Genomic DNA, 54,977 nt, shown 5'->3' with positions numbered 1-54,977 from the left:
ACCGTCCCGTATGAGCTGCCGGCGAACAAGACCCGCAGCACCTTCAAGACCCTGAGCTCCATGGGCGGTGGCGGCTACAACGAACTGCGCATCGAAGACAAAAAAGGTCAGGAGCAGATATTCCTGCACGCCCAGCGCGACTGGGATGAAAACATCGAACACGACCAGAAGATCCGCGTGGGCAACGAACGCCACGACACCGTCGAGCAGAACAGCTACAGCGAATTCAAAGCCGAAGAACACCACACCGTCTACGCCGACCGCAAAGTCGAAACCCGCGCCAACGACCACCTGACCGTCGGCGTCAATCAGCACATCAAGATCGGCACCGGCCAGTTCATCGACGCCGGCCAGGAAATCCACCTCAGCAGCGGCATGAAAGTGGTGATGGAAGCCGGCGCCGAACTGACCCTGATCGGCGGCGGCAGCTTCATCAAGATCGACGCCGGCGGCGTCACCCTGAGCGGCCCGGTGATCAACATGAACTCCGGCGGCAGCCCCGGCAGCGGCACGGGCGCTGCCCCGCTCATGCCCGGCATCCTGAAACAGGCCGACGCCGACAAGGCCGGTCAGGTCCTGACCCCGGCCCAGATCAACACCCTCAAACGCAACGCGCCGTTCTGCGAAGAATGCGAAAAATGCAAGGCAGGTGCCTGTGCCATCTGATCGAATTACGCCTAAGGATTGGCTGGCGCAACAGCCGTTGCAGACTGGCGAGCGTTTGTATTTAGTCATCAGCGCGGCGAGTGATTCCGAGCCGCTCAAGCCTTTCTATCAGCAAGATGCCGCACCACAACTGCAGCCCATATGGAGTGGAACACCTTACGCCGATTGGCTTCCTGTAATGCCGTATCTCGCCGAGATCAGCCCCAATGCCAGTTTTCTGCAATGGATTACTGAAACCGATGCATTGGATTGGGGTTGGCTAGCGGTATCCACCAGCGCGCCGGAAACAGTGCTGGAGCATTTGCGCAGCCTGACTCAGGTAAAAATGCCGGACGCCACTGAGGTGTTTTTCAGGTTCTGGGATGGTCGACATTTTCATCCGATCATTGAAGGGTTAGGTACTGCAGCAGGTGAATTGCTGCCGGTGTTCCAACGCTACCTGATTAACGGACAGATGCTCAATGTCGGCAGAAGAGCGGTACCTCCCGCAAAAGAGTGGCCCTGGTGGGAGATCCCCCAAACGCTTTTGGATGCTCTCGCGAAAAAGGACCACACCACCGTCGTTGAAAACCTGATGCAGTGGCTATCCGAAGATTGCCCTGAGTTGTACTTCGAATTCCCCGAAGCCAACTTGCGCAGAAAGGTTGAGCGCTTCGTGCGCCAGAACCCAAACACAGAAGAGATGGCAGAGCGTCTCGCCGCAGAGCTGACAAAGGAAGTCACGTCATGAATACCCCGATTGGTACCCTGGTCCTGCGTGTGCTGGACGCCAAAACACCTGACGTGAACTTGATCCTCAAAGACTTCAAAAACTGCCTGAGTGATTACAAGGAATGGGCAGACGGTTTCTGGACTGGCTGGGCGCTGGACGTCGACCAGACCTTCAAGGTCGGCAACGAAGTCAGCATCACCGAACGGAAAACCGAAACAGGTGCGGTAAAGACCTACGCCACGTGCCCGTTGGTAGGTGATTTCACGCTGATTCATATGTTCGAGTCCGCGCGCTTTGTGCCGATTGGCAACACGCCAGTCAAACTGGAACCGGTTACCAAAGGTACCTTTTACGACGACGTTACCGGTCCGGTCATCGAAACCACGATCGGACCCAGCGGCATCAAAGTGATCGAGGGGGCCAAGAGAGGTCAGACTTACCGCATCACTTTTTTCCCCAACGTATCCCAGAGCGACGTCAAGGCGCTCTATGACTCCTATCAAGGCGTTATCGGCAAGCTTGATGGCTGGTTGCAGAGCGAATGGTCGAGCAAGTTCAAGCCGCAATGGGCCAGTTACTCTGCAGCGGATCGTGCCGGGCGTTCCGTGATTTTGCTCAAACGAGCCTTCGAGGGGTTTGAAAAGGCTCTGTTGCAGCTGTGGGATGACATCAAAAGCCTGTTCGAGCTACTCGCCAATCCGAGGAAAAATTACGAAAAGCTGAAAAAATACTTGTCGGACGTCGAGATCGACAAACTCTATGCAGCCTCCAAGGAATCGATCGCTTCAGGATTGCTGATACTCAGCGACGAACCCCTGATGTTTATCTATATCTCAGCCATTGTGGCTTGGGTGGGCATGCTGCCTCCCCAAGTCGTAGTTGACGTAGTAACTGCGATTGCCTCGGAATTCCTGATCAACGTCCTAGTGGGCATCTGCCTGACAGGTGGCGCTGGGTTGGCCGTTAGAGCAGGCACCAAAGTCCTCTCCACCATCAAATCGGGAGAAGCGGTCAAGTACCTTGAGGACCTCGCCTCTACCCTGATGACACTCAGCAACAAGCACGCTTTGCCCGCCCATGCGGAAGTGTCGAAGCCAATTATCGTTAGCGCTAAGAATGTGCCAATGAAGCCGGCCAAAACAGCCGCATTGAAGATCGATGAGGCCGTCGCCGAAGCGCCTAAACCGCAGTCAGCGAAGGAAGCTTCGCATAGTCAGGTGGCGCAAAAGCCTGCTCAGAGTCCGCTGCCCAAAACGGCGGACACTCCGAAGCAAGAGGTTAAGGACGCCTCCTCATTTCCACGCGACAAGAAACAAAACAAACATACGCTCCAGCCGGAGGAAAAACTCGACGACGTATCTACGCAGTCGAAAACCCCGGACGATAAAAGTGCAACCAGTGCGAAAAAAACCTGTACTAACAATTGCCCCGTATCGATGGTTACTGGCGAGGAATTGTTGACGATTACCGATGGTGAACTGGGTGGCTTGCTGCCGTTCATCTGGACTCGTCTCTACCGAACCAGCGCGGCTGAAATCGACTGCGGTCTAGGCTATGGATGGAGTCACGCTCTCGCTCAGCGGGTGGACATCAATGGCGACGAGGTCGTGTGGACCGATCACGAAAACCGGGTCACCACTTTTCCGCTGCCCAGCGTACAGCGCCCGGCAATCACGAACAGCCTTTCAGAAGCCGCGATTTTCATTGGCGACGATCCGTCCGAACTCGTACTGACTCAAGCCGGCGAAAAGCCGCAGTTCTATCACTTCCGCTTCAACAGCAAAGGCGCGACGTTGATCGCCATCAGCGACAACTACGACAATCGCCTGCACATCACCCGTGACATCCATGGTCGAATCAAGCGCGTGGATAACGGGGCTGGTCGTGCATTGCTTGTGCGGTACGACCGCAAGCATATTGTCGCCATCGACTATCAGCAGTTTATTCCAGCGGACAATCTCGAAGACGCCTGGAACACCGTTCAGACGCTGACCACCTATGAGTACGATGCTCAACATCGGTTGATCAAAGCCACAAACGCTCTGGGAGAGTCCGAGCGTTATGCCTACAACGAACAGAACGTCATTCTTGAGCGGCAGCTCGCCGGAGGCGCAAGCTTCTACTGGGAGTGGGAAAAGGAAGGCAAGTCCGCACGTTGCATCCATCACTGGGCCAGTTTCTCTCAGATGGATGCGCACTATGCGTGGGATGACAAAGGCAGCGTCACCGTTACCAACGCCGATGGCAGCGAAGAGATCTATACCCACGACGACAAGGCGCGACTCGTCGCCAAAGTTGATCCGGATGGTGCCGAGCACTTAAAAGCCTATGACGACAAAGGCCGACTGTTCGCCGAAAAAGACCCGATGGGTGCGGTCACTGAATATCAGTACAACGAGGCCGGCCGTTTGATCGCGGTGATCCCGCCAGAAGACGCGCCGACCACCTACGAGTACTACAAGGGCTTTGTCCGTGTGGTGAATCGCGGTACCGCCAAATGGATCTACTGGCGTAACGATCAGGGTGACATCACTGAGCAAGTCGACCCGGACGGCAACTCGACGCATTACACCTATGATCGCCAAGGACGCCTGCTGGAGATCCGCCATCCCGACGGCAGCCGCCACCAACTGGGCTGGAACAATCTCGGCCAATTGCTGGAGGAGCGCCTGCCGGACGGCGGCCAGCGCAAATACCGCTACGATGCGCTCGGTCGCCAGATCACACGTCAGGCTGAAACGGGTGCAATCACCCACTACCAGTGGGATGCGGCTAACCGTCTGGCACAGATCACGCTGCCCGGCGGCGCTACCCGTGCGTTCACCTACAACCCATACGGCCGCGTCACTGCTGAACGCGACGAACTGGGCCGCGTAACCCGTTACGAGTATGCCGATAACCTGCATCTAGTCAGCCGTCGCATCAACCCGGACGGCAGCCAACTGCGCTATCGCTACGATAATTCGCGTCTGCTGCTCACCGACATCGAAAACGAACGCGGCGAACACTATCAGCTGGATTACTACTCGAACGGGCTGATCCAGCAGGAAACCGGTTTCGACGGACGCCGTACCGCTTATGAGTACGACCTCAACGGCAAACTGTTGAAGAAAACCGAGTTTGGTGACGACGGCAGTGAATTGGTGACCGAGTATCAGCGCGATGCCTCTGGTCGCCTGCTGGTCAAAACCCTCGCTGATGGCGAAGAAATCCATTACAGCTACGATGCCCTGGGTCGCCTGGTAAACGTCGACGACGGCCACTGGCCCCTCGCCTATGAGTACGACGTACAAGATCGTCTCACCACTGAGCACCAAGGTTGGGGCACCACGCGGTACGAGTACGACAGCGTCGGCCAACTCAATCACTGCCGCCTGCCGGATGGCAGCACACTCGATTACCGCCACTTGTCCGGCGGTCGGCTGAGCAGCATCGACCTCAACGGTTCGCGCCTGACTACGCACCAGTTCGACGCTGGCCGTGAACAGCAGCGCCAACAAGGCGTGCTGCTCAGCCAATATCAGTACGACGAACAGGGAAGGCTTCAAGCGCACACCGTAGGTCAGCAGAATCGCAATCTGTTCCAGCGCCGCTACGCCTACGATGCAAACGGCAACCTGGCCGGCATCGATGACAGCCGCAAAGGAAACCGCAGCTACCACTATGATCCACTGGATCGTCTGGTCAGAGTTCGCGGCGCCACCCCCGAAACCTTCGCTCATGACCCGGCCGGCAACTTGCTCGGTCAAAACGATCTGCCAACTGCGAACCTCGCCAACGTAAAAGGCAATCGCCTGCTTATGCAAGGCGACCGGCATTACGACTACGACGCCTACGGCAACCTTAGTCGCGAACGCCGTGGTACCGGCCAGCAACTGGTCACCGAATATCGCTACGACTGCCAGCATCGCCTGATTGGCGTCTCGCTGCCCGGTGGCAGCACCGCAAGCTACAAGTACGACGCCTTTGGTCGTCGCATTGAGAAGACCGTCGATGGTCAGACCACAGAGTTTCTCTGGCAAGGTGAACGCCTGATCGCCGAAAGTGCCGAGAATCGCTATCGCACCTACATCTACGAGCCTGGCAGCTTCCGCCCATTGGCAATGCTCGACGGCGAAGGCCCCGTCAAGGCAACCCCGTACTATTTCCAACTTGACCACCTCGGCACACCTCAAGAACTCACCGACTACAGCGGCGAAATCATGTGGTCGGCGAAATACCGTGCCTATGGCAATCTGGCCACCTTGGACATCGCCGAAATCGACAACCCTCTGCGCTTTCAGGGTCAGTATTTCGATGCGGAGACCGGGTTACATTACAACCGGCACCGCTACTACAATCCCAGCACCGGGCGGTTTCTGACACCGGATCCGATCAAGCTTGCAGGTGGTTTGAACAACTATCAGTATGTGCCTAACCCTACGGGATGGGTGGATCCGTTGGGATTAACGGCTATCGAGTGTGAACCTCCTGTTGTGGATGCGAGTGGCCGCCCTAAATCCAGCCCTCACTATAGCGTCGCTTATGAGGCCACATTGGAAAAAGACGTTCACTATCCTGGAAGAAGCGATCTTTCACACTTTCAGGAAGGCAATAAACAGCTCTACAACACTATGAATAATGATCCTGTTTACAAAGATCATATGGAAACGTTGTATCCTGGCATTTTTGATAAAGTCAGCCCTGGCCCGAAGGGCGCTCACGCAAGGTCAAAGCCACATCCTCTACTAACCTGGCATCATGATGCCTACCGTGAAGGGATTTTGCAGCTCATCCCTACGGCGCAACACAGATCCGGAGGGGTAGTTGCTGATGTTCTACATCCAGGCCAGAAAGGTGGGATGGAGCTCTGGGGAGGCGGCCGAAAATAAATGGTGGATCAAATGAAAAAAACAAAATTTATTAATGTTCTCTCTGATGCAGAAAACCTAAATTGGGAAGACGCATTGTATTTACCAAAAAACAAAGAAGAGTGGGGTTTGAATTGCGAAGCAATAATCGAAAACCCAGACACCTTTGAAGACTACGACGCTGATGATAATCCGACAGAGCTATCAAAAATAGGCTATCGTTATGTTTTACTCTGCGACGACCTATCGTCCATAATAAAAAACCTAAAAGAACAGACCGCCTCATATGATATGGATACTGCCTACAAAGCGTTCATATTTTATTTTAATAACGATAGCTTCATTAAAATAGCCTAAACAATAGGCCCAGCACAAATATCGATAATAGTGGGCAGATGAAAAGATAGATTTATTTTTAAATGTATCAACCAAAGCCATTAAAAATAATCTGCCCCCTTTTTACCGGCATGTTCCAGAGAAATTTTGACATGCCTAAGATAAGTATTTCGTGCAACAGTCTTGTAAAGAATACAAGACAAAAAGGGGACAGATTTATTTTCTAAAAAATGAAAATAAATCTGTCCCCTTTTTTCCCTCAATGAGTGGCCGGGTCGGAGGTTAGAAGGTGGAGTTGACGCTCTCCCATCTGGCCTTAAAAATTGAGGAGAAAAAGATGAGTAATAAAAAAACAGTATCAATTTGGACTGCAAACGCCGACTGGCAGCAATCCACTCTTCGGGAAATAGTGACGCCTGCCTATTCTGACGATGGAGAATCTCTAGGATCGGAGTTCAGCAATGCATTTTCTCTGGGCTTTATTGACGACGACTTTATTGAAGCTGATATCGTAGAGCCAACTAAAAATTTGGAAAAAGCAATCGAGGATTTTTCTTATGACTCCGATATCATCGCTGAAATAAAAAAGAAAAACCTCTCTACCTCACCTGAAAAAATAAACACTGTTATTACAATTTATGATTGTGCTTATAAAGGAAAAACCACAGCCTACATATTACGAGGCATCGAATTTACATATCGAGGTCAGTTTGAATATAAAGATTAGGGCACATGAGACGCAACCGATAAAGATTGAAGTTTTTACTTCCCTAAGTGCCCATCGGATGACCTTTACCCGTCAACCCTAAATGCTCGTGACTAGCCTCGTCGATGTCAAAGACAAGCACCTGACGACACCCTTACTATATGGATAATTGCACCGTAAACGGGGGACAAACCACGTTTTCTTTTTCTGAAGGCAATCTGCACTTTATGAGCTTCCGTCCCCTTTTCTGTTCTTTGAGAGTTCCTTTGGTCTTAAACCTGGCTTTCTTAGCAACAATCAATTATTGCGCGTGGACATCACTAACCCAAGGGAACTTCAATTAAGAATTCCATCAGGAAATGAAGCCGGCGCTAACGACCTATGGATTCCGGGTGGAAGGTTGCCAAATGGAAACAGTGAAGCAATAGTCGACGCTAAAGGCCCCATTGCACCGAAACTTGAAATATCACCACTGTCGCTATAGAGGGAAATCATGAAATTCAATGACACTTTTGTCAATACAGACGAGCGATTCACTTTAGGAATAGAAGCCGCCAGTGGGAAGTATTATGTCTCTATCCCTGTTAGCAACCGCTTGGTTGACTATGACGAGTATTACGAAATAAGCAGAGAGTCATACGAACTCTTTCTTAAAGATCCGTCCGCAGCGCTGATATTTGTAGAGCGCTGTAAAGCTAGACAAGAAGACGAATCTCTCATGTTCAAGCCAGGCGCAGACCGCGGAGTTGCGACCTAAAAAAATTTCTGGCGAGCCGAACTTTCTATTTCCTCGGGAAGGGTCTAGCCCTTTCGGGGTAGGCATCTCGGTTCAGCCGATTGCGGCCATTCACAGGCGCTTGCTTTTGGCGGTTAACTGCCGCTCCCGATCGTACACTTCCGGCCAGAAGCGAACGCTTACCCGACCAACTTCCGCCCGTAGAACAGCGACAAAAAGGGGACAGATTTATTTTCTACAAGTACGACGCCTTCGGCCGTCGTATTGAGAAAACCGTCGACGACCACACCACCGAGTTCCTGTGGCAAGGCGAACGCCCCATCGCGGAAAGCGCTGAAAACCGCTATCGCAGCTACATCTACGAACCGGGTACCTTCCGACCATTGGCGATGCTCGACGGCGAAGGCCCGCTCAGGGCTATACCGTTCTATTACCAACTCGACCATCTCGGCCCCCCACAGGAACTCACCGACTACAGCGGCGAAATCATGTGGTCGGCCAAATACCGAGCTTACGGCAACCTCGCGGTATTGGAAGTCAGTGAAATCGATAACCCTTTACGGTTCCAGGGTCAGTATTTCGATGCCGAGACAGGTCTAAATTACAATCGCCATCGCTACTACAATCCGAACACTGGACGATTTTTGACCCCGGATCCGATCAAACTGGCGGGGGGCTGAATAATTATAAATATGTCCATAATCCAACTGGCTGGGTGGACCCGTTAGGTTTAGACGAGTGCCCAGGAGCATCAGAGGCAAATCCTCCCGCACCCGACTCCCAAGGAACCAAGGTCGCTGGGGGCCCGACGGAAAAGGAAAACCGGGGGAAAGCCCTTGGTACTCAGACATTCCTGAGGTCAACGAAGTAACCAAAGGGGAGCCTATTCCTTTCGTTAACGGTCGTCCCGACTTTTCACAGTGGTCCAAAGGTACTGTCAAATTCAAACCTGGTGTACTAAATGGAACAGATAAAGATTTCAAACAAGTATACAAAAGACTGAAAAAGGATCGAGGCCTGAGAAGCGCCAATGCTGCTAAACTACTGCTACGAAAAGCCGGGCTCACACCACATCATCTTGACAAAGAGACCATTCAGTTAATACCAACAGTCCTACATGGAAATACCCCCCATATCGGCTCTGCTTCGGACATGAGGAATTAGTTATGTCATATGACAAGATTTTAAACGAGCTCGGCGCCGAGTCGATGTCTTTCGAGACAAAACGGCCCAGCAATTGTTTGCCAGACGATATTAAAATTTCTGAAAGCTTGAATCAGCTGCTTGATAGATTCAAGACAGCCATTGTCTTTTCCAATGGGGCAAAATTCAAAACCCCTAAAAAGATGCCTATCGGCGACCAAGATGGCTTCGTATTCTTAGATGTAATATACGGACTAGCCCCGGATTCAAATAACATCTACTACAAAAATGAAATGTATGCGAACCAAATACGCGGTGAACTCTATACTTTTGGTGAGTCAGGTGGAGGAGATCAATTTTGCATTAACAAAAACACAGAAGAAGTATATTACTGGTATCACGAAGCAAAAGATGATGCATCATCACTATTTCTAATTGCGCCGTCCTTTACTAGTTTTTTCGAGCAGCTCACACCTGACAATGATGAGACCGATTCGAAAGATGACGACGGAATAGTCAGCGCCGAGTTTAATTTTTAGAAATCACAAAAAAGTACACATTCAGTTAGAGGGGGCATTCTCCAAGCTTGGATTCGGGGTGCCCCCCCTGATTTTGTGGCCTCATGGCTCTTTTGATATTGACCGACGAAGATCTAGCCAATGCCAACTCTCTGACGGCATTACGCGCGATAACAGCCAAAATGAAATTCGCTCCTATCCCCGGAGATCCCGAATGCACCACTTTATGATCAGTCGGGGCGATTCACAGCAACTGCTTGGATTGATGGTTACCGGCCCGAAAGGCGAAGAGATCCATTGCGACGAGTACGGCCGCGTCAAAGTGCAGTTCCACTGGGACCGCGAAGGCCAGCGCGATGCGTCCGGACGTCTGCTGGTCAAAACCTTGCCAGACGGCGAAGAAATCCACTACAGCTACGACGCATTGGGGCGCCTGGTAAACTTCGACGACGGCAACTGGCCGCTCGCGTACGAATACGACGTGCAGGACCGCCTGATCACCGAACACTAGGGCTGGGGCACTACACGTTACGAATACGACAGCGTCGGCCAACTGAGCCACAGCCGCCTTCCAGATGGCAGCACACTCGATTACCGTCATCTACCCGGCGGACACCTGAGCAACATCGACCTGAACGGCTCACGCTTAACCTCTCACCAGTTCAGCGCCGGTCGCGAGCAACAGCGACAAAAGGGTTTGCTCCTAAGCCAGTAGCAGTACGACGAACAAGGTCGCCTGCAAGCGCATAGCGTTAGCCAACGCGACAAAAATCTATTCCAGCGACGCTACAACTACGACGCGAATGGCAACCTAGCCGGCGTAGATGACACCCGCAAAGGTAATCGCAGCTATCACTACGACCCGTTGGATCGACTGATCAGTGTGCGTGGTGCGACACCGGAAAGCTTCGCCCACGATCCAGCAGGCAACCTCCTCGGTCAGAATGACCTGCCCGTAGCCAATTTGGCTAACGTCAAAGGCAACCGCCTGCTGATGCAGGGTGACCGCCATTACGACTATGACACCTACGGCAATCTGATTCGCGAGCGTCGCGGCGCCGGCCAGAAACTCGTCACCGAATACCGCTACGACTGTCAGCACCGCCTCGTCGGTGTCAGCCTGCCGGGTGGAAGCATCGCGAGCTACAAATACGACGCCTTTGGCCGCCGTATCGAAAAAACCGTCGACGGGCACACCACCGAATTCCTCTGGCAAGGTGAACGCCTGATCGCAGAAAGCGCTGAAAACCGCTATCGCAGCTACATCTACGAACCGGGCAGCTTCCGTCCACTGGCGATGCTCGATGGCGAAGGCCCGCGCAAGGCTACGCCGTTTTACTATCAACTCGACCACCTCGGCACACCGCAGGAACTCACCGATTACAGCGGTGAGATCATGTGGTCGGCGAAGTACCGAGCCTACGGTAATCTCGCTGCGCTGGACGTCAGCGAGATCGATAACCCGTTGCGGTTCCAGGGTCAGTATTTCGATGCCGAGACGGGGTTACATTACAACCGCCACCGCTACTACAATCCGGGGACTGGACGGTTTTTGACGCCGGATCCGATCAAACTTGCGGGTGGGTTGAATAGCTACCAGTACGTGCCGAACCCTACGGGGTGGGTGGATCCGTTGGGGTTGAATTCTTGCCCGCCTGGAGATGAAACTAAAGGTAAGAAGGCGGATGATTCGGAAAAGGCTGAACACGACGAAGGTCGAGCACCACCTGATCCATATAATCGCCCATACGCTGGAGCACTGCCCGCCCAGATGCAAGACAAGATTCTGTTCGGCACACGTAGTCCGAACAGTAATAAACCAATTGGCGGACACTCCTCTGAAGTACTGAAGTCCCCTAAGCACCAGATGACCGTATTGCAGAAAAACCCGGACGGCACGATAAAAGTCGAAGATTTCAAAATGATTCTTGAACGAAAAGACGGTACCGTCGGCATGTCGGCCAAAAAAGGAGGGAAACACACACTAGCGCCGGAAACTTGGAGTAACGATAAGATACTTTGGGTTACGGATGAAGTAGCCGCAACACCGGGTGTACTCATGCGCGATGTTGACGGAGTTACGACCACTCTACACACCAAAACGGTTGATGGTGTTCAGTGGCAGGTGTTGAAAGACAATGGCGTCGTGACATCTTCATTCCCGGCGGGCGACGCACCTATGTCACCACCGATCTAAGTAGAGATAAAAAATGACTAGCAAGACTTACGATGAATACAATTACTGGCTTGGCCAGAATGAAGACTCGAATTGGAATGAGTACATTACCGAGCAGGTAGCCCAGGGGGTTTTGCGAAAATTTGACTCCGAAGACTGGAAACTTCTTCGAGAAACTATTCTTTCAAAAGAGGAGTATTGGCAAGAACGAAGTACTGCTGCGCTCGGAGAACTACGATCTCATGATGCAATAGAGATTTTAAAAGCACTCCTTGACTCGAATTTTCCCGAGGTAACTATCGCTGCGGCATCGGAATTAGACTGGACAGAAGCAGCGATTGAACAAGAATACGCGGGGAAAATACAAAAAATCATAGATCTACTTCCACCGGAAGAGGTGGATTCTTATCCAGAGCTTGCAAGCCTACTAAAAAAAACCAAGAACCATGATTAAATACCAATTGTATCGGGGACAGACCACGTTTTCTTTTTCTGAAGGTAATCTGGAAAATATGGCGATGGCGGAGCACAACAACTCCATCTAGATAGGCAAAAAGTAAACTTCTACAAACTCGACGTACTTCCGGAAAAAAAATGAGAACTTTTCATGTGATTGCTAGTAAGGATATGGAGCCAAACCTCCCGCATAGCTCAAACTGGCCAAAGGTTATAGGCTACTCCTTCGCAGATAACTATCTTTATTTATCCGAAGGCAAAGGCCACGGCTTTGCCGCGAACGACATGCCTGATTCGAAAGCTAAAAGACCAGAATGGCTTGAAATATTCACAGCTTTAGACGCGACTTGGTTCCTTAACATGATTGACAACACTAACTTCACCAGCGAAACGGATTTCCGTGAAAAATTAACAGCACACATTGGCAACGTAGATACAATAATATTTTGACCAACTCGAGTTCGGTATTACACCAGCAGGCAGGGCTCAACTGGCATCGAAGTGATGGTGTAATCCAAGCAGGAAAACAATCGTGTCTACGTGAAATCTGCCAACGCCTACCAATGCGTAAACGGCGGACAGACCACGGTTTCTTTTTTTTGCATCTATAATCTGCCCTTTGGAAACTCTCCTCTTTCTCGCTATTTAACGTGGTCTGTCCCTGTACCATTACTGGTGATCTTCCCCCAAATTACGTTACAAAAGCTCAGGCAACACAAAGCGGATGGAAAAAAGGTAAAGCAGTCAACAATAGCGTTCCTGGCGGGCAGCTAGGCGGTGATGTTTTTTACAACGATACAAACGTACTTCCTTCAGCCCCCGGCCGAACCTGGTATGAAGCTGACGTCGGTCTCAATAACACGATGTCGCGGAGCAATCAGCCGGGGACCAGCCTACTCTACTCAGATGACGGACTCCTTTACATAACTAGTGATCATTACGAAACTGTTACCCCTATTGGAAAGTGGAAGTAAATCAAAATGATAGTTGAGCTTGATGGATTGTCCATCTCATCTGAGCAAGAGTTCCATAAGCGGATAGCGTCTGCTTTTTCTGTTACTCAATACTATGGAAATAATCTTAATGCGCTTTGGGATCTACTCAGCACCGATGTAGAGCGCCCAATTGAATTAATTTGGACAAAATCAAAACATTCAGAAGAACGAATGGGCGACTCATATAGAAAAATATTAATTATTCTTGATCGAGTCAAAACTCAAGATGAAAACTTTGGACTGGATGAGAAATTTAGTTACCAACTGAAATAGTAAAGCTGTAAACGGGGAGCAGACCACGTTTTATTTTGTCTGAAAGTGGTCTGTCCCTGAATAACATAGAGAGCCTCTAATTCTTTCGACGGAACCCACTGTAAAAAGGGGACCACAAGAGACAAAGAGACAAAGAGACAATACAAAAAAGGGGACAGATTTATTTTGTCTGACGGTGGTCTACCCCGAACGGCCATCAATCTTTCCGCGTTCTAAACGTGGTTTTCTCCTGATTAATTACTTATGCAAATCCATCTTAACATCGAAGGCCTACCAGCCTACCCATACCCTACAAACTTCCTGCATTTTGCATCCATTGAACCAGAAACAGACATCGAGCCTTGGTGGCTGCTGGTATACAACGAAGGTACAATCAGCAACTGGTACAAAACACTCAAACGGCTTTATCCAAAACGCACATTGATCCCATTCGCCAAATTCAACGCGAATGATGACATCGCGTGTTTTGATGGAGAGGATCTTTCTGGGCAGCCCCACGTGTTGATAATTCATGCTTATGCGTCAGAGGGCTGGGAACTTCACGCCACCTACGCTAGCTTCGATAAGTGGCTAGAAGAAGCCATGGTGCAAAATGCCGAGTGGCTCAACGAGGACTAAAAACTTTAATCCCGACAAGCCTGGTATTTGCTTTAGAAAAAACGAGAGAACCGCAGGCAGCCCCTGAGAAATCTCGTTGTTTAACCTCTACTCCCCCGGACTGAACAATCAAAGGACTGTAGCCTTGAAACGCCTGAATCGCCCATTTTCCATCCTCCTCGCCCTCACCTTCTCCCTCAATGCGAATGCACTGTCCCTTCGCTCCGAACAACGCCCCGACGGCACCACTGCCCTGTTACTTTCAAACGAACCCGCCGCAGAACGCGCGCCAAAGCTCAATCAGGATCCCGCGGTGCGCTCTGCACTGGTTGATTTTTTTGGCTATCAGACCGGTAGCTATACCAACGACAACACAATGATTGTGCAGCAAGTTCTGGAAGCGCTTGATTCGGAAATGTCGACGTTTGCGGACGGTGTGCCTGCCGGCAGCAAAATGATTACTGCCATGGATGATGGCAACAATGGGTTTGAGCGCGGCGCATTGTTGCTTAACGACAAGGGCCAGTTGGTCGCTGTCGGGCTGGTCAATGGCCACTGCACGGTCAAGTCGCGTGAGGAGGCTTTGACCTGTAATGATGCCCCGCAAACCGTGCTGACCATTTTCCAACCGCAAGGCGCTAAACAAGCTGATGCCGAATCTTTGATAGGCTGGAGTAAACAACTGCCTCCGATGATGGCGATATGGGCGGAAAGTGATGATCCGGAACGCCGAGCCAACGCGCAGAAAATTGCCAGCGTTGAATACGCTGCAACCAAACCGGAACAGGGAGCGTGGACAGCGGCACAGTTACCTTCCGACTTTCCCAAAGCCATGCTGGCGATGCTTCCGCAGCGGGCTCACCTGATAGGTGCTGGCGCCCACGGTGTTTTCACGACGCCGGGGATGGAGGGCACGCCGATTGAAGGTGATTGGGACAAAATAGCCGGCCGTCCACGACATGAGTTCGAAGTCATTCTCCGGACTTTTACAGAGTACGCAGACGTCATCGACTTCTATCAGCAGCATGCGAAGGATGCCGAAATCAGCGGCAACCAGAGAAAGGCACTCGTTGAAGGCTATATTGGTGGCGGCACCTACAAGATTGAAATCAGTAATAGAAAAGACGAAGGCACAGTGATCACACTCTCTGCTTGGCGACAAGAAGTCTGATTTATCCAAATAAAAAAAGGGCGATCCCATGATCGCCCTCTTTCAAATCAAGAAACCTTTCCTTTGCAAATCAAAGCTTTTCCAACGCTTCCTCCGCTCCCGGAGCACGGCGTTCGTTGGCTTTGAGCATCCAGTACTCGGCCTTGGATTTGCTTTTTGGCAAACCGCCACGTCCTTCCGCGTACATTTTCCCAAGCGCCAACTGCGCGTTGCCAAAATCGGCATCCGCAGACTTGCGGTAAAGCTTGGCCGCTTCACGTTGGTTTTTTACGGTGCCTCGCCCCTGTTCAAGCATTTGCGCCATTTCATACTGCGCGTACTTATTGCCGAGCGCGGCCGACTTGCCAAACCAGGAAAATGCCAGCGCTTCATCCTTGTCCACACCTCGTCCTGCGGCAATCATCTCCGCGAGGTTCAGCTGTCCGTAATCGTCACCGGTTTCAGCAAGTTTGCGATACCACTGAGCGGCAACAACATCGTCCTGTGTAACTCCGTCACCCTTCTCATAGAGGCTTGCCAGCAGCATGTAGGCTGAGGGATACCCACCTTCGGCGGATTGGTGGTAGTACGCTAATGCTTTGTCCATGTCCTTGAGATTTTTGATCGATCGGCCACCGCGATGGTATATCTGCGCCAAACTGAACTGGGCTTTGGCGTTACCTTGTTCCGCAGCTTTCAAATCCCAGTAAACACTTGCGTCTTCACCCTCAACGCTTCGATCCCAACGAAGTTCCTCAGCCAATCCGACTTGCGCTTCAGCATTACCTTGCTCTGCAGCTTTGCGAAACCACACTTCCGGCATGCCCGGAGACCACTGCTCAACCACCCCGCAGAGGTTCTCTTGAATGGCTTTGCCAAACTGCGTCTGCGCGTCAAGATCACCTGCGACCGCTTGTTCATGCAGCCGCTCAGAATTTGGCGCGCACTTCCCTGCCTTCATACCGTCGTAGTAATCACGCGGCGCTTGCGCCCACGTATTAAAGGCGATGAACATTGAAAAAAGCGCAGTGCTCGCCATACCGACAGTTTTGAAACGGTTGATCATTTGTTACTTCCTTGTGGCTTAAAAAATCCAACGAAAACCTTGCGGAAAATACTAGCTCGCTTCGAACATCCGCTCGTCCACGTCGTACTTAACCACCACCCGATTCCGATACAACCTCACCCTCTCGACCAACTCCCCAACCTGCCCCTTCTCCCGCACCTCTCGCCAAATCTCATTCTCCCGATACACCCGCGCGCCCTCCCGCACAAACCGATGCGCCTCCTGGAATACGTGATACCGATACTCCCTCACCCGATCACACAACAACTCCCCCTCGAGTTGTGTTTCGCCGACGTTCAACTTCAGCTGAAAGCTCCGATCCGTCGGGTTATGTAGCACCAGATCAACGTAGTTGTAGAAAATCGCCGCCCCGGACCCGAACGGTAGCACCCGCCCCTCATCCGGAAACGGGTCGAAGCTGTGGTTGGAGCGTTCGACCACCACCAGCGGTGAATGAATCGCCATCCAGTGGATCAGGTTGCTCAGTTGGCAAATGCCACCGCCTACCCCGCGTCGTGCCTCGCCGAAAGACAGTTCCATGCCTTCAACGTAGCCGCGTTTCAACGTCGGGCGGCCGACTAGGCGGCAGAAGGAGAAGTGTTCGCCGGGGGCGATGATGACGCCGTCGATGGCGGCGACGGCGAGTTTGAGGTTGATGACTTTATTGTGTTGCAGGGCGAGGTCGGAGTCGCCGAGTTTGCGGATGAGTTTCGAGGTGTGTTTGAGGTAGCGGAACGGCAGACGCTCGGCCGTGGCGAGGGGACGTGCATAGCGTTTGCTGGAACAGCGCCAGGCGATCTGGCGGAACAGTCTTTTTTGCCACACGCGCAGCCAGTAGAGGGCTGGGTGGTAGAGGGAGAGTGGTTTCATCCGTGACACAACGGCGATCGCCGTTTCTTCCTTGATCCGTGAGAGGGGCGCGCATTTTATCCGGTAATGACCGGCAGCACCCCATGCATTTCATAAGACCAGCGGTCTCCCTTCGGCATACATCTACCGTCACATCCGCAAATTAAGGTTCGACTAAGGTTGCCTCGCTACGATCGCGGCCAAGAAACCCTGTTGCCTTTGAATCGCAGATGAGCCCTTCCGACATGAAAGCGTTTGATTTACCAACCCAGCCAGCGTCGAATTTCAGCCTTGTCTTGGTAAATTACAAAACCCCGGACATCACCCGAATGTGCCTTGAGCTTTTGCGTGAGCACGTTCAGGAGCAACGCATTCCGGTGTGGGTGGTGGATAACGATTCGGCGGATGCCAGTCTGGATTACTTGCGCACGCTCGACTGGATCAACTTGATCGAACGGCCTTCGCCGGGCAAGGAAGCCGGGCATATTGCGCATGGCAAGGCGCTGGATCTGGCACTGGAAAAAGTCGACACCGATTATCTGTTTCTGTTGCACACCGACACCTTTGTCTACGACAAAGAGGTGTTTGCCATGATGATGCGCGAGTGCACGAAAACGCCGGACATGGCTGCAGTCGGTTGTGTCGAACAACTCAATCGCGGGATTGTTCGTGACACTTGGCGTCTAACTTCGCGCTTCTGCAAGCACTATGTTCGTAAAGCAAAAGTGCGTCTGGGTATGCGTTCGAAAATGCCAAGGCCGTACAAAGAAACGCATCTGAAAAGTTTCTGCACATTGTGGAATGCGCGCCTGATGAAGTCCCAAGGCCTGCACTTCTGCATGGATGACCTTGTGCCCGGCTACACGTTGCAAGATCGAATGAGCAGCCTGGGTTATGGCATCAAGTTTCTATCACCGCGCAAGATTTTCAGCTATCTGGATCACATTCAGGCAGGTACCGTCGCGGCGGCGGGCACCTACGGGAAAAATCACCGCAGGACGAAAATGTATCAGGCGACGCTGAAGCGCTTTCAAGAGCAGCAAGCCTGACGTGCAAATCTCGGTTTAATCCACCGCAAACAAAAAGGGCGACTTTTAAAGTCGCCCTTTTTGTTTGCAGAAATTGTATACAACTACTCCGAAGAGGTGTTCGCCCAGTGTAATGGCCTGGCAATCCATGCACCGGTAAAGAGCCCTGACACTGGGCGAACGGGAAGGATTTTAATAGAAGTTGGCGCTTATGTCCTCATTCTTGAATATGAAATTTATGTACGAAAGCGTTAATAGATATTTATCGACGATTCCTTTCATGAAACTTTCAATGAGGTCAATCCAAACTAATAGTATGACTACTCTAATACAAAAACTGTACAAGAGCAGTCATCTTGTAGAGTTAAAGCTCAACTTTCGTGTTGACTGGTCACTTTCAAGATATCGGTGTAAGTGACAATAACGCTCTGCCCTTCTTTCAGATCTTTCAGTTTGGCTTGGATTTCAGGCTTTTTCACGTCGAGAACTTTCGACACGCCCGCCGGGTTTTGCAGGGTCACCTGATTTGTCTTCAAATCAATTTTGGTGATTTTCAATTGCACCTGAACCTGACGGTACGCTTCGCCGCCGGGGTTATCGCTGCCCGGAGCCTTACGCAGCTCACCGGTACGTTCGGTGGTGCCAGGCAGACCTTTATCCACATCGGTATCGAGGTAGGCGGCGACGGAACGCTGTACCTGGATGTTGACCTGATCGCCGGCCTTGAGATTGGCGAGGTTTTTCGCCTTGTCGCTGAGTTGAACATGAACCGGCTTGCCTTCGGCACCTTCGAGCACAACCTGATGGTTGGCGGCATCGACGGAGATCACTTTGGTGGTGACCTGATCGGCTTCAACAGTGGCGGACAGCGGAATATCGGCAGCCAGGGCGCCGAAGCTGGTGGCGGACAGTACGGTTGCGAGGGTGATGGCCTTGGCCAGTGCGTCGAGCTTCATATGCATTACTTTCCCTGTGATGAATGGCAGCGCCCGGCGCCGAATTGGCTTCGGCGACGAACGTGCCACTGAGCATAGACGCTGTTCAGGGCTTGGCTTTGGTTTGTGTCGAGGAGGTCTGTTGTTTGGCGGTGTCCTGCGCGGTGGACTCGCCGCTGGGCGTGCCTTTGCCAGTGTTTTCACGCTGTTTCGGGTCGGTGGGGCGCAGGGCGTCGTTGTCGCGTTCGGTTTCGCCCGGTGGCCGGGGTTCGTCGGGGTGTTCGCCTTGGGTGATGGGTTTCATGGGGCTGTCCTCAGGCTTCGGGGTCATCGAGTTCACGGGTGACGTTGATCGCGGGGGAATCCTTGTGCAGGTCGTCGGCTTTGGCGCGCAGGATCTGCCATTGCTCAAGATCGATGGCGCCCTGGCCGAGCAGGTCATCGGCGATGCGTTGCAGATCGAAATAATGCGCGTCGGGGGATTGCTGCCAGTAGGTCCGGTCATCAAACAGACGCTGCCAGGTGGTCATGTCTGGGGGTTGCAGGTCGTCGCTCATGGCAAATCCTCGACAGGTTTCTCTATAGAGGACAACACAGCAGGCCGAGTTCAAACCGATCCTTTGTAGGAGCTGCCGAAGGCTGCGATCTGTTGATCTTGTTTTTTAAAAGCAAAATCAAAAGATCGCAGCCTTCGGCAGCTCCTACAGGGATTTGTGGATACTTTTCAGTACCCGGTCATTTCCAGATAGCCCTGGCCGGGATGGCTGCCGCTGATGTGCACCGGGCCTTCCCAGTACGGAATGCGCAGGTTCATCCAGGCATTGGGGTTGAGCGCGTCAAGGGTGATATCGAGGTGTTTGTCGGGGATGCTGATCGACCATTTCACCGGCATCGCCCGATTGGCGACTTTCGCGGTGTCTTGCGGGTTGAGCTGGATCTGCGAGCTATTCAGGGTTTGCGTGTGGCCATCGGCAGCAATCCAGGTACCGGTGAGATACGGCGCGCCGTCCTTCTGGCGCATGCGGTAAAGCATCACGTGTTCGCCGCTGTCCAGGTGCAGGGAGAACCAGTCCCAACCGGTTTGATTGGCGGTCAGTGGCTGGCTGCTCCATTCCCGATCGAGCCACGCGGGGCCGCTGACGGTGTAGCTCTGGCCGTCGATCTGCAACGTTCCGCTGGCCTGGAAAAACGGCTGGCTGTAGTAATACGACGCCTGCCCCTCTTCGGATTTCTGACTGAACCCCTTGTCGCCCTGCAACACCAGCGGGCGGCTGGAAGTCAGGTGCAGTTGATAGGCGAAATCCTTATCGCGAGCGCTGAGTTGCAGGTCGCTCAGGGGATCCTGCGCCTGACTGGCAAACCGCCAATCATCGATCCACGCCTCGAACGGCGCCAGTTGCACACCCGCCTGCCCCACCCCGCCTCGGGCGTAACGTTCGGCGGCGTGATGCACCGTGCTCGAAGTCACCGCCGCATGCCCCAGCCAGATCGTCTGATTACCCCACCCTGCCGTCTCCGCCACAGGTTTTAAAGCGCTGCGAAACAAGGTCCACTGCACGCCGAATTCATTGCCCTGCTGATCCTTGAGATTGGCGGTGACGTACCACCACTCAATGCGAAAACCGTCATGCGCAGCGTGATCCGCCGGAAAACTGAACACCCGACCCGGCACCACCGGCGTAAACGCCAACGCCTGATCGCCCATCCCGGCGAAGCCCTTTTGCTCCGGCACCGATTGATCGCAACCACCGAGCAGCAACAAAACCATCAGCACAACGAGGTTAATCCTCATGGGCAAACGTCCTCAGCAGATCAGCCGGTTGCGTGCGGTACAGCGAGTACAGCGGCCATGCCGACGCCAGCAACGTCGCCAGCAACGCCCACCCCATCAACTGCAGCAATTGCCACGGAAACACCCGTAACGGCAGCCGCCAGCCAAACGCTTGCACGTTGATCACCGCGTCCAGACACCACGCCAGCGCGATCCCCAGTGGCAACGCCAGCACCAGCGTCAGCACCGCCAGCAGCCAGGTCTGCCCGAGATTGAGCAGCATCAACTGCCGTCGCGTTACGCCCAGCGCCCATAGCGGTGCGAGTTGGCCGAGGCGACTTTGACTCTGGGTCAGCAGGCTGATGAACAGCGCCACGCCAGCCACCGCCAGGGTCAAACTGTTCAAAGCCGCCGTGGCCGCAAAGGTGCGTTCGAAAACCTGCACCGACCAGCCCTTGAGCCGCGCCTGATCGACGATGCGGCTGTCATCGAGTTGAAAGCGCGTCTGCAAGCTGTTCAACAACGCCGGAATGTTCTGCGGTTCGATGCGCAGATTGAAACGGTTCGGCGTCAGTTGCGGCCAGCCGCGCAGCAGGTGGTGGATACTGACCAGCAAATGCCCCTTGGGATTGCCGTAGTCGGCATAGATGCCAACGATGCGCGGCGACCAAGTGCCGTTGGGTGTCGGAATCGCCACATTTTCACCCACGTGCAATTTCAGGCGCCGGGCGATTTGCTCGCTGAGCATCACCGCATCATCCGTGGCCAGATGTGCCCACGGATCGTCGCCCATCGCATCAAGCAGCGGCCAGTGCTGGCGATAATGCGCGTGATCGATGATGCCGAACACTTCCGCCGGCCAGCCTTGCAACGTCACCGCGACCTGCCAGTTGGGCAGAATCGCCGCAACATTCGGCTGCTGCTTGAGCCAGCTGTACATTTCCCGCGACTGCGCCGGATTACTCGGGTTGATATACAGCTCGGCGCTCAGGCGTTGTTCGAGCCAGTCGTTGAAGGTCTGGCGAAAACCGGCGGTCATGCTGCCCGCACCAATATTGGCGGCGAGCGCCAAAAGCAATGCCATCAACGCCAGACTCAGTGCCGGCAGTTGCTGGCGGCAATCGGCAAGAAACCACTGACCGAGCACCGAGCGACTGCGTCCGAGCAACTGATTCAACAGCGCGCTGAGCAACACCGGTAGCGCCAATGCTGCGCCGATCAGCAATCCGGCCATCAGGACAAAACCGCTGGCCAGACTGTCGCCCCAGATCAATGCAACCAACGCAATCATCGCCAACAGCGCCGCCAGCCAACCTTGTCGGCGCAGCCAGCGCGCGTATTGCTGATGCCAGGCTTGCGGATCCGCCACGGCCAACAACGGCAAACGGGCGGCGCGCAACAGACTGTTGGCCCCGGCAAGCAACGCGCCGAACAGGCTCAAGCCGATGCCGCTGAACCACCACCAGGGGCTGAGGCGCAGCTGCCCCGCCACTTCGGCGCCGTACAATCCGCGCAGGCTGGCGGCGACATCCGGCAGCAACACGCTGGCCAACCAATAGCCGCTGATCACGCCGAACAATCCGCCGATCAGCGCCAGCACACCCAGCTCAACGATCAAGCACAAGATCAACATCCGCGCGCTGACGCCGCAGGCGCGCAGCGTACGCAGCAGACCGCGCCGTTGCTCAAGAGCCAGCCCGATAGCAGCGTGGACGATGAACAAGCCAACCATGAACGACAAAAAACCCAACGCATCGAGATTCAGGTGAAAGCTCTCGGTCAGTCGCGCCAGATTGTTTTCCTCGCCGCTGCTTTTGAGCTGCAACTGCCCCTTGAACGCGGCGGGCAACTCGGCGTGAAAATCCTTGGGCAGCAATAGCCGCGACAATTGTCCGGGTTGTTCCAGCAGGGTTTGCGCGACGCCGATGTCCACCAGCAATAGGCCGGGCGCCATGTCCTTTTGCGCGAGCAACGGCGGCAATCGCAGACCATTCGCCGTTTGCGGCGTGTCGCCTTCACGCAGACCCAGCGCTTGCAAGGTTTCCGGTGAAATCCAGGTACTGCCCGGCGGCGTGAAAAACTCGACGACACGCTCAATCGGCAGCGCCTGCCCGGCCACTGCGGAATCGGCCGGCAATGACACCGGCTCGATGCCCATCAGTTGCAGGCGCTGATCTTCATGGCCCTTGAGCAGCAACCGACCCTGCAGCAGTGGTGACACCGGCCAGCCCTGTCGACGCAGATCAACGAACCATTGCTGCGCAAAAGTCGCCCCGTTCGGTGTGCTGAGACTGGCCTGCGGTTCACCGCCGATCAATTGGCTGGCCCGCGCGTAGCTGTCGCGCGCCTGACTGTTCAACGCTTCGACGCCAGTCAACAGACTGGTCGCCAGCCACAACCCGGTCAGCACACTGAAAAACTGCACCGGATGACGCCGCCAATGGCTGAGCAACGCGCGTAGCGTTTGCGCAAAGACGATCACGTCAGCCGTCCACTGGACAACACCACTCGCTGCGCCAATCGGGCCGCGACTCGCGGGCTGTGGGTGACCATCAACAAAGTGGTTGGCGTGTCATCGAGCAATTCCAGCAACAACCGCAGGACTTCGTCGCTGGTGGCTTCGTCGAGGCTACCGGTGGGCTCATCGGCCAACAGCAATTTCGGCTGCGAGGCCAGCGCCCGGCCCAACGCGACCCGCTGCTGCTGACCACCGGAAAGTTGCTCGGGATAACGCTTGAGCAAATCGCCGAGGCCCAAACGCTGCACCAGATGCGCCTGCCAACGCGGCTCATGACGCCCGGCAAGGCGCGCCTGAAAAGCGAGATTGTCTTCGACGCGCAGGCTGCCGATCAGGTTGAACTGCTGGAACACCAGGCCGATTTCGCTGCGCCGCCAATTCGCCAGTTGCGCCTCGTTCATCGTTTCCAATCGATGCTCGCCGCTGCGAATGCTGCCGCTGTCGACTTTGTCGAGGCCGGCCACCAGGTGCAGCAAGGTGCTTTTGCCACTGCCGGATTCGCCCATCAGTGCCAGGCTGCTGCCGGATTCCAGCGTCAGGTCGACGCCTTGCAGCACCGGCAATGGGCCTTGCGGGGTGAGATAACTTTTGAAGACGTTTTCAACACGAAGCATGCCGCCACCTGATCGGTCAGTGTGGGGCAAGGATAGCGGATGCCGGTGACAGAGCTGAATCTTGCGGTGAACTCTATGGCCTCATCGCTGGCAAGCCAGCTCCCACAGGGAATGAGGTTGTTCACAAATATTGAATTCACCCTAAAACACTGTGGGAGCTGGCTTGCCAGCGATGGGGCCAGTCCTGCCAACTCAAAACTTACTGACCGGCCGCGACACTCGCCGGCGCCTGCGATGGCGTGACAATGCTGCCCAGATCAATGTGCTTCCACTCAGGCTTGGCCCCCAGCCGCGCATTGAAGCGGTAGTTGAAGGTAAATTCATCCGCCGTCGCGACACTCAGTGGCTTGCCATAAACAGCCTCGATCCCCGTCAGGTCATAGCCCATCAACTGCAACAGCGTCGGGAAAATGTTGTAGTGACTGGAACGATCCTTGTTCGCCGCCAGTTGTGCCGACCAGTCCAGCGTTTTCAGATCGCTGCCCTGAATCACCACCAGCGGCACCAATCCTTCCTCCTCCACTGGATCGCCACCGCAGTGAGTGTTCAAGCCCGGATTACCGCGCTCATGCAAATCCTGGCCATGATCAGACGTATAGATCAGCAACGCATTGTTCAGATTGCCCTGAGCGAAGACCCGCGCAAAGAACTCGCCGACATTCCACAACACGGTGTTCTTGTAGGCGTTGCGGTACAACACCCAATCATCAGGCTGACCATTGAAACCGTTGCGCTCGCCGGTATCGGCCACCTCGGTGAACTGCCCGCGCGGCAAGGTCGGGCGGTAGGCCATGAACGCATCCGGGTATTTGTCATGCACCGGGAAGTGCGCGCCGACCTTGTTGATCACCACCAGCTCCGGCTGGTCATCGTTGAGCAATTCGATCAGCTTCGCTGCCGCCGCCATGTCGCGATCGCGCACGCTGGTCTGGTCGAATTGCACGAACTGGTCGATGTCCTTCTTCTCGGTTTCGGTCATCAGGTTCTGCAGGTTGCCGGCGGTGCGCTGGGCGTCGATGTACACGGTGCGCAGACCGGCCTTCTTGGCGTACTGCCAAATCGACGGCAGCGTGCTGTTGATGCGCATGTAGTCGGCGCGGGTGCCGCCATAGCGTAGGGTCACGTTGGTGTCGGCGCTGCAATTGGCGATGGACGCCGCGTAGCCGTAATTGAAGACATCGACGCCGGGACGCGCCTGTTTGAGGTTGCTGTGCACACCGAACGGCGCGTTGATGTCGAGGTAATTGCCGGAGATGCTTTCGTCGATGATCAGCACGATGTCGTGATCGACGGCTTGAGTGTTACGCGCCAGCGTCACTGGTTCGCGCGGGCCGACGGTGTTGTGCAGCGCTTCATAGGCAAACAGATTGAGGTAGGCCAGCGGCGTGTACATGATCGGCAAGCCGCGCGCGCCCTCACCCGCACGCAAAAACAGCACCGCACTGAGCAGCAGCACACCACACAGTGGCGCCGCCACACGCAAAGCGTTGGGAACCGCCAACCCATGGCGGGGCTTCAGACCGATGCCGAACAGCAACAGCAAACCACTGAGCACGCCACGCAGGAGCGCGTCCCGGTACTGGTACGCCGCTTCCTGGATGAAACCGCCGGAGTAAACCAATGACACGAAACCGCTGTAGGTCAGGTAATCCGCCGTGACCCGGGTATAGACATCGAAAAACACTGCCGAGACAAACATTGCCAATGCGAACACGTGGCGAATGAGAGTCTGCCTTATATACGCCATTAGATATAACGCCAAAGTAAGCGCCAAAAACATCGCGCCAAAAAGAAGTACAGAAAAACTGAAGCCGATAGCATTTAACCGATCAATGTAATATTCGGAATAAATCAACAAATAAACAATTAAGAACAATTCTTTGGCATATCTGAACATGGCGATACCGATCGGGCAAACGGCAGGGAGTCAAAGGTTTGTCAGTCAGAACCTGACACTAGCACCCGGCCATCAAAGCGCAAGAATTGACTGTTTTTTATAGAAATCGTCAAAAAAACGGTGACTCAAATCTGACACAACCAAGACGCTACAAGCCTTTAAATTAGCGGCTTACGACCGTTTATCGCTTATTTAAAATCTGAACAAATCTGCACAAAAGCAACAAATTCAATCGCAGCAATGACTTGATGGCCAATCGCCAAAAAATGCTCAAGTGTTATACAGATGCAACATGTCATTTTGCTGACACGCTTTTCAAACGCTGCGCTATACCCCTTTAACAATCTCATTCCGTAGTTAACTTTTGGTGTTATTGAGGTGCGCAGATGGACGTGAGCGTATTTGGCACTGGCTATGTCGGACTTATACAAGCCGCCGCACTTGCAGATGTCGGTCATCGCGTTTTATGCGTGGACATTGACCCAAACAAGATTAAACAACTGCAACAAGCGGTGCCGCCCATTAGCGAGCCAGGTTTGTCCAGCACGCTTGAGGAAAACATCAAGGCCGGCCGTCTGCTGTTCAGCACCCAGGCCAGCGACGCGGTCGAGCATGCCGAGCTGATTTTCATCGCCGTCGGCACCCCGGCCGATGAGGATGGCTCCGCCGACCTCAGCCACGTGCTCAACGTCGCCAGGCAAATCGCTTCGTATATGGAAGCTGACCGCACCCTCATCATCAAATCCACGGTACCGGTGGGCACGGCTGATCAGGTGTTGGCTACCGCCAACAGCGAACTGCTGCGCCGCGGCAAGACTGATCTGCAAGTGCGGGTAGTGTCCAACCCGGAATTCCTCAAAGAAGGCAGCGCCCTCGCCGACTGCATGCGTCCGGACCGGATCATCGTCGGCACCCGCGACGACGCGGCCCGCGAGCAGATGAGCGAGCTATACGCACCGTTCTGCCGCAACCACGAAAAACTGATGTTCATGGACAACCGCAGCGCCGAACTGACCAAGTACGCCGCCAACGCCATGCTCGCCACGCGCATCAGTTTCATGAACGAGTTGGCCAATCTCACCGAACTGCTCGGTGCCGACATCGAAGCGGTGCGCAAAGGCATCGGTTCGGATCCGCGCATCGGCTACCACTTCATCTATCCGGGCTGCGGCTTCGGTGGCTCGTGCTTTCCCAAAGACCTGCGCGCGCTGCTGCACACCGCCGAACACAACGGCATGCCGCTGAAACTGCTGCGCAGCGTCACCGACGTCAATGACCTGCAGCGACACATTCTGTTCAGCAAACTCAAAGCACAGTTCCCGCAAGGCCTGGCGGGTAAATCGATTGCTGTATGGGGTCTAGCGTTCAAACCAAACACCGATGACATGCGCGAAGCACCGAGCCGTTATCTGATGGATGCGCTGTGGGCCGAAGGTGCCAGTGTGCAGGCCTACGACCCGGAAGCCATGTCCGAATGCCGGCGCCTCTACGGTTACCGCAAAGACCTGCACCTGTGCGCCACCCGCGACGACACCTTGGAAGACGCCGATGCCCTGGTGATCTGCACCGAGTGGAAAAACTTCCGCGTGGTCGATTTCGAGTTGCTCGCCGAAAAGCTGCGCTCGAAGGTAATCATTGACGGCCGCAATCTGTACAACCCGGAACAAGTGGCGGCCGCCGGCCTGCATTACAGCGGCATCGGTCTACGTCACATTGCGCCTGAAGGACTACGGCCATGAAGGTCTTGGTCACCGGTGCGGCCGGCTTCATTGGTGCCCATTGCGTGCTGCGGCTGATGCGCGACGGACACTCGGTGGTCGGTCTGGATAATTTCAACGCCTACTACGACCCGCAACTCAAGCACGATCGCGTGCAATGGGTGCGTGAGCAGGTCGGCGATTTCCAGCTCGCCACGGTTGACCTGGCCGATGCCTCGGCCATCGAAGCGCTGTTTGTCCGCGAACGTCCGCAAGTGGTGATTCACCTGGCGGCGCAGGCCGGGGTGCGCTACTCGCTGGAAAATCCACGGGCATATCTGGACAGCAACCTGAACGGTTTCCTCAACATTCTGGAGAGTTGCCGGCATCACCCGGTCGAGCACCTGATCTACGCCTCGTCGAGTTCGGTGTACGGCGCCAACCAGCACACGCCGTACTCGGTGCAGGACGGCGTCAATCATCCGCTGTCGCTGTACGCCGCGACCAAGAAAGCCAATGAACTGATGGCGCACAGTTACAGCCACCTGTTCGGCATTCCTTGCACCGGCCTGCGCTTTTTCACCGTGTATGGGCCTTGGGGCCGGCCGGACATGTCGCCGATCCAGTTCGCCCGGGCGATCAGCGAAGGGATGCCGCTGAAGCTGTTCAACTACGGCGAACACCAGCGCGATTTCACCTACATCGACGACATCATCGAAAGCATCGCTCGCCTCACCCACCGCCCGCCGCACGCCGATCCGCAATGGGATCGCAAGCAACCCGACCCGGCCAGCAGCATGGCACCGTGGCGGTTGTTCAACATCGGCGGGCAGCATCCGGTTGAACTCAAGACCTATCTGGCGCTGATGGAAAAGCACCTCGGCCAGAAAGCCATTGTCGAGCTGCTGCCGCTGCAACCGGGCGACGTACTCAACACCTGCGCCGAGGCCAGCGACCTGGCTCAGGCCACCGGATTTCAGCCCCGGATAGAGCTGGATGAGGGACTCGGATGCTTTATCGCCTGGTTCCGCGACTACTACCCCACTGCCTATCGCCCACGCGCCGTTCGCGGCTGAATGAATGTGGAGGACTCCATGACTGGACATGAGAAAAGTGTAGCGATCCAAGAAATGCGCCGCGACAAGCGCGTGGATCCCGAGCACCGAATGCGTCTCGACGCGGCGATTCATCGCCAGGGTCGCGGCTGGTTTACGGGCCGCGACGGCGGTCGGCCATGGCAACTGTCACGCACCAATCGGGTGGTCGCCTGCCTTGGGGCGCTGCTGATCCTGGTGCTGATCTCGCCGCTGTTGCTGGGTCTGGCGCTGGTCATCAAATTCTCCAGCCCCGGGCCGGTGATGTTCGTGCAGAAACGCACCGGATATCGCGGCCGCAAATTCGGCATGTTCAAATTTCGCACCATGGTGGCCAACGCCGAAGAACTGAAAGAGTCGCTGCGTCACCTCAACAAACACGGTGCCGACGCGATCGATTTCAAGATCGACCACGACCCGCGCATCACCCGCATCGGCGGTTTCCTGCGGCGCACCAGCCTCGATGAATTGCCCAACCTGATCAATGTAGTGACCGGCGACATGCGCCTGGTCGGGCCGCGTCCGACCTCGTTCAACGCTTACCGCTACAAGGACAACCACCTCGCGCGTCTGGCGATCTACCCCGGCATGACCGGCCTGTGGCAGATCTCCGGACGCAGCAATATCGACTTCGACCAGCGCGTTGAGTTGGACCTCAGCTACATCGCCGAGCAGAGCCTTCTGCTTGATCTGAAGATTCTGTTGAAAACCCCCTTCAAAGTATTCAGCGGCCACGGAGCAAGCTAATGGACGGTTCAACCAACAAAAGCCTGAGCATCGCCAACCCCAGCGAATCGAACCTGACCTCGACCGTGCTGGATCTCGATCTGCGGATCCTGTTCCTGACCGCCGCCAACCCCGGCTCAGGCACCACCACCAGTGCGCTGGCGCTGGCCGGCCAACTGGCACAAATGAGCAGCGGCCAAGTGCTGCTGGTCGATGCCAGTCAGTCGGCGAGCAATCTCACCCAGCAGTTGAACCTGAGCAAGGAGCGCGGCCTGCGCGACTTGCTGTTCAACCCCGACAAACCGCCGCTGTTGCAGGACTGCGTGGTGCAGGTCTCGAGCCTGCCGTTCCACGTGCTGCCCAACGGCCGGCCGATCCGCACCCTGGAGCACCTGACCGCCGAGCGTCTGAGCCCGTTGCTTGATCAATTGGGCAGCCAGTACCGCTTTGTGGTGATCGATGGCGACGCGGTGTATTCCGACGCCGACACGCTGGTGATCAGCACTCAGGTCGACGGCGTGGTGTTTGTGGTACGCGCCGAAGACACCCGTTGGGAAGTCGCCCAGGCCGCCGTGCAACGCCTGACCCAGGCCGGGGCAAAAGTGGTCGGTAGCGTGTTCAACCGGCGCAAGTACTACATGCCCAAATGGCTTTACAAAAACCTGTAAGCGAACGCAAAGGATGACGCCATGAACGCCAAAATGCTTGTCCTGCTGTTGCTGCCGCTTGCAGGCTGCACCAGCAATTCCGAAACCCGCAACATGCCGGTGAATATCCTCACCGCCACACCGGCCAATGCGCAGGCCACCGACATGCCGAGGGTCGAGCAGACCCTGCGCCCGAAAGATGTGCTGGATGTGATTTTCCACATCAGTACCAGTGGCTCGGACGCTTACCGCGTGCAGTCGGGTGACCAGATCGGCCTGAACTTCACCGCCGCCAGTCAGCTCAACGGCACGCAACTGGTGCTGCCTGACGGCACCATCGAACTGCCGGGCGCCAACACCTCGGTGAAAATCGCCGGGCTGACCAGCGACGAGGCGCGGCAGGAAATCCAGCGCGCCTATCAACGCAAGCAGCTGTTCCAGCCCAACCGCAATCAGCTCTCGGTGCAGATTCTCAGCCCGCTGAGCAACGAGCAGAACCTCAAAAGCGCGCTGAACCACCCGGCCACCGGCATGAGCCGCGAAATCACCGTCGGCACCGATGGCTATGCGAGTTTTCCGGAAATCGGCGCTGTGCCGCTGCAAGGCATGACGGTCAATCAACTGGAAACCTTCCTCAATAGCAAGTACGCGCAATTGCCGGGACGGATGACTGTGGATGTGCTGCTGAAATCCACCGCCGGCAACGAGATCTACGTACTCGGCGAAGTCGCTCAACCGGGCTCGTACCCGATCCGCCGTCCAGTGTCGGTGCTTGAGGCGCTGACCCTGGCGCGCGGTACCAATGTCAAGGCGCGTCTCGATTCGGTGGTGATCATGCGGCGCAACGGCAATCAGGTGCAGGCCATGAACTACGACGTGGAGAAAGCACTGTCGGGCGATGCGCCACAGATCGCCTACCTGCAACCGGACGACATGCTTTACGTACCGAAAACCAAACTGGCCAGCGCCGGCGAACTCGCCCGCCAATTGGCCGATGTGGTGCTGTTCCAGGGCGTGGGTTTCAGCTTCGGCTACCGCGTCGACAACAAAGGCAGTGACAACTGACTCTCAGGTGAACGACATGAACCCAAAAGAAAATTACCTGCACGAGTTCTTCAGGATTTTCTTCGCCAACAAGCAACTGGTGAAGCGCATCTTCCTGATCTTTGCAGTGATCGCGCTGTTGCTGCCGCTGTTGCTCAAACAGAGCTTCGATATCACCGCACAGGTGATCGTGCAGTCGAAAAAACTGTCTCAGGGCGATGCGACCACCTCGCTGACCCAGGACAACGCCACCTTCATTCCGCCATCGCTGGCGGATATGGAAACCGAAAGCAATATCCTCCGTTCGCCGGCGCTGATCCGTCAGACCATCAGCGAACTGCGCGATCAGGGTCAGTACAACCCGCCGCCGGGGATGCTCAGCAAGCTGCTCGGCGAACCGTTCAAGAATTACGTCAGCACGCCGCTGCGCGAATACGTGATCAATCCGCTGCGTGATGCACTGGGCATGGAAACCGATCCGGTGCGCGACACGGCACTGGATGGCTTGACCCAGGAAGCCATCGACAATCTGAAGATCGAAACCCTGCCGGGTTCCAATGTGATCTCAATCGTCTACAGCTTCCCTGATCCTGCCCAGGGCACAACGTTCGTTGCCACGTTGCTGCGCAACTATCTGGTCGATCGTCAGGCGCTGCAATCGATCGAGCTGCCGCACTCGTTCTACGAGACCAAGAAGCATCAATATCAGGTGCGGCTCGACGGTCTGGAAGGCGCACGGCTGAGCCTGCTGGAAAGTGTCGGTTCGTCCGATCCGAAAGAGGAAATCACCTTTCGCCTCAACGCGATCAACACTGAAGAGCAGGCACTCAACCTGTATCGCGATCGCTTGCTGCAAAGCCAGCGCTGGCTCGATTACCTGAAAACCAGCCTGGCCGCCGCCAACACCAACAAGCTCAACGACTACACCTTCCCGTTCACCTTCACCACTACGGTGGACAACATCGCGTTCGAAGACCGTGAGATCCGGCAGATGGGCGAGGCACTGACCACTCAGGTCAGCCGCTATATGAACGACCTCGCGGTATTTCAACCCAGTAGCGAACCGATGTTGCTGACCCGCGAGCAAATTGCCCGCACCCGCCAGCAGTTCCTCAAAGTGGTCAACAACCGCATCCAGGAACGCACGATCGACCTGTCGGTGGTTAGCCAGGTCATCGAGCAGAAAACTGCGCGCATTGCCGAATTCAAGAATCGCATCCATCAATTGCAGCAAACCCAAAGCAAGCTGCGCCAGATGGACACCGAGATCGGCGCATTGCACGCAGCGTTTTCAACCTATGCGCAACGCTTTGCCGAAAGCAGCACGACCCGCGCGCTGGACAACGACTTGTCCAACGCCCGTGTCTTGAGTCCGCCGTATGAACCGACCGAGGCGGCGTTTCCCAAGCCGATGCTGATCATTCCGTTTGGTTTGCTCACCGGTCTGCTGCTGGCCATTGCCTTCGTCTATGTGCGTGAGTTCTTCGATCACCGCTTCAAACATCCGGCGCAAATCAGTCATGAACTGGGCCTGCCGGTGCTGTTGGTAATCAATGAAGAAACGTCGCAGCCTGGCAATCCGCACAAGAACTGGACCATGCCCAGCCTGGTTCACTGGGTGCGCAATTGAACGCGGCGTCCACCCCGTGCGTCGCCCTGCCGATCATTCATTTGCTCAGCAGCGGCGGCTTCTACGGAGCCGAGCGGATGTTGCTGGATCATTGCCTGGCGACGCCGGGGCAGCATCAGGTGCTGTTCCTCGACGCGCCAGCCGAGCTGATCGAGCGCTTTCGTCAGGCCGGGGTGGACGCCCGCGGCTGTGCCGGGCTCGGCGGACTACTGCGGCACTTGCATCAGCGCCGTAGTGACAAGCCGTTGCTCAACACGCACAACTTCAAAGGACAACTGTTTGGCTGGGTCGGCGCAACGCTATTGCGCCTGCCGCTGGTCATCACCCAGCACGGTTTCACCCCGCGCAGTCGCAAGCAGAAGTTCTACACCTGGCTAAGCCTGCAATTGTGCCGCACGGCCTCGGTGAAGCGAGTGGTCTGCGTAGCGCAAAGCATCGCTGCGCTGCACCGTCAGGCTGGCGTTCGTGCGGAGAAGTTGCAGGTGATTGCCAACGGTTTGCCAGCGGCGCCAACGCCGCCGCCGCTGGAACGACAACGCTGGCTGGTCGGTTACGTCGGTCGGTTGAGCAGCGAGAAAGGCCCGGATCTGTTTCTCGATGCGCTGATTGCGTTGTGTCACCAGCATCCGCAACTGGACGCGGTGATGCTCGGTGACGGTCCGGAACGTGAAGCCTTGCAGGCGCGTATCGACGCTGCCGGTTTACCACAGCGGATTCGCTTGCCGGGCTATCAGACGGCGATGCAAGGCTGGTGGCAGCAACTCGATGCGCTGGTGATCAGCTCGCGCACCGAGGGTACACCGATGATTCTGCTTGAAGCGATGCAGTCCGGTGTGCCCGTGGTGGCGTTCGCGGTCGGTGGCATTCCCGATGTCTTGCAGGACCGCCACAACGGCCTGCTCGCCGCACCGACCGATACCGCCGCCCTCGCCCGTCAGCTCGACACGTTGCTGGCCGAACCGAAGCTGGCCGCGCAACTGCGCGACAACGCCAGACGCACACAACAGGAACGCTACGACCTCAAGGCTTTGGCTGAACGCTGGTCGCAGCTGTACATCCACACGGCAGGGGAGGCACGCGCATGATTTTCCCGCTCTCGATCGTCAGCCTGCTGGCACTGGTCTGCATGGCTTTGCTGGTCAGTCCTTATCCGTATCTGGCGCCGGGGGCAGTGCTAGGGCTGCTGGGTTTCACGGTGCTGTACCGCAAACCGTCGTGGGGCCTGCTGGGTATTGCCGCGCTGGTGCCGTTTGAAGGGTTCTTTAAGGACAGCGCGTTATCGGGAAGCAAATTCATCGGTGCTTCGCTGGCACTGATCCTGGCGTTGCAACTGGCATTGCATCAGATTCCATCGCAGCGCCTGCGCAGCAATCTGTGGCGCTACCTGATCGGTTTCATGGCGCTGTACCTGCTGAGCCTGCTCGCAACCGACAACATGGGCATGTCACAGAGTCATCTGCGTGAACTGAGCGTGGGCTTGATTCTGTTCGTGATCACTTTGTTGATCGGCCGCGAGCTGAACCTCGATCTGTTCGCCCGGCTGGTCACGCTCAGCGTTAGCGCGACCTGCGCGATGGCGATGTTTTCCAGCAGATTCCAGGACAAGGGCCGCGCCGCCGGCCTGCTCGAAGACCCGAATGCCTTTGCTCTGCTGATCGCCTTCGCCGTGCCGCTGGGCCTGCTGCTGGTGATTCGCAGCCCGAACCTGCTGCAACGATTGTTCTGGGCCGGCTGCTGCCTGTTGCTGCTGGGCGGCATGACCAAAACCGAGTCGCGCTCAGGCCTGGTGGTACTGGCCTTGAGTCTGGCGATCGGGGTCTGGCATTACCGCCAGCACCTCAACCGTATCCGTCCGCGGCACTTCGGATTCGCCATGCTCGGCGCCGCCATCGTGCTGCCATTGGCGATTTATGCGATGCCTGCCGGTTATCTGGCGCGCATCCAGTCGCTGAGCATCTTGAGCGCCGGGGCCAAGGCTCAGGATGAATCCCTCGGCCGTCGCGCCTCGTACATTGTCGTCGGCAGCCAGATCATCCGCGAGCATCCGCTGCTCGGCTCGGGCCCCGGGACCTTCCCGTTGCACTATGCGACCACCGGTTATGCCAAGGCATTCTCGGCCAACCGCAAGATCGGCGACCTGTATCGCCGGGCGCATAACACTTATCTGGAGATCTTCAGCGAATTGGGGATTCCCGCCGGCCTGCTGTTTGTCGGCTTGCTCGTGCAGGGTTTCTACAACCTGATCCGCGCACGACGCGAATGGCTGCAACGGCGCGAATGGCAGCACGCGGACCTGATGACCCATCTGGGAATGAGCTTTCTGTCGTTGACGTTGTTTCTGATGTTTCTCAGCGCGCCGAACCTGAAATACCTGTGGATCATGCTTGCACTGACCTGGGTGCTGCGCCTGAAAGCCGAGCAAGCACCGCTGACGGAGGCCAGAGCATGAGCCGGATCAGCATCGTCATTCCGATGTACAACGAGGCACGGCACATCGGCCGCACCCTCCTGGCCGCTCGCAAAGCTGCGAACGCCGCCGACATCGACTGTGAACTGATCGTCGTCGACAACGGTTCCACTGATGACGGGCCACAGATCGCCCGCGCATTCGGTGCACAGGTGCTGGTGCTGCCCGGCCTGCTGATCGGCGCCTTGCGCAATCGTGGCGCAACGGTTGCCAGCGGTGAATGGCTGGCGTTCATTGATGCCGATATCGAAATGCCCGAAGACTGGCTGAGCGAACTGTTCGCTCTCGAAGCGCAGAATCAGGGCGACATTTTTGGCCTGGATCTGCACACCCCCGCCGCCGCGCCGTGGTACGCGACCGCCTGGCAACGGCGCATGTTGCGTCCATCAGCGCACGCCAGTCGCACCGTGGACTGGCTGCCCAGCGCCAACCTGTTGATGCGCAAACGCTGGTTTGACGTCGTCGGCGGATTCAACGAAACCCTGCGCACCGGCGAAGACAAGGAATACACCTTGCGTCTGAGCACACAGGGCGCTCGGCTGCTGTCGACCAGTAACAGCATCGCCCTGCATTGGGGCTACGAAATGAACTGGCGCGAGTGGATGGGCAAGGAGCTGTGGCGCCAGGGCAGCCATCTGCAGTTGCTGCGCACCCATGGCATGAGCCTGCGCCTGCTGCGTTTTCCGCTGCTGTCGTTGCTGGTCTGGATGACGGATTTTCTACTGATCGTTGCCTTGCTCGCCGGCCTCGCGCAGCTCGCGGTGATCCTGCTGGTGCTGACCCTGCTGCCGAGTCTGGCGCTCAGCGTGCGGCAGAGTATCAAGCACCACAATGCTCGCCTCACCTTGCAGCTGTGGGGTCTGCACTGGTTACGCCTGCACCTGCCCAGCGCGGCACTTGTTCTCAGTCTGTGTCATTGGAACGCCAGGAGGCCCGCCCGTGGCTGAATTCATTTTTTGCCTGTGCCTTGTGCTGCCGGCGTACGCCTACATCGGCTATCCGCTGCTGCTGACCTTGCTGGCGCCGCTGTTCCCGGCCTGGCGGCACGCGCCGGCACCGCCGCTGAACGTCAGCATCGTCATCGCCGCGCACAACGAGGCGCGACACATCGAGCACAAGTTGCGCACCCTGCTGGCCCAGGATTATCAGCCCGCAGCGCTGCAGATCATTCTCGCCAGCGACGGCTCGAGCGATGACACCGTGGCCTGCGCGCACAAAGTGATCGATCCGCGCATCACCGTCCTCGACCTGCCGCGCCAGGGCAAAGCCGCCACACTGAATGCCGGCGTCGCTGTGAGCAGCGGCGACATTCTGGTGTTCACCGACGCCGACAACCAATGGTCGCGCGACACCCTCGGCCATTTGCTCGCGCCGTTGAGCGATCCGCAGGTCGGTGCCTGCGCCGGGCACATGGTGATCCCGGTCACCGGTGGTGGCCTGAGTATTGGTGACAGCCTCTATCGGCATTACGAAGGCTGGTTGCGCCGGGTCGAGAATCGCACCGGCTGCATGGTCTCCGCCGACGGCGCCCTGCTCGCCTTGCGCCGCGAGCTGTTCCAGAACGTACCGGCCGAGGTCAACGACGACTTCTTCATCAGTACCTGCGCGCCGGTCGCGCACAAACGCATCGTTTACGTACCCCAGGCGCAAGTGATCGACCAGGGCGTTGATGAAGCGGGCAAGCAATGGCGCCGCCGCCAGCGGGTCACGGTTGGTGGCCTGCAAAGTCTGGCGCAACGCAGCGCACTGCTGAACCCGTTCAAGTACGGCCTTTATTCCATTGCCTTGATCAGCCACAAACTGATCCGCCGTCTCGCGCCGATTCTCTTGCTGCCGCTGCTGCTGAGCAATTTCTGGCTGTGGAACGAGCACGGTTTCTATCGCCTGAGCCTGATTGCGCAATTGCTCGGCTACGCGGTTGCCATCGCCGGCCTGCTGGATTCGCAACACCGTTTACCCAAACCGTTCCGCCTCGCAGCATTCCTGCTGGTGACGCTGGCCGGCATGAGCGTCGGTCTGTGGCAGTTCCTGCGCGGGCAACGCTACGCACAGTGGAATCCTGACCAGAATCGTTGAGAGGACTCATGCCATGGCGATCAAACAACTGCTGAAACGCACCAGCGGCTGGCTTTATCTCAACTCGTCAGTGGGGCGCAACCAGTTGCACGGTGCCGGGGTCATTCTGATGCTGCATCGGGTGCTGGCCAACGACCGTGCCGCCAACCTGCCGCACCGTAATGAACTGTGCGTCGGGCCCAAGGCCTTCGAGCATTTACTGCTGTGGCTGCGTCGGCATTTCGATTGCGTGCCGCTGATGGAAATCCTCCAGCCCAATTCGCTGCGCAGCGAGCGCCCACGGGTGGCGCTGACCTTTGATGACGGCTGGCGCGACAACGCCGTCAACGCCTTCCCGCTGCTACAGAAACATCAGGTACCGGCGAGCATTTTCCTCTCCACCGATTTCATCGGCAGCCGTCAGCGTTTCTGGTGGGAAAGCCTTGGCGAAACCCTGTGGGGCAGCCACGGTGAAAAAGCGCGGATGCACTTGATCGAGTGCCTGCAGTTCATGCATCACCCATTGCCGGTACTGCTCGATGACATCGATGTCGACCGCCGCAGCCTGGCGCTGCTGCATTTCCTCCAAGGGTTGAAGACGCTTGACCCGCAGGAACTGGAAAAACTCACCGATGAGTGCCCAGCCGAATCACAGCCGCAAGCGCTGGACTGGCATCAAGTGCGCGCGCTGGAGGCTTCCGGTCTGGTGCGCTTTGGCCCGCACGGTGCCAGCCACGCCATCCTCACCGGCCTTGATGATCAGCGCCTGAACGAAGAAATCAGCCGCAGCCGCGATGCCTTGTACAACAGCTGCAACCGCCCACTGCCGGTGTATTGCTACCCCAACGGCGACAACGATGAACGCGTGCGCGAGCAGATCGCCAATCACGACTACCCGTTCGCCCTCGGCACCGGCACCGGCATTTATCGCGGCGAAGGCGACCCGCTGAACCTGCCGCGCTTCGGCGTCAGTCAGCGCATCGCCTGCAATCCGGCGTTGTTGTCGTGGCGCATTTATCGCGGGGCAAGGTCATGAGTCGCGGTAGCTACCTCAAGCATCTGGCCCTGAGCATGGGCACCAAACTGGCAATGATTGCCTTGCGCCTGCTGCGCAATGTGTTGCTGGCGCGGATTCTCGGCCCGAGTGAACGCGGTTTGTTCGCCCTGCTCAGCACCCTGCCGGATCTGATCAGCGCGGCGACCAGCGGCGGCTTGAATTCGGCAGTCGGTTATCAAGCGGCCAATCAGCGGCCAATGGGCTTGTTGCTCGCTCAGGTGTTGGTGTTCGGCTGTGTTCTGGCCGGGCTGCTGACCTTGCTGGTGGTCGCGCTGGCCCGTGAGTTCGGCAGCGAACTCGATGTGACGATGCAGCTCGGTCTGCTGGCGTGGCTGTTGCTGCTGGCGGTGCCGTTGACCGTCCTTAAAAGCGGTTTGCTGACCTTGCACAACGCGTCGGGCGGCGTGGTCGCCTTCAATGTTCTGCGTCTGATCGAATCCCTCGCGCCGCTGCTGTTGTTTGTTGCGCTGTTCTGGATGTGGAAAGAGGCCGCACTCGAAGCCGCGCTGATCAGTTGGCTGGCCGGCATCAGTCTGGTGGTGCTGGTCGGCTGGATGTGGCTCAAACGCGCACAACCGCTGCAACTGCAATGGGATCGTGCGAGCCAGAACGAGCTGCTGCGATTCAGTGCGCGCAGCCATCCGGATCTGCTGTTCCAACAGATCATTCTGCGCTCCGACTACTTGTTTATCGGCGCCCTGCTGGGCAGTACCGCGCTCGGCCACTACGCCATGGCCAGCGCCGCCGCCGAATTGTTGCTGATCGTTCCGGAGGCGGTCACCACACCGCTGATGAAGCGACTGCTGCAACAGGACAAAGGCATGGACAAGGTCACGCCGCTGGCCCTGCGCCTGACCGCCACGGTGATGCTCGGCGCCTGCCTGACGATGGCAGTGATCGGCGAATGGTTGATCGTCACGCTGTTCGGTGCGGCGTATCAACCGGCGTATCCAGCGCTGCTCGCGTTGCTGCCCGGCCTGCTGGGCCTGTGCTATGCGAGCATTCTGCGGCTGGATCTGATTGGCAAGGATCGCCCCGGCACGGTGTCGTTGCTGATGGGCATCGGCGCTCTGCTCAACCTGGCGCTGAATCTGCTGTTGATTCCTGCCTTCGGCATTGTCGGTGCAGCGGCGGCTTCATCAATCGCCTATCTGGCGGTGACGGTGGCGATGCTGGTGCTTTATTGCCGCTTGAGCAACGTGCCGTTCTGGCAAACCTTGATCATCCTGCCCAGCGACATCACCCCGATGTGGTTGATGCTGCAACGTCGGAAGACAGCATGAAACGCCTGGCCCTGCTGTTAGGACTCGGCCTGACGCTGAACGGTTTCGCGGCGCCGATGCAGTGGGGTGACCTGCGCGACGGCAGTCTGTACCTGCAAGCGGATCGCCCGGACACCGTAACAGTGCGATGGGTGCCGGCATGGCAGGCAGAGGCTAACGAAGAGCATCTTTACCTGCTCGACGGTCAGGGCAAGCTGCAGGGCGAACGGCTGATCAAAGCCAGCGAAACTCGCGGTTCGCAGAGCTGGCCGTTGCTGCCCGGCGCTGCCAGTTATCGCCTGGAGATTCCCGGCTACAGCTTCCGCAGTTATCGCGTCGAGCATGACGATAAAACAGTGGCGCTGTTCAGCCCGGCCAAAGTGCATTTCAGTGTCGAAACCGGCAATGGCGATGAGCTGTTTTTCCAAGTGGCACCGGGAGAACACGCGGTGCTGAACGGCAAATACCATGGCGGAGTCAACGCGCTGCAAGCCCAGCGCATAGACGATGGACAACAACTGTCGTTGGCCCTCAAGCCCTACCGCGCCTATTGGCAATTCGATCAAGTGGCCTTGCCGGTCAGCGACCGGCCCCAGGTCTGGCGCTTGCGCCTGCAGGGCAGCGGCAAAGCGGCATTCTGGCTCGACGGCACGGCCAATCTGTTTGCGCAAAATCCGCAGCAGCTCCAACCCTTGCGTGAAGAGTCGGGCCAGGTACGCCTGACCCTGCACGATAAGGTGCTCGGCCGCACCCCCGATCTGGGCATTGCCCTGCCCAATCTCATGCCGCCCGCGGCCAGTCATGCCGCACTGGATGCCTTGAAACCGAGTGCGGCGAGTTATTACAGCTACGTTGACGTCACTTCGAAAAATACCCGTTTCGCAGACCCGGTTCGTCAGCTCTATCAGACTCGCTTCGGCATCCGCCAGGACATCACCCTGCTCGCTGGCACCGGGCGTCAGGCCAATCTGCGCGCCGATGTGCAAAGCAACAACGGCCTTGAGGCATGGCTCGCCGGCACTCGTGCCCTGGAGGGTCAAGGCACGCATTACATCGGCTTCGCCGACGAGCCGAACCTGAACTATTCGAGCTACGAAGATTATCGGGCGATTTTTGTCAGCATGGCCCGCCAGGTGCGCAGCGATCCGGCCAATGCCAGGGCCGGCGTGCGCATCGCAATGCCCGCCAGTTCACGTTTTGTCAACGGGCCGTTCGCCCGCAACGCAGCAGACAAGCGCGGCATCGATTGGGCGCGGCGTCTACTCAGTGAATCCGCCGATCAGGTCGATGCATTGGCCTGGCATGAATGGATGATTCGCGACTTGCTGGCGACCCGGGTCTACCGCGAGAGCGTACGCCGCGCAGCAGACCTGGTGGGGCTGGACGCTAAAGGTCAGCCACGCAAAGCGTTGCTGCTGGATCAGACCAATCTGTCCAGTGGCTCAGCCCTGAGCCCCTACGATCAGGAAACCCATTACACCGCGCTGTGGTGGGCCTCGGTGGTCATCAACGCCTCTCAGGATGGCCTGCTGAGCATGCTCAACTGGTTTCAGGCCGCCGACGAACCGCCCTACGGCAAAGGCATGGTGCGCATACATGACGATGGTCGCTTCGAGCTGAAACCGGTGGGCCTTGCCCAGCAATTCATCGCCCGGCATTGGCTGCCGCAAGTGCTGCAACTGGATAACGACGCTTTTGAGGTGGATGTCCTGGCGATGGCCGGCGACGAGCAGCGCGCACTGCTCGGGGTGAACAAAGGCACGCGCCTGCAACGCGTTGATCTGAGCGGCGCCCGGTGCCCGCTGAAGCAAAGCGCCCTGCGTTTCTTCGGCGCTGACAATCGCAGCCACGACGCACCGTTTGTCTGTGAAAACGGGCGCGTGCGTTTTGAATTGCCGGGGCAAACCCTGTTTGCCCTGAACTGGAGCGCTTCATGAACTGCCCTTCGATGTTCTGCCCCGCGAGCCTCTTGCTGTGCGTGGGATCCTCAACAGGAGAAGAGACCATGGATGTTTTGCGAAGACTCAGCGGACATATCCGTCGTAAAGGCCTGCGAGCGACCTTGGCGAAGATCCGCAGAATGTACATTTTTGCCCATCAGGAACTGCTGTGGATGGAGCGCGATCTGGTCAGCCCAGTGCCGCCACACAACCTCAAACCCTACCCGCCACTGCGCATGCTGAAGATCACCGAAAGCAACGCCAGCGCCTTTACCCGCTACTTCGGCAACCGCGTCGGTGTCATGGCCGAGCTGGCCAGTGACGGTCACACCGGGCATATGCATATCGACGACAACGGCGATGCCGTGGCGTTTATCTGGGGCACGCCACGCGACTATTTCGATCGGCATTACTACCGTTGCCGGTTCCCGGTTAAGCCCGGCGAGTTTTTCGAGTTCGGCGGCGAACTGACCCGTGCCTACTGGGGCACCGAATTGTCGGTAGATCTGCAACTGCGCCTGTGGGAAGCCATGGCCGTGAAAGGCTGCCGCAAAGTGGTCGATGTCTGTGACTCGAGCAACATCCCGGCGCTCAAGCTGCACCTGCGCATGGGCTATACCGAACAACAGCGGATCATGAATATCTACACGCTGTTCGGCCGCTGGCGCTTCTATCGCGAAACCCGCTATAGAGGCTCGCGTCTGGCGGCGCTGGGTAAAACTTCCCGTCCACCTGTCACAGCAACGGCGGCCTGAACCCATGGTGATGCGATTCGAATGGCGCACATCGCTGTGCGCTGCCGACTTCCCGGCAACAGCCTACGAGGCACTGCGCCTGCGCGTGGCTGACCACACACCGTTCAACAACCTTGGCTGGTTGTGCGCGGCAGAGCAGGCCATGGGCGAGGATCAGCGCCTGCACATTCTGCTCGGCTGGGAAGCAGAGCAATTGCTGCTGTGCCTGCCACTGGTGCCCAGCCGCGAACGCTTCACTGGCGTACCGTTTCGCGTTTTGCATCACTTGGGTTATCCAATGGCCGATCGCCTGGCCCTGCTGTCGTTGCTCGGCAGCGAAGACATGCACAAGGCGCTGGTGCTGATCCGCAAGCATCTGCCCCACGCGCTGCTGCAACTCAACGAACTGTCGGAACCTGCCGGTGAAGAAAGTGCGCTCACCGAATGGATGGCGCGCAGTTCCACAGCTGAACGACGCCTGAGTTGCCGGGTGCCGGTGCATCTGATCAGCGACGCCGATCATCAGGAGATCTCCGGTGACCCGCGCTACAAGCTGCGTCGGGCGCGCAAACGGATTGCCGCATGCGGTGCGCAAGTGCGGCGAATCACCCCCGATGCGCTGTCGATGCCTACGATTTTAGAAGCGCTGCAGGAAGTCGAGGCGGTCAGTTGGAAAGGTGACGAGGGCGTCGGCATTTTCGCCACCGAACGCAGTCGCCAGTGGATGCAAAGCGCTTTCACCGCCCTCGCCGACCAAGGCCTGGTGCGGGTCGTGACGCTGGAGCTGGACGGCCGCTGCATCAGCTATCGCCTCGGCCTGCTCGAACAGGGCCGGCTCTACGATTACAACCTGGCATTTTTACCGCAGTACGCCGACCTCGGCAGCGGCCGAGTGTTGCTGGAGGAATGGATTCGTTGGGGGCTGGATGAGCACTGGCGCTGGATCGATGCGTCGCGGGTCAGCCTGGAAAACTCCAGCCATCAACTGCACGAACGCATGACCGGGCAACTGGAGCACTGGCGCTGGAGTTTCTACTCGTGGCGCCCCAGCGGCTTGCTGCTGGGCCTGGGGCTACGCCTTTGGCACCACGTCAAACCGGCCCTGCAAAAATGGCGCGCACAGCGTGCCGGCAACTCGACGGCGGCAAACACATCCGAAACTCAACCGGCAACACCATCCAACACACCTGGGCTAGCGCCTCGGAGGGCATCATGAGCGTCATCGAAAATCTGCTTCTGCGCATCAAACAAAAAGGCCTGCGCCGCACCCTTGGCGCGCTGTGGAAACGTTACGTGTTCGCTCATCGTGAACTGCTGTGGATGGAGCGCGACCTGGTCACGCCGATTGCCCCGAACAAACTGCGCCCCTGCGAAGGTTTGCGCAGAGTCGACATCACCGAGGACAACGCCAAGGCATTCGGCAAGTACTTTGGTGACCGCGTGGAGACCATGGCCGAATTGGCCGCTGAAGGACATACCGGGCATATGTACCTGGACCAGGACGGTCACACCGTCGGGTTCGTCTGGGCCAGCACTCAAGACTATTACGACCGCCACTTCTACCGCTGCACGTTCCCGGTCAAGCCCGGTGAATACTTTCAGTTCGGTGCCGAAATTACCCGGCACTATTTCGGCAGTAGCTTGACCGTCGATGCACAGACCGCACTTTGGCAAGTCATGTCTGCCCGAGGCTTCAAAAAAGTCGTGGATATCTGCGACAACGCCAATGTACAGGCGCTGAAGATGCATATTCGCCTGGGCTATCAGGAACAAGGGCATATCACCCATGTTTACGACCTGTTCGGGCACTGGCGTTTCTTCCGCGAATCGAACTACAGCAACTCGAGACTGGAGGCGCTGCGCAAGCCGGAAAGACCGGTAGTGACGGCGGCGGCGCAGGCTTGATTCAGTCTGGATATTTGTGGCGGCTTTGATGCCGCCATCGCGAGCAGGCTCACTCCTACAGGGGTATGCATTTCAAATGTAGGAGTGAGCCTGCTCGCGATGAGGCCGGTTGCCGCACCGATCAATCACGCCTTGGTGGCGACGAGGGTAAAGCACATCGGCATCTGCGCCTCTTGATTCAAATACCGGTCATAAACCTCTTCCCGGTTCGAATGCGCATACTCCTTGAAGTGCGCAATATTCAGCCCCGCCGCAATGGCAGCGCTGAAGATGGCGCCAAGGTTATGCACAAACCAATACGACTTCGCCGACTGCTGCTCAACCTTGCCGCCATAGACAATTGGCTCTTCCTGGACAAACGGCTCGGCGCGAAAGTACGAACTGGCGAGGCGATACGGATCTTCCGCCTCCGGATCGACCATTTCCAGAAACGGATGGGTTTCATAGATCACCAGTTGGCCACCCGGTTTCAGCGTTGAAGCGACATGGCGGAAGAACTCGCCGATGTCCGGCATCCAGTTCAAAACACCAATGGTGATCAGCGCCACATCGAAGCGGTTCTGCAACGACGCTGGCAAATGATGGATATCGCTTTCGATGAACTCGGCGTTGTGCGGTGAACGCTTGTTCAGCTCGCGGGCCTGTTCAAGAAACGCCGCCGATTGATCGACACCGACCACGCTTCTGGCACCCAGCGCAAACAGCGAGAGACTCTCACGGCCATTGTTGCAGCCCAGTTGAATCACATCTTTGCCATCGACCTCCAGCAACCCGCTCAACGTCTCATCAAGGCAAGAGAAATCCGCCTGCGCAACCTCGCCGAGCAAAGCCTGCCAGCCAGGCGAATCCTGGTGATGGCGAGCGGAATCGTTCCACGCCTGTCGATTGCTCTCGATGGCGGTTTTATTGTTGGGCACTTCCATAGCGCACTCCGGACGATGCTGGTGATTGAGCGGATCCGAGTCTAGATCAGCCCGGCAATTGCGGTTGTTGCAAACTTGTAAGCCAATTCCTGCGGCAGCTCCTACATATCAGGGTGTTCTGGCCTACAAATGTCGGCGAATTATCAAAACAGATAAAGGACACGGCTGACTATTCAACTCTGCTCACGTGGATACCCTCACAAAGCGCAGTCATCCGACGCGCACAAAAATGGCTAAGGAGGCTTAACCATGAGCCAGACTTTGACGAATTTCGACGTGATAGCACTGCTGGACAGTGACGAAGCCATCAGCGAATACCTGTCCCAGGTTCTTGCAGATGGGGATAACGAAGAGTTTCTTCGCGCAATCGGCTATGTGCTCAAGGCCTGCGCACAACCGGAGCACGTGATCAATCACCCGGTTGTTTGAATGTCGGGCAGCTATAGTTAATAGCCTTGGGGAATACCGCACTCGCAGGTGCCGCCATGCTAATGCTCGATCGGCTGTTGTTGACCGGCTGTCTGCTCGCTGCCACTCAGGCGCAAGCGCTGGACAGCAATTTCAATTATTACGGGCCCAACCAGCCCTTCGCCCACCCTGCTCCGTATTCGCTGGGTTCCACGCCGCCCAAGCCTTACGACGATACGGCGCCGCAGGATTTTGTGGTACTTCCGGGTGACCATGAATTCTACGATTCACAACTGCCGACGGTGGCGGATGCGACGGTGCGGGTGTTTATCCGCACCTACGATGCCGAGCGTGGGATTTATGTGAATGACGAGGTGCTGGATCCGAGTTGTGTGCTGGAGTGTTTGAGTCGGCAGCAGCATTGATCCGGGTTGCCCACAACATCTGCTGCACCCTCGATCCCCTGTAGGAGTGAGCCTGCTCGCGATTACGGTGTGTCAGTCGACCTGTTTGTTGGCTGACTCACCACTATCGCGAGCAGGCTCACTCCTACAGGGGATTTGCGGTGGGGTTACCACTGGCGTTTGTCAGGGCGGGCGAGGCCGAGTTTTTCGATGCGGTAGCGCAGCATGTCGCGGCTCAGGCCCAGCAGGCGCGCGGACTTGGTGACGTTCCAGTCGGTCTTGTCGAGCATCTTGCGCACCATGTCGCGTTCGACTTCCGGCAGGTTCATCGACTCCATATTGCTCGCCGGACGCGGTTCATAGTGCGGCGCAGCCTCGTAATGTTGATGCTGATGCTGATGCTGCGGCGGCAGCTCGTCGCACAGACTCATGCACACATTCAGTTGATGCGCGGCGATCGTGTCGCTTGGCGCCAGCAGCACGGTCTGTTCGAGCATATTGCGCAACTCGCGCACATTGCCCGGCCAGGTGTAACTGAGCAGCAACTCCTCCGCCTGCTGACTGAAATGCAGATTCGGTTTGCCGTATCGTTTGCCATGACTGGCAAGGAAGTGTCGGGCCAGCAGCAGAATATCGTCGCCCCGCGCGTACAGGCGCGGCACCTTGATCGAAATGATCCGCAAGCGGAAAAACAGATCGCGGCGGAATTTGCCCTGCTGCACCATTTGCTCCAGGTTGCAGTTGGTCGCGCTGATCACCCGCAGGTTGACCTTGCGCTCCTTCACCGAGCCAACCCGGCGAATGGTGCGGTCCTCCAGCAACTTCAGAATCTTTGCCTGCAACAGCAGATCCATCTCGCCAATCTCATCGAGAAACAGCGTGCCGCCATCCGCCGCCTCCACCAGTCCGACCCGGCGATCCTTGGCATCGGTGAACGCACCCTTCTCATGCCCGAACAGCTCCGACTCGACCAGATTCGACGGGATCGACGCACAGTTGAATTCAATGAACGGACCTTTGCTGCGCGGGCCGTCGAAGTGCAACGCCCGGGCCACCAACTCTTTGCCGGTGCCGGTCTCGCCTTCCACCAAAACCGGGGGCAGATCGGTGTTGGCCATGCGTCGCTCGGCATCGAGCAACTGGCCGATAGTGTTCTTCAAATACTGCATCGGCGCCGAGTCGCCGATCAGCGCCTGCACCCCAGATTTCTGCGCTTCACGTTCCTGATAGAACGACAGCGTGCGCTCCATCCTTTCGGTGGCCAGGGCCTTGTCGAGCAGCAGTTTGAGCTCCGTCAGCGCGACCGGTTTGGTGACGTAATGAAAGGCGCCCTCCTTCATCGCCACCACGGCATCTTCAACGTTGCCGTAACCGGTCATCATGATCACTTTCAGATCCGGCGCGCTGATGCGCAGCTTCTGGATCAGGTCGTGACCACTCATGCCCGGCAGCGAGTTGTCGGTCAGCACGATGTCGGGCATGAAGGTTTCCAGTTGCCCTAACGCGTCTTCGGCCGAATGGCAGACTGTCACCTCGAAGTCTTTGCGCTCCAGGTAGGTCTGAATATTTTCGGCCAACAGTTCGTCATCCTCGACCAGCAGAATGCTGTGTTCCATATTCCCCTCCCGATGCCACTTTGAAGTTGAGACTGACGCGGGTTCCCTCCTGCTCTTTGCTGGTCAAAACGACCGAGCCCTGAAAACGCTCCATGATTCTTTTGACCAACGCCAGGCCAACCCCGAGGCCGCCCTGCTTGGTGGTAAAAAACGGTTTGAACACCAACAGTTGCTGCTGCGCGCTCATGCCCTTGCCGGTGTCGCTCACGGTCAGACGCACGCTGTCGGGCTGCGGCGATTCGAACTCGACGCTGAGCACACCGCCCTTGGGCATGGCTTCGAGGGCGTTGGCAAACAGGCTATTGAGTATTTGCGTCAGCAGCACCTTTTGACTGACGACCGGCGCGCAATTCTGCGGTGTGAAGCGCACTTCGACGTTGCAGCGTTTGATCAATGCTTCGAAGGCGCCAACGGTGTCTTCGACCGCCATGACCAGATCCACCGCCTCGCCGTCGTCATTCATCGGCCGCAGCGACACCAGCAACTCGCGCACCCAGCGTGACATGCGATCAACCTGGCTGATGATGTCACCAATGTTGCGTTGCGCACCGGGACTGGCGACTTCCTGGGCCAGTTCGGCGCTGGAGCGAATGGTCGCCAATGGATTGCGCAGGCTGTGCGCCACCGCCGAGGACATCTCGCCGAGGGCAACAAAGGTTTCGTTGCTGATCAACTGTTGCTGCTGGCTCTGCAGCAGTTTCGCCGCGCGGCGGACGATCCAGAACAACGCCAGAAATATCGCCGCGCCTCCAAAACAGGTCGCCGCCCAGATCGAGGCGAAACCTCGGTCGATGCGATCAACCAGATCCGCCGGCTCCTTGTAGACCTCAACCATGGCGACGACTTTGCTTTTGTCGGCGTTGAACATCGGGATGTAGTTCTCGATGAACAGGTATTTCGGTTCGCGCAACATTTGCTGCTCGGGTTTCTCATCGTCGATCTTGTGGTAGCTGGAAGACACCGGCACTTTCATCTCGAATGATTCGTCGAGCTCATCGTCATCCTTGATGTGCACACCGATAAGCTCAGCGTTGGTCGACCAGATCACCGTGCGATCCAGCGCATAAACGGTCGCGAGCAAAATATCCGGCAAGTGTTCGACGTGATCGAGAAACTCGGTGCGTGCCGAAGCCTGTAACGCCGGGTCAACATCGGGGTACTGGTTGTCTTGGCGCGGGTCGAGCATTTCGCCCATCGTCCGGTTCGGATTGATTTTGGCGTGACGCATTTCCGCCGCGCCAATGGCCTCAACGAATTGCGCGGTCAGCAGCGCATCGCGCTCGACACTTTCGGTGACCACGAAGCGTGTGGAGATATAACCCAGCCCCAACGCCACGGCGGCGATGATGAAAAAACTCGCGAGCGAGAACCAGCGCAGCAAATTGAACTGCTCGCGCCAGCCCTTGCATGCGACCGATGCGTTCGGTGCAGAGGTTTTTTGTGCTTCCAGTCGCTGCATGGGAGTGGCCCTGGAGTTTTATATCGCGCTGCTTACAGCCATCAGTGTAGGTGGCTCTGACCGCGACACACGGTTCAATGATGCTATTTCGCCGCTACCGCATCTGACTCACCGTCGCGGCTGGATCGCCCGGTTTTACTGGCGTCAAAGCACCGTCGGTCATGGCCGCAGTGGACGGTTGCTGACGCTCTGTTTCATCGCTGAGAAAGTCGATGATCGACTGCGCGGATTGCTCATCGAGGCGCAGATTGGGCATCGGGATTCGCTCGAATTGTTCGTAGAGTTGCAGGGCAATCGGGTCTTTTTCCGCGAGCAAGCGATCCGGTTCGCGGATCCAGCGATTCAACCACTCGGGATCGCGGTGGCGGGTTACGCCGATCAGGTCAGGGCCGATGCTGCGCATGCCAAGGCCCTGGCCATCCTGCGGGCCGAGGCTGTGACACGAGGCGCAACGGGTGCGGAACAATTCTTCGCCATTGCTCGGCGGGCGAATGTCCGGAGCGTTGGCGTAACTTTCCTCGATGCTCGGCTGTTTCCAGTTCTGCAGGGTGTTGGCCAGTTGATCGGCGAGGATCCACGGGTTTTCGAACGGTGAGGCTTTCATCCAGCGCCCGGTACTCTGGTTGCCGACGATCAGGCTGAGGTTGTGATCCTTGCTGCGGCCATTGTCGACGCCTTCGATAAACAGCCCGAGCTTCTTGCGCAGGTCGGTGACCTCTTCGAATTCGCCCGTCAAAAACCTCCAGCCGGGGCCGACCTTGAAACGCTGCGCATAGGCCTTGAGCACTTCGGGCGTGTCGCTGATCGGGTCGATGCTGATCGAGTAAAAGAAAATGTCTTGCCCTACCCGATCCCCCAGCAGTTTCTGCACCTGGCGCAAGCGCGCGGTTTCCAGTGGGCAGGAATCGCTGCACGAAGTGAAGATGAAGTTGATCACCACCACTTTGTCTTTGATCAGGTCATCGAAGAAATGCACCTGCTGACCGTCCTGATCGGTCAGCAAGGTGTTGGGGAAGTAGTTGCCACCCCACGGGGTGGCGGATTCACTGGCCGCTGACGGCTCGCTGACACTGGCCTGATGTGCCGGCAGCACGCGGCTGCCGAGCACACAGGCGACCAGTAGCAACACCAGATGCATGCCCAGCGCCCGGGAGCGCGGGGTATGCACAGGTTGGCTATCAACGTGGCGGCGGTTCATGGCTTGACCACCACTTGTGGGCCCATACCGTCGCCGCTGCGGAAAGTTGGCAGCGCGGCAGAGTTGACGTAGCGCACACCGTCCCAGCTTGGCAGTGGGGTTGGCATCAACTGCAGTTGCCCGGGTTTCTCAAGGTCCCAACGCAGCAGCATCGAGTTATCCTCATGCTGAGTGTTGTGGCAGTGCTCCATGTAGGTCCCGGCGAACTCGCGGAAGTTGATCGCCATTTCCACACTGTCCAGACCATCGGCTTCGGAGCCGATGCGATAGACGTCTTTGCGTGCCCATTTTTCCCACTCTGGCGGGGCCTTGCCGCCGCGACTGAGGATGATCCCCTCCTCGAAGTGCACATGCACCGGATGGCTCCAGCCCTTGCCGCCGGCCTTGATGTTCCACACTTCGAGGGTGCCGAACCCGGTAACACCGGCATCGGTCGGGCCGCTCGACAATTGCGTCGAAGCATTCAGGCGACGCGGGTCCATGTGGAAGCCGAAACCGCCATCGGTCTTGACCGTCCACGGCGCCTCATCGGTGCCGTCGGAGCGGCCGAAGGTGAAAGTGCGGTGGCGGGCCTTGGCCAGCACGACTTTATCGGCGGCGTTGTCGCGATGGAGTTTCAGCGGGATCATCACCAGCCCTTCAGCCTTGCCCGGTTTGGCCGGCTCGTACGCCGCTGGGTTCATCGCCAGATCCTGACCGGTGTAGGCCTTGACGTTGAGCTGCAAGACCTTGCCCACCGCCGGATCTCCCCGGTCCCACTGCGGGCCATTGCTGGTCTGCTTGATCACTGGCAGGTATTTCTCCGAAAGTACGTCAGCCAGCGGAATCATTTCTTTCGGGCCTTTGCCGTCGTCCTGCGCCTGCAGGTTGAGGAAGAACAGCTTGTCACCGGGCTTGATACCGTTTTTCGAGAAATTGACGATGATGTCGAAGCGCTCGGCGATGCCTTGCGTCGGCAGGATCGCGTTGTGGTTCTGTTTATCGCCATCGGCGTCGAGGTCCATCGAACCGTCGAACGGCACGCTGTGTTCCATGATGTTGCCGTCGTTGGCGATCATGTGGAACGGCACGCGGCTGTACGTCACACCCGAGTTTTTCGGCCCCTGAAACTCGCCGCCACTGCCTTTGATTTCCCGCACCAAGGCCAGTTTGAAGTAGCGCGACACCGAGCCGTTGAGAATGCGGAAGCGATAACTGCGCGCACGCACGTCAAGGGTCGGTTTCCACTGCCAGTTGACCAGCACCTGATCGCCGATGAAGCCATCGGTGTTGAAGGGGTTGAACCACAATTGGCCTTGTTGATCCCAGGCCTTGTCGGCGAGCACCAGATTGACGTCATAGTCGCGGTTGCCCCACGGCAAAGCGCTGCCGCTGGGCAGACGCAGGTTGACGCCGTCGTTCACCGACTCGTTACCGCGATCCAACGCGCTGTAGTAGTTCATCATCGCCGCGTTGCCCTTGTAGACGTTCTGCGCGGTGAAATCGAGCATGTGGTCGTGGAACCAGTGGGTGCTCATGGTCTCGCGCCAGTCGCCGCGGATCTTGATGGTGCCGTTGTCGCAGGTCTTCTTCGCCGGTGCGAGGTCGTTGACCCACAGGGTTTCGCCCGGTGCGCAGGGGAACGCCGCGCGCGGGTCTTCGGCCTTGGTGTTGATGCTGTCGTAACCGGCGAGCTGGATCGGCCAGCGATAGTCGTAAAACTGCCCCGGGAAGAAGAACGCGTTGGCATAGCCGTCGCTTTCCGCTGGCGCGTGGCCGTTGTGCTCGTGGGTGCTGATGGTGTGCAGGCCAAAACCACGGTTGGCCGACGGATCGATCGGCAAGCCGTTGTAGTGGCGCATCATCACCGGTTGGCCGTAGCGCACCATCAACAGTTTCGGCGGCAACGTGCCGTCGAAGGTCCACACCGAGTTGTGGTTTTGCGCCGGCATCGCCGGGTGGAAACGCGGGTCGACGCCCTTCGAGGTGCCGTCGGTCAGCGGTACACCGGCGACGTTGTGGTACAGACCGCCGGGGCCGAATTCGCCCACCGCGTAATGGTGCATTTGCACGCTGTCACGCAGGCCACCGTTGAGGCGCGCGCCGGTCTGTACGGTTTTGTAAGCGACTTGCGGGTAGAACTCGTTCCAGCGCTGGTGCGCCCAGCCTTTTCCGGGTGGCCGACCTTCGGCGGACGAGCCGATGTGCCGGTTGAGGAACACTTCGATCTGCGCCTGCCACGGGTTACGGTCGACGACATTGGCGAACTGGCTGGGGAATGGCGTCAGCCCCGGTTGACGCAGGAACGCGTCGAGGGCGCTGCCGGGTGGCGCGCTGCGGGCGACGTTGTTCGGGTCCTGAGCCGGTGCCGGGCCGATCGCGGCCGGCGGAAATGGCAACGGCGCGGCCGGGGTGGTCGGGTCGAGCTTTTCCGGGCCAAACTCTTCGAACAGGGTCAACTGCTGGGTGAACGGTTGCGCGCCATAGAGCGGGCTCGGCTTGCCGTTGGTGGGGTAGTTGAAACTGGTCTGCACCGTCGGCGGCAGAATGTTTTCCGTGCGGGTCGAGTCGCGGCTGCCTTTGACGCCGTCGGGCAAGTCGAAGGAATCTTCGTTGGCCTCGGGCAGGGTCAGGATGTTATTGAGCGCGCCGGCGCGGTCGGTCGGTTCGTCGTAGTACGCCGAGGGATCGGAGACTTCTGGCTGTCGCTCGTCATCAATGGGACTGGCGCGAACGCCGGCCATGCTGCCGAGGGTCAACATCAGAAAGACGCTCAGAGGCGTCAGCAGGAAAGTGTTGCTTGGGTCACGCGTTGCTCTGTCCATCACCAGCCGCCTCATCAAGGAAGGGGTGATGGTGTTTTGCAACTACTGCGCCAAGAAATTATTTCTAGTTGTAACAGGGACTTGGAAAGTCTGTGGGTTCCCCCACTCCCCGGTGACCGGGGCTTGACACCCAGTGATGGGGGAAGTTCATAAATTTTTTGAGGTAATGCAAACCTCATGTAGGAGCTGCCGAAGGCTGCGATCTTTGAGATTGATCGTTCCCACGCTCTGCGTGGGAACGATCAGTCAATAGATCGCAGGCTTCGGCAGGAATGGACGAATCAGGGGACCAGTTGAAAGGCCAGACGAACGGTGGTGCCCTCACCTTCGCGGCTGTCGAGGGTCACGCCACCGCCGAAGCGCTCCATGATGCGCTTGACCAGGACCAGACCGACTCCAAGGCCGCCAGACTTGGTGGTGAAAAACGGCCGGAACGCCATGGTCCGTTGCTCTTCGTTCATGCCTTTACCCGTGTCGCTGAGCACCACGCACACGCCACGGTCTTCGCTCGGTTCCAGGCTGACGGTCAGCGTGCCGCCCTTGTCCATCGCCTCCAGTGCATTGGCCAGCAGGCTGTTGAGGATCTGTGTCAGTTGCACCGGTTGGCTGAGCACCATGGGCGTGTGCTGCGGATGAAACACCACCTGCACGCCGGCTCTGGTGATCTGCTGCTCAAACGCGACAAGACTTTCGTGCAGCGCTGCCACCAGATTCACCGGTTCCGGATCATCGTTGAGCGGACGCAGCGATTGCAGCAGTTCGCGTACCCATTTCGACATGCGATCGACCTGGCCGATGATGTCGTTGATGTTCTTCTGCGCCGGGCCGGCGTCGAACTCCAGCGCCAGTTCAGCGCTGGAACGAATCGTCGCCAACGGATTGCGCAAACTGTGCGCCACGGCGGACGACATCTCGCCCAAGGCGACAAAGGTTTCATTGGCGATAAGTTGTTTCTGCTGGGCGGCGAGCAGAATCGCCGCGCGCCGTACGATCCAGTACAGGCCCAGATAAATCAGCCCGCCACCCAGTGCAGTCGCCAGCCAGATCAGAACCAATCCGCGCTCCATGCGTGCGATCAGATCCTTGGGCTCCTTGTAGATTTCGACCATTGCAGTGACGTTCTTGCCCTCGGCGTCAAACAGCGGAATGTAGTTTTCGATGAAGATGTAGTCCGGTGGCGTGATGAATTTCTGTTCTTCGCGGGCCTTGTCGACGTCGTGGTAGCTGGCGGATACCGGAATCTTTTCGTTAAAGGCGCGATCGAGGTCTTCATCGGCATGAATGTTGGTACCGATCAGCGCGGGATTGGTTGACCAGATCACCTGGCGGTCCGGCGCGTAGATGTTGGCGAGAATCACGTCTGGCAGGTGTTCGATGTGGTCGAGAAACTCGCCCCTTGCATCGGCCCGGGCTTGCGGACTGACGTCGGGAAAATTCGTGTCCTGACGTGGGTCGAGCAATTCACCCATCGTGCGGATATTGGGAATGGAAACGTGACGTACCTCGGCCGAAGCGATGGCCTGTATGAACTGGGCGGTGAGCAAGGCATCGCGCTGCACGCTTTCATCAATGACAAAACGCGTCGACACCGCGCCAAGCGCGATGGCCACGGTACCGATCACCGCCATGCTGATCAGCGAAAACCAGCGCAGCAGGTTGAACGACTGCTTGCGCGAGCCCAAGCGCAGATTGCCCTCCTCGACCGGAAGCGATTTCGACTGCATGTTCATGGCGGCGACTTCCCGATACATCCCTATAGGGTTATAGCCCACGGGTGGGGGTTTGCCCGGTTGCGGGGATATCAACCCGATCTACACCTCCCAAACCCACCTCAGATCTGTGTAGGAGCTGTCGAGTGCAACGAGGCTGCGATCTTTTGATCCTGCTTTTGTGAATCAAGATCAAAAGATCGCAG

Annotated in this window: 47 protein-coding genes and 3 pseudogenes; 35 read left to right on the top strand and 15 right to left on the bottom strand. The window is 57.2% G+C overall.

Annotated elements, in window-relative coordinates; translation table 11 throughout:
- The 16 genes and pseudogenes from PMI23_RS20025 to PMI23_RS19960 all read left to right on the top strand — a co-directional run.
- The coding region (locus PMI23_RS20025; RefSeq protein ID WP_007950084.1) for a bacteriophage T4 gp5 trimerisation domain-containing protein at positions 1–666 on the top strand (666 nt) is incomplete at its 5' end.
- Positions 656–1,396: a DUF4123 domain-containing protein gene (locus PMI23_RS20020; RefSeq protein WP_007919521.1), complete on the top strand. Its 741-nt coding sequence runs from the start codon at positions 656–658 to the stop codon at positions 1,394–1,396. The genes PMI23_RS20025 and PMI23_RS20020, both read left to right, overlap by 11 nt.
- Positions 1,393–6,249, top strand: coding sequence for an RHS repeat-associated core domain-containing protein (locus tag PMI23_RS20015; RefSeq protein WP_007919519.1), 4,857 nt, complete (start codon positions 1,393–1,395; stop codon positions 6,247–6,249). Before PMI23_RS20020 ends, PMI23_RS20015 begins: the two co-directional genes overlap by 4 nt.
- Before the next feature lie 12 nt (positions 6,250–6,261).
- Entirely contained in the window at positions 6,262–6,585 is a 324-nt protein-coding gene (locus PMI23_RS20010; RefSeq protein ID WP_238539547.1) for a DUF7716 domain-containing protein, read from the top strand.
- A gap of 268 nt (positions 6,586–6,853) precedes the next feature.
- Positions 6,854–7,291, top strand: a complete 438-nt coding sequence (locus PMI23_RS20005) for an immunity 22 family protein (protein WP_238539546.1) — start codon at positions 6,854–6,856, stop codon at positions 7,289–7,291.
- Positions 7,292–7,763: 472 nt separating this feature from the next.
- Positions 7,764–8,027: a hypothetical protein gene (locus PMI23_RS20000; protein ID WP_007919513.1), complete on the top strand. Its 264-nt coding sequence runs from the start codon at positions 7,764–7,766 to the stop codon at positions 8,025–8,027.
- Positions 8,028–8,242: 215 nt separating this feature from the next.
- Positions 8,243–8,772, top strand: a pseudogene (locus PMI23_RS30045) (RHS repeat-associated core domain-containing protein); the annotation flags it as partial.
- Positions 8,745–9,170 (top strand): HNH endonuclease, encoded by a 426-nt coding sequence (locus tag PMI23_RS30350; RefSeq protein WP_157279747.1) that lies wholly within the window; start codon positions 8,745–8,747, stop codon positions 9,168–9,170. The pseudogene PMI23_RS30045 and the gene PMI23_RS30350, both read left to right, overlap by 28 nt.
- Before the next feature lie 2 nt (positions 9,171–9,172).
- On the top strand, positions 9,173–9,688 hold the full coding sequence (locus tag PMI23_RS19990) for an SMI1/KNR4 family protein (protein ID WP_007919509.1): 516 nt from the start codon (positions 9,173–9,175) through the stop codon (positions 9,686–9,688).
- Between the two features lie 244 nt (positions 9,689–9,932).
- Positions 9,933–11,864 (top strand): annotated as a pseudogene (locus PMI23_RS19980) (RHS repeat-associated core domain-containing protein); the annotation flags it as partial.
- 13 nt (positions 11,865–11,877) lie between these two features.
- Positions 11,878–12,297, top strand: a complete 420-nt coding sequence (locus PMI23_RS19975) for a HEAT repeat domain-containing protein (protein WP_007919503.1) — start codon at positions 11,878–11,880, stop codon at positions 12,295–12,297.
- A gap of 140 nt (positions 12,298–12,437) precedes the next feature.
- Entirely contained in the window at positions 12,438–12,749 is a 312-nt protein-coding gene (locus PMI23_RS19970; protein WP_007919500.1) for a hypothetical protein, read from the top strand.
- 200 nt (positions 12,750–12,949) lie between these two features.
- The gene (locus PMI23_RS29410; protein ID WP_086935990.1) at positions 12,950–13,273 is read left to right on the top strand and encodes a ribonuclease domain-containing protein; all 324 of its coding nucleotides are present in this window, start codon (positions 12,950–12,952) and stop codon (positions 13,271–13,273) included.
- Positions 13,274–13,279: 6 nt separating this feature from the next.
- Positions 13,280–13,567 carry a barstar family protein gene (locus PMI23_RS29405; protein WP_081498759.1) on the top strand — a complete coding sequence of 96 codons (288 nt, stop codon included), beginning with the start codon at positions 13,280–13,282 and terminating at the stop codon, positions 13,565–13,567.
- Between the two features lie 243 nt (positions 13,568–13,810).
- On the top strand, positions 13,811–14,185 hold the full coding sequence (locus PMI23_RS19965) for an SMI1/KNR4 family protein (protein ID WP_007919499.1): 375 nt from the start codon (positions 13,811–13,813) through the stop codon (positions 14,183–14,185).
- A 124-nt stretch (positions 14,186–14,309) separates the two neighbouring features.
- Positions 14,310–15,335, top strand: a complete 1,026-nt coding sequence (locus tag PMI23_RS19960; protein WP_007919497.1) for a hypothetical protein — start codon at positions 14,310–14,312, stop codon at positions 15,333–15,335.
- A 70-nt stretch (positions 15,336–15,405) separates the two neighbouring features.
- On the opposite strand, the gene PMI23_RS19955 is transcribed toward PMI23_RS19960, so the two are convergent.
- Positions 15,406–16,380 carry a tetratricopeptide repeat protein gene (locus PMI23_RS19955; protein ID WP_007919496.1) on the bottom strand — a complete coding sequence of 325 codons (975 nt, stop codon included), beginning with the start codon at positions 16,378–16,380 and terminating at the stop codon, positions 15,406–15,408.
- Between the two features lie 51 nt (positions 16,381–16,431).
- A complete protein-coding gene (locus PMI23_RS19950) occupies positions 16,432–17,250 on the bottom strand; it encodes a VanW family protein (RefSeq protein WP_007919495.1) in 819 nt (272 codons plus the stop codon).
- A 224-nt stretch (positions 17,251–17,474) separates the two neighbouring features.
- Here PMI23_RS19950 and PMI23_RS19945 point away from each other — a divergent pair, with 224 nt between their 5' ends.
- The gene (locus PMI23_RS19945; protein WP_007919494.1) at positions 17,475–18,278 is read left to right on the top strand and encodes a glycosyltransferase family 2 protein; all 804 of its coding nucleotides are present in this window, start codon (positions 17,475–17,477) and stop codon (positions 18,276–18,278) included.
- Between the two features lie 350 nt (positions 18,279–18,628).
- Here PMI23_RS19945 and PMI23_RS19940 read toward each other — a convergent pair whose 3' ends face one another.
- The 7 genes from PMI23_RS19940 to PMI23_RS19910 form a co-directional block, all read right to left on the bottom strand.
- Positions 18,629–19,213 carry a hypothetical protein gene (locus tag PMI23_RS19940; protein ID WP_042704991.1) on the bottom strand — a complete coding sequence of 195 codons (585 nt, stop codon included), beginning with the start codon at positions 19,211–19,213 and terminating at the stop codon, positions 18,629–18,631.
- A gap of 85 nt (positions 19,214–19,298) precedes the next feature.
- Positions 19,299–19,496: a hypothetical protein gene (locus PMI23_RS19935; RefSeq protein ID WP_007919492.1), complete on the bottom strand. Its 198-nt coding sequence runs from the start codon at positions 19,494–19,496 to the stop codon at positions 19,299–19,301.
- A 10-nt stretch (positions 19,497–19,506) separates the two neighbouring features.
- The gene (locus PMI23_RS19930; protein WP_007919491.1) at positions 19,507–19,749 is read right to left on the bottom strand and encodes a hypothetical protein; all 243 of its coding nucleotides are present in this window, start codon (positions 19,747–19,749) and stop codon (positions 19,507–19,509) included.
- Positions 19,750–19,916: 167 nt separating this feature from the next.
- Complete coding sequence (locus PMI23_RS19925; RefSeq protein ID WP_007919488.1) at positions 19,917–20,984, bottom strand: lipocalin-like domain-containing protein; 1,068 nt, start codon at positions 20,982–20,984, stop codon at positions 19,917–19,919.
- A complete protein-coding gene (locus tag PMI23_RS19920) occupies positions 20,974–23,445 on the bottom strand; it encodes an ABC transporter permease (RefSeq protein WP_007919486.1) in 2,472 nt (823 codons plus the stop codon). The genes PMI23_RS19925 and PMI23_RS19920 overlap by 11 nt, the downstream gene beginning before the upstream one ends.
- Positions 23,442–24,095 (bottom strand): ABC transporter ATP-binding protein, encoded by a 654-nt coding sequence (locus tag PMI23_RS19915; protein WP_007919484.1) that lies wholly within the window; start codon positions 24,093–24,095, stop codon positions 23,442–23,444. Before PMI23_RS19915 ends, PMI23_RS19920 begins: the two co-directional genes overlap by 4 nt.
- 199 nt (positions 24,096–24,294) lie before the next feature.
- Positions 24,295–25,992, bottom strand: a complete 1,698-nt coding sequence (locus PMI23_RS19910) for a sulfatase-like hydrolase/transferase (protein ID WP_007919482.1) — start codon at positions 25,990–25,992, stop codon at positions 24,295–24,297.
- A 386-nt stretch (positions 25,993–26,378) separates the two neighbouring features.
- Here PMI23_RS19910 and PMI23_RS19905 point away from each other — a divergent pair, with 386 nt between their 5' ends.
- From PMI23_RS19905 to PMI23_RS19830, 16 genes are all read left to right on the top strand, one after another.
- Complete coding sequence (locus tag PMI23_RS19905; protein WP_007919480.1) at positions 26,379–27,731, top strand: UDP-glucose dehydrogenase family protein; 1,353 nt, start codon at positions 26,379–26,381, stop codon at positions 27,729–27,731.
- Complete coding sequence (locus PMI23_RS19900; protein WP_007919479.1) at positions 27,728–28,765, top strand: NAD-dependent epimerase; 1,038 nt, start codon at positions 27,728–27,730, stop codon at positions 28,763–28,765. The genes PMI23_RS19905 and PMI23_RS19900 overlap by 4 nt, the downstream gene beginning before the upstream one ends.
- A gap of 18 nt (positions 28,766–28,783) precedes the next feature.
- On the top strand, positions 28,784–29,530 hold the full coding sequence (locus PMI23_RS19895) for a sugar transferase (protein WP_007919478.1): 747 nt from the start codon (positions 28,784–28,786) through the stop codon (positions 29,528–29,530).
- The gene (locus PMI23_RS19890) at positions 29,530–30,177 is read left to right on the top strand and encodes a CpsD/CapB family tyrosine-protein kinase (RefSeq protein WP_007919476.1); all 648 of its coding nucleotides are present in this window, start codon (positions 29,530–29,532) and stop codon (positions 30,175–30,177) included. Before PMI23_RS19895 ends, PMI23_RS19890 begins: the two co-directional genes overlap by 1 nt.
- Before the next feature lie 21 nt (positions 30,178–30,198).
- Entirely contained in the window at positions 30,199–31,221 is a 1,023-nt protein-coding gene (locus PMI23_RS19885; RefSeq protein WP_007919474.1) for a polysaccharide biosynthesis/export family protein, read from the top strand.
- Between the two features lie 16 nt (positions 31,222–31,237).
- On the top strand, positions 31,238–32,830 hold the full coding sequence (locus tag PMI23_RS19880; protein WP_007919472.1) for a GumC family protein: 1,593 nt from the start codon (positions 31,238–31,240) through the stop codon (positions 32,828–32,830).
- Entirely contained in the window at positions 32,827–33,915 is a 1,089-nt protein-coding gene (locus PMI23_RS19875; protein ID WP_007919470.1) for a glycosyltransferase family 4 protein, read from the top strand. Before PMI23_RS19880 ends, PMI23_RS19875 begins: the two co-directional genes overlap by 4 nt.
- Positions 33,912–35,279 (top strand): O-antigen ligase family protein, encoded by a 1,368-nt coding sequence (locus tag PMI23_RS19870; protein WP_007919446.1) that lies wholly within the window; start codon positions 33,912–33,914, stop codon positions 35,277–35,279. Before PMI23_RS19875 ends, PMI23_RS19870 begins: the two co-directional genes overlap by 4 nt.
- Entirely contained in the window at positions 35,276–36,244 is a 969-nt protein-coding gene (locus PMI23_RS19865) for a glycosyltransferase (protein WP_007919439.1), read from the top strand. The genes PMI23_RS19870 and PMI23_RS19865 overlap by 4 nt, the downstream gene beginning before the upstream one ends.
- Entirely contained in the window at positions 36,237–37,373 is a 1,137-nt protein-coding gene (locus tag PMI23_RS19860) for a glycosyltransferase (RefSeq protein WP_007919437.1), read from the top strand. The genes PMI23_RS19865 and PMI23_RS19860 overlap by 8 nt, the downstream gene beginning before the upstream one ends.
- A 13-nt stretch (positions 37,374–37,386) precedes the next feature.
- Positions 37,387–38,388, top strand: a complete 1,002-nt coding sequence (locus PMI23_RS19855; protein ID WP_007919436.1) for a polysaccharide deacetylase family protein — start codon at positions 37,387–37,389, stop codon at positions 38,386–38,388.
- Entirely contained in the window at positions 38,385–39,692 is a 1,308-nt protein-coding gene (locus PMI23_RS19850) for an oligosaccharide flippase family protein (protein WP_007919435.1), read from the top strand. The genes PMI23_RS19855 and PMI23_RS19850 overlap by 4 nt, the downstream gene beginning before the upstream one ends.
- Positions 39,689–41,608 (top strand): hypothetical protein, encoded by a 1,920-nt coding sequence (locus PMI23_RS19845; RefSeq protein WP_007919434.1) that lies wholly within the window; start codon positions 39,689–39,691, stop codon positions 41,606–41,608. The genes PMI23_RS19850 and PMI23_RS19845 overlap by 4 nt, the downstream gene beginning before the upstream one ends.
- A gap of 68 nt (positions 41,609–41,676) precedes the next feature.
- On the top strand, positions 41,677–42,366 hold the full coding sequence (locus PMI23_RS19840) for a hypothetical protein (RefSeq protein WP_007919433.1): 690 nt from the start codon (positions 41,677–41,679) through the stop codon (positions 42,364–42,366).
- A 4-nt stretch (positions 42,367–42,370) separates the two neighbouring features.
- Positions 42,371–43,561 carry a GNAT family N-acetyltransferase gene (locus PMI23_RS19835; protein ID WP_007919432.1) on the top strand — a complete coding sequence of 397 codons (1,191 nt, stop codon included), beginning with the start codon at positions 42,371–42,373 and terminating at the stop codon, positions 43,559–43,561.
- Positions 43,558–44,250 carry a hypothetical protein gene (locus tag PMI23_RS19830; RefSeq protein WP_007919427.1) on the top strand — a complete coding sequence of 231 codons (693 nt, stop codon included), beginning with the start codon at positions 43,558–43,560 and terminating at the stop codon, positions 44,248–44,250. The genes PMI23_RS19835 and PMI23_RS19830 overlap by 4 nt, the downstream gene beginning before the upstream one ends.
- Positions 44,251–44,375: 125 nt before the next feature.
- Here the strand turns inward: PMI23_RS19830 and PMI23_RS19825 are convergent, their stop codons facing one another.
- Positions 44,376–45,173 (bottom strand): class I SAM-dependent methyltransferase, encoded by a 798-nt coding sequence (locus PMI23_RS19825; protein WP_007919425.1) that lies wholly within the window; start codon positions 45,171–45,173, stop codon positions 44,376–44,378.
- A gap of 249 nt (positions 45,174–45,422) precedes the next feature.
- On the opposite strand from PMI23_RS19825, the pseudogene PMI23_RS19820 reads away from it, so the two are divergent.
- Together PMI23_RS19820 and PMI23_RS19815 are read left to right on the top strand one after the other, a co-directional pair.
- Positions 45,423–45,560 (top strand): annotated as a pseudogene (locus tag PMI23_RS19820) (helix-turn-helix domain-containing transcriptional regulator); the annotation flags it as partial.
- 98 nt (positions 45,561–45,658) lie between these two features.
- A complete protein-coding gene (locus tag PMI23_RS19815) occupies positions 45,659–46,006 on the top strand; it encodes a hypothetical protein (protein ID WP_007919421.1) in 348 nt (115 codons plus the stop codon).
- Between the two features lie 146 nt (positions 46,007–46,152).
- Here the strand turns inward: PMI23_RS19815 and PMI23_RS19810 are convergent, their stop codons facing one another.
- From PMI23_RS19810 to PMI23_RS19790, 5 genes are all read right to left on the bottom strand, one after another.
- The gene (locus tag PMI23_RS19810) at positions 46,153–47,601 is read right to left on the bottom strand and encodes a sigma-54-dependent transcriptional regulator (protein ID WP_007919420.1); all 1,449 of its coding nucleotides are present in this window, start codon (positions 47,599–47,601) and stop codon (positions 46,153–46,155) included.
- Positions 47,570–49,060, bottom strand: a complete 1,491-nt coding sequence (locus PMI23_RS19805; RefSeq protein WP_007919419.1) for a sensor histidine kinase — start codon at positions 49,058–49,060, stop codon at positions 47,570–47,572. The genes PMI23_RS19810 and PMI23_RS19805 overlap by 32 nt, the downstream gene beginning before the upstream one ends.
- 94 nt (positions 49,061–49,154) lie before the next feature.
- On the bottom strand, positions 49,155–50,258 hold the full coding sequence (locus PMI23_RS19800) for an SCO family protein (RefSeq protein WP_007919418.1): 1,104 nt from the start codon (positions 50,256–50,258) through the stop codon (positions 49,155–49,157).
- The gene (locus tag PMI23_RS19795) at positions 50,255–53,062 is read right to left on the bottom strand and encodes a multicopper oxidase domain-containing protein (RefSeq protein WP_007950081.1); all 2,808 of its coding nucleotides are present in this window, start codon (positions 53,060–53,062) and stop codon (positions 50,255–50,257) included. The genes PMI23_RS19800 and PMI23_RS19795 overlap by 4 nt, the downstream gene beginning before the upstream one ends.
- A gap of 281 nt (positions 53,063–53,343) precedes the next feature.
- Positions 53,344–54,792, bottom strand: a complete 1,449-nt coding sequence (locus PMI23_RS19790) for a sensor histidine kinase (RefSeq protein WP_007919415.1) — start codon at positions 54,790–54,792, stop codon at positions 53,344–53,346.
- Positions 54,793–54,977 lie beyond the last annotated feature (185 nt).

It is taken from the genome of Pseudomonas sp. GM24, assembly GCF_000282235.1.
GTDB lineage: Bacteria > Pseudomonadota > Gammaproteobacteria > Pseudomonadales > Pseudomonadaceae > Aquipseudomonas.
Note: the sequence above shows the minus strand (reverse complement) of the source record. Positions and strands in the feature narration are given on the sequence as shown.

Coding starts and splice junctions, on each gene's coding strand:
- PMI23_RS19930 (WP_007919491.1), bottom strand. CDS start 19,749: ATGAGCGACGACCTGCAACCCCCAGACATGACCACCTGGCAGCGTCTG.
- PMI23_RS19935 (WP_007919492.1), bottom strand. CDS start 19,496: ATGAAACCCATCACCCAAGGCGAACACCCCGACGAACCCCGGCCACCG.
- PMI23_RS19795 (WP_007950081.1), bottom strand. CDS start 53,062: ATGGACAGAGCAACGCGTGACCCAAGCAACACTTTCCTGCTGACGCCT.
- PMI23_RS19950 (WP_007919495.1), bottom strand. CDS start 17,250: ATGAAACCACTCTCCCTCTACCACCCAGCCCTCTACTGGCTGCGCGTG.
- PMI23_RS19990 (WP_007919509.1), top strand. CDS start 9,173: ATGTCATATGACAAGATTTTAAACGAGCTCGGCGCCGAGTCGATGTCT.
- PMI23_RS19870 (WP_007919446.1), top strand. CDS start 33,912: ATGATTTTCCCGCTCTCGATCGTCAGCCTGCTGGCACTGGTCTGCATG.
- PMI23_RS19970 (WP_007919500.1), top strand. CDS start 12,438: ATGAGAACTTTTCATGTGATTGCTAGTAAGGATATGGAGCCAAACCTC.
- PMI23_RS19900 (WP_007919479.1), top strand. CDS start 27,728: ATGAAGGTCTTGGTCACCGGTGCGGCCGGCTTCATTGGTGCCCATTGC.
- PMI23_RS19840 (WP_007919433.1), top strand. CDS start 41,677: ATGGATGTTTTGCGAAGACTCAGCGGACATATCCGTCGTAAAGGCCTG.
- PMI23_RS19975 (WP_007919503.1), top strand. CDS start 11,878: ATGACTAGCAAGACTTACGATGAATACAATTACTGGCTTGGCCAGAAT.
- PMI23_RS19915 (WP_007919484.1), bottom strand. CDS start 24,095: ATGCTTCGTGTTGAAAACGTCTTCAAAAGTTATCTCACCCCGCAAGGC.
- PMI23_RS19815 (WP_007919421.1), top strand. CDS start 45,659: ATGCTAATGCTCGATCGGCTGTTGTTGACCGGCTGTCTGCTCGCTGCC.
- PMI23_RS19850 (WP_007919435.1), top strand. CDS start 38,385: ATGAGTCGCGGTAGCTACCTCAAGCATCTGGCCCTGAGCATGGGCACC.
- PMI23_RS19835 (WP_007919432.1), top strand. CDS start 42,371: ATGGTGATGCGATTCGAATGGCGCACATCGCTGTGCGCTGCCGACTTC.
- PMI23_RS19940 (WP_042704991.1), bottom strand. CDS start 19,213: ATGAAGCTCGACGCACTGGCCAAGGCCATCACCCTCGCAACCGTACTG.
- PMI23_RS19800 (WP_007919418.1), bottom strand. CDS start 50,258: ATGAACCGCCGCCACGTTGATAGCCAACCTGTGCATACCCCGCGCTCC.
- PMI23_RS29405 (WP_081498759.1), top strand. CDS start 13,280: ATGATAGTTGAGCTTGATGGATTGTCCATCTCATCTGAGCAAGAGTTC.
- PMI23_RS19965 (WP_007919499.1), top strand. CDS start 13,811: ATGCAAATCCATCTTAACATCGAAGGCCTACCAGCCTACCCATACCCT.
- PMI23_RS20015 (WP_007919519.1), top strand. CDS start 1,393: ATGAATACCCCGATTGGTACCCTGGTCCTGCGTGTGCTGGACGCCAAA.
- PMI23_RS19830 (WP_007919427.1), top strand. CDS start 43,558: ATGAGCGTCATCGAAAATCTGCTTCTGCGCATCAAACAAAAAGGCCTG.
- PMI23_RS19790 (WP_007919415.1), bottom strand. CDS start 54,792: ATGAACATGCAGTCGAAATCGCTTCCGGTCGAGGAGGGCAATCTGCGC.
- PMI23_RS19925 (WP_007919488.1), bottom strand. CDS start 20,984: ATGAGGATTAACCTCGTTGTGCTGATGGTTTTGTTGCTGCTCGGTGGT.
- PMI23_RS20010 (WP_238539547.1), top strand. CDS start 6,262: ATGAAAAAAACAAAATTTATTAATGTTCTCTCTGATGCAGAAAACCTA.
- PMI23_RS19845 (WP_007919434.1), top strand. CDS start 39,689: ATGAAACGCCTGGCCCTGCTGTTAGGACTCGGCCTGACGCTGAACGGT.
- PMI23_RS19910 (WP_007919482.1), bottom strand. CDS start 25,992: ATGTTCAGATATGCCAAAGAATTGTTCTTAATTGTTTATTTGTTGATT.
- PMI23_RS19890 (WP_007919476.1), top strand. CDS start 29,530: ATGGACGGTTCAACCAACAAAAGCCTGAGCATCGCCAACCCCAGCGAA.
- PMI23_RS19885 (WP_007919474.1), top strand. CDS start 30,199: ATGAACGCCAAAATGCTTGTCCTGCTGTTGCTGCCGCTTGCAGGCTGC.
- PMI23_RS19905 (WP_007919480.1), top strand. CDS start 26,379: ATGGACGTGAGCGTATTTGGCACTGGCTATGTCGGACTTATACAAGCC.
- PMI23_RS19895 (WP_007919478.1), top strand. CDS start 28,784: ATGACTGGACATGAGAAAAGTGTAGCGATCCAAGAAATGCGCCGCGAC.
- PMI23_RS19805 (WP_007919419.1), bottom strand. CDS start 49,060: ATGCAGCGACTGGAAGCACAAAAAACCTCTGCACCGAACGCATCGGTC.
- PMI23_RS19825 (WP_007919425.1), bottom strand. CDS start 45,173: ATGGAAGTGCCCAACAATAAAACCGCCATCGAGAGCAATCGACAGGCG.
- PMI23_RS19810 (WP_007919420.1), bottom strand. CDS start 47,601: ATGGAACACAGCATTCTGCTGGTCGAGGATGACGAACTGTTGGCCGAA.
- PMI23_RS20000 (WP_007919513.1), top strand. CDS start 7,764: ATGAAATTCAATGACACTTTTGTCAATACAGACGAGCGATTCACTTTA.
- PMI23_RS19880 (WP_007919472.1), top strand. CDS start 31,238: ATGAACCCAAAAGAAAATTACCTGCACGAGTTCTTCAGGATTTTCTTC.
- PMI23_RS19945 (WP_007919494.1), top strand. CDS start 17,475: ATGAAAGCGTTTGATTTACCAACCCAGCCAGCGTCGAATTTCAGCCTT.
- PMI23_RS19955 (WP_007919496.1), bottom strand. CDS start 16,380: ATGATCAACCGTTTCAAAACTGTCGGTATGGCGAGCACTGCGCTTTTT.
- PMI23_RS19855 (WP_007919436.1), top strand. CDS start 37,387: ATGGCGATCAAACAACTGCTGAAACGCACCAGCGGCTGGCTTTATCTC.
- PMI23_RS19865 (WP_007919439.1), top strand. CDS start 35,276: ATGAGCCGGATCAGCATCGTCATTCCGATGTACAACGAGGCACGGCAC.